This window comes from Desulfothermus sp., from assembly GCF_053993635.1.
On the sequence record NZ_JBMYBT010000086.1, the window covers coordinates 1 to 43,915 of the forward strand.

Consider the following 43,915-nt stretch of genomic DNA (forward strand, 5'->3'; position numbering starts at 1 on the left):
ATGACAAAACATCTTTTCCCTTTTGTGCTACAGCTATGTTGTAACCTTCACTAAGCAAAATATTACCTAATACCTGTAAATTATGAACATTGTCGTCTACTATTAAAATAAGTTTTGACTTATCCAAGACTAGTCCTTTCATAAAATAAAAACTGATTTTGTTAGTACATATTTTTTTAATACGTACTTTTTGCTTTCAATAATATATTAATCTCTTTATCTTCTCTAATATACATTTTATTCCCACTATATCACATGCCTTTATCCCTGTTATAAGTGCTTCACCTATATTTTTTGCTTCTTTAATTTTATATTTATCTGCAATCTCATTCCATTTTATAGCAAGTTCATATATTTCATTAAATTCTATCACTCCTTCTATATTATGTATCTTTTGTCCTATATTTTTATTTATCTCATCTATAAAATAGCGTGGAATATTATTGATATATTTAAAAAAATCAGTTTTAATATCGTTGTCTTGAACCTTTAAAAACTTCTTAAGTGTGTCTATTAATTTACATCTCTCAATTGGCTTTAAAAGATATCCATCAAAATATTCATTTATCTCATCTAGTTTGTCTTTAATAGATATCGCAGTTACTGCTATTATGGGAATATCTTTAAATTTATCTTTCTGTCTCAATTTTTTGGTCAGAGAAATCCCATCCCACTCAGGCATTCGGATATCCATTAGCACAACGTCAAAGTCCATATATTGAAGCATATCATAGGCAATCTTTGGGTTAGTACTTCCTGTAACTATCAAACCTGTATCTTCTAAAAAATTTTTTATTACTTCGATATTGTAATAAACATCATCAACAACTAAAATAGATCCACCAACAAATTTTATATTATGATTTTCTTTGTCTATATTGGAAACTGTATTAAGAGAAGTAGAGCCAATTTCCACGTCCCTTAAATAGACCTTAAACACACTCCCTTTTCCCACTTCACTCTCAACACTAATTTCTCCACCCATAAGTTCCACTAACTTTTTTGTAATGGCAAGCCCAAGCCCAGTTCCACCGTATTTCTTTGTCCTTTGATTGTCTTGTTGTCTAAAATTTTCAAAAATTACCTCATGTTGGGATTTCGGTATCCCAATTCCAGTATCTTTCATCTTAATTATAATATCTGCCTTTCCAAGCCCCTTGTATTTCTGAGTAAGGCTAATTCCAACATAACCAGAATCTGTAAATTTTATAGCATTGCTAATTAAATTCATAAGTATCTGTCTTATACGCACCTCATCTAAAATCAGGATATCTGATACCTTGGGATCAATATCAACTTTAAATTCCAAACCCTTTTTCTCTGCCTTATCCCAAAAAATAGAACGCATCTCATAAACCACATTTTTTATGTCTATGGGTTCTGGTTGCAGTTTAAGTTTACCAGCCTCTATCTTTGATAGGTCCAGGATATCATCAATTAATGCTAAAAGATTTCTCCCACTGGACAGTATAGTTTCTAAAAACTTCCTATGCCTCTCGTTAACTGTTTCACTTAAAAGGGTCTCAGCAAAACCCAATATTGCGTTCATTGGGGTCCTGATCTCATGGGAAATATTAGCTAAGAACTCCGACTTTGCCCTACTAGCTGCCTCTGCTGCCTCTTTGCTTTTTTCAAGCTCCTTTTGAGCCTGTTTTATCTGAGTAAGGTCCCTTGCAACACACACGCTACCTATTACTTTGCCATTTTCTTTAAGCACGCTAATGGACATCCCCATGGGTAAAAATTTTCCACTCTTTGTCTTAACACCAATCTCAAAATCCCTCACATAGCCCTTGGTTCTAAGCTCTGTTAACATCCTATTTAAAGTCTCTTTGTCTTCATAGAGGTCAAAAGCAGATTTGCCTTTTAATTCTTCAAAGCTAAAACCAAATAGCTCTTCTGCCCTTTTATTCCATCTAATAAATCTTCCCTTTGCATCTACAATGCCTATTGCATCTGCTGAATTATCAAGGACGTTCTTAAAATAATCCCTCTCTTTTTTAAGTTCATTCTGTGCCCTTTTTAATTCGATTAAATCTTGAGCAACCTCCATTAAAGTCTTGGAGCTTGAGCTCGCATCAATAGCCCTTTCATACTCCATTATAAGGAGCTCAAGCTCCTGGTTCCTCTTTTTTAAGCCTTCAATCTGATTTAAAAGATATTGTTCAAATTGTACTTCTCTATCCATAATTAGTTAAAGCCTCTAATACAAAATGCCACCAATAAATCCAACGCCCAAAAAAAGATTGTTTCCTTTGCTATACCCATATATCTACGCTTCTTCTGTAGGATAATTGATAGGATCCAAAATACTCAAAGCCTCTCCAACAGTAAAGAGGGAACCAGTAATAAGAATCATATCGTTTTCATTTGCTATATGCTCTGCCCTTACTATAGCTCTCTCTAAATTATTTATAATTTCATATTTATGCACTTTTTTATATTGTTCTTTTAATTTAAAAGGATCCATTGCCCTGTAGTAATTTGGACGTGTATAAATAGTAAAATCTGTCATTGGCACAATTATATCTAATATCTCTTTTGTGTCTTTATCCTCCATAATTCCAATAATCAGTATAAGTTTATCATATTCCATATTCTTTACAGATTCCTTAAGTCCATGCATTGCAGCTATATTGTGGGCACCATCTAATAATATAATTGGTGCTTTGGAGACTATGTGCATTCTTCCTGGCCAAAATGCTTGTTTTACTCCATTAATTACATGTTCATCTTTAGTACTAAATCCTTTATTATTTAAAATTTCTATAGATGCTAAGGCTAGAGCTAAATTGTTTTTTTGATAAATTCCATTTAGTCCGCTTTTAAGACCATTATAATTATGATTTATACCATAATAATTGTAAACGCCATTTTCTTGAATACAAGAGAAATCCTGCTCTAATACATACATAGAAGCATTTTTTTTCATACAAATATCTTCAACTATTTGAATAGATTTTTCTTGATTAATCCCTGTTACAAGAGGAATTTTGTCTTTTATAATGCCTGCTTTTTCTTTTGTAATAGATTCTATTGTATTCCCAAGAAATTCCTGGTGCTCCAGCGATACATTAGTTATAATAGTCAAGATTGGATCTACAATATTTGTGGCATCTAATCTTCCCCCCATTCCTGTTTCCAAAATAACAATATCTACTTTTTTATCTGCAAAATACTTAATGGCCATTGCAGTTACTGCCTCAAAAAACGTTGGAGGTTCACTTTGATCCATGACATGTTTGATTAATTTCGTATAATGCACCACATCTCTTTTTGATATATTTTCCCCATTTATCCTCATCCTTTCAGTAAAGGAAACAAGATGAGGAGATGTGTACAGTCCAACCCTGTATCCAGCGTTCATTAGGATAAAATTTAAATAAGTTGCTACAGACCCCTTTCCATTTGTGCCCGCTATGTGGATAAATTTCAGGTCTTTTTGAGGTGTATCCAATTTTTTTAACAAATTTTCAGTTTTTGAGAGTCCAAATTTTATTCCATATTTTTGTAGTGAATACAAAAAATTAAGTGCATCTTTGTAGTCGTTTTCCATAATAAAACCCCACAACATCTATTTAAACATTAATTCAAAAATTCCCGATATACACCCGTTTTACCCTGGAAGTTATTTGAGATACTATTTCATAATTTATGGTTTTTGCCCACTCTGCCACCTGATCTGCGCTCAAATGGGAAGAATTATATGTCCCAAAAATAATCACTTTGTCTCCAACTGACGCATCTATATCAGTTATATCCACTACAAACTGGTCCATGCAGACCCTTCCGGCTATTTTAGCAGGTTTACCATTAATTAGCACAAACCCTTTATTTGACAAAATCCTTGGATAGCCATCAGCATATCCAACAGGAACAGTACCAAGGCGCGAGGTTTTATTAGTAATATAAGTAGAGCCATAACTCACTTTAAATCCTGGACAGACCTCTTTTATCTGGGTAATTCTGCTTATTAAGGTCATTGCTGGCTTGAGTTTTACACCTGAGGTCTCTTTTAAATACTTTGAAGGATAGAGTCCATAAAGCATAATCCCTGGGCGAACTATATCTAAATGGGATTCAGGAAATTGCATAACAGCAGCACTATTTGCTGCATGATATTTAATGTCGTCTCTACCAAACTCCTTTATTTCATTCATCAACTCCTTAAACAAACCTAGTTGTATCTTTGAATAAGAGAGGTCCTGTTCATCTGCCCTGGCAAAATGGGTATATATCCCTTCAATAAAAAACTCATCCACCTTTAAAAGCTCTTTGATATCACAAATAGACTGATTTTTTAATTTTTTATCTGATAGTACAAATCCAACCCTTCCCATCCCAGTGTCAACTTTTATATGAACCCGAAGTCGATATCCCAACTCCCTACATCTTTTTCTGTATTTTTCAGCCTGCTCTCTATCAAATATTGACACTGTAAAGTCGTATTTTTTTACAATTTCTAAATCAGAAACTGGTATGTATCCAAATATGAGTATATCTTCATAAATCCCATTTTCCCTCAAATTTACGGCCTCATCTAACCTCGCCACCGCAAGATATGAGGCCCCTTCAGATAGAGCAACCTTTGCCACTTCTCTGGCCCCATGTCCATACCCATTAGCCTTAACCACTGCCATTATCTCGGTGCTAGAGGGTATAATTTTTCTTATTTCTCTTAAATTATGCGCAATTGCATCTAAATCCACCATAGCTACTACTAAAGAATCCATTATTTCCTCCAAATTACAGAAAATTCTTATTAATTCAAAGGTTATAATTCACATTCAAATTACACCCTATCCACTTCTTACACCTATAAAAAAAGCCTAGCAAGAAAAATATACTCTAATATCTCTGAGACACAGATCAAGTTAAAATCTCCTTAATAACCAAAAGCAAGGTAAAGAGTTAAGAGCTGAGGACTATACTCAAAATATGGCAATATTTATTCTACCACCCAGTAAGTCAAATAAGATAACTACAATTCATTAAAAGAAGAGTAACGTATTGACATTTAAACAGAGTTTAACTAGACTAAATCTATAATAGAAATGTTTTTTTAGACTTAACTTTTTTCCTATTTTTAAATTTACCTGCATGACCAATGGATTTTTAACTCCTTATTTAGAAAGATATCATTAATTAGCCATATTCAATGGAGGTAAACAACCATGAAAGGATCAGTAATCAACAAGGCTATTTTTTTTATAATTTCTCTCTTAATCCTTGAAGGTCTGTTTTTTTTAGCCTTATTCCACATAGAAATAAACTCAATGTCGAAAAGGATTACCCACTCCACACAAAATAATATAAAAAATAACAAGATGGTGTCCTTAAAAAACTTAGTAGATGTGGCTTTCTCAGTTGTTGAAACCTATTATAAAAAATCTCAAGATATAGAAGCCTTAAAAAAAGCAAAGGCTAAAGAATTAAAAACAATTTTAGAGGGAGTAAAAAACCAAATTAATGCAGTTTTAAAGGAAAACCAGGGACGACCCAGAAACGTCATTGAAGAGAAAGTAAAGGAATTGGTCAAAAATTTCAGATACCATGGAACAAATTACATTTGGATTAATGACATGCATCCATATATGATAATGCATCCTATAAATCCAGCCTTAGATGGAAAAGATTTATCTAATTTTAAGGACAAAAAAGGGAATTATCTCTTTAATAATATGATAAAAGTATGTAAAGAAAAGGGCGGAGGAATGGTTACCTACTACTGGCCCAAGCCAGGTGAGCAGGAGGCCAAGTTAAAGGTATCCTATGTAATGTTAATCCCTCAATTAAACTGGATAATTGGAACAGGTGAATGGGTAGAAGATATAACCATAGAGATGCAAAAACAGGCACTTACACAAATAAATTCTATGCGTCTTTCAGATGGAAACTATTTCTGGATAAACGACTTAAAAGGTTACATGCTTGCCCATCCAAATCCCAAATTAATTAATAAAAATGTATTAGGTCTAAAGGACAAACGAGGCAAATTGCTTATTCAAGAAATGATCAATATATGTAAGAGAAAAGGGGCTGGATTTGTGGATTATTATTGGTCTAAAAAGGGAGAGCCTGGAGATGTTTTAAAAACATCTTATGTGAAATTGTTCAAGCCATGGGGTTGGATTATTGGAATGGGAATCTATATGGATGATGTCCAGAAACTTACCAAAGCTCAAATGCAACATATCCATAAAGCACAACATAATGTTATAATTAAAGGATCTGTTGCTGGAATAATTTTGATACTTATCATGCTAGCAATTTTATCTGTCTATTGTAATAAAAGCATAAAAAAACCGCTCCAATCCTTAGTTGGTTTTGCTGAAAATATCTCTAAAGGAAATTTAGATTCAAAAGTGGGAAAATCTTTAAAAGGAGAATTTTTTATACTTCAGCAGGCTATGGAAACAATGGTTGAAAAACTCAAAGAAAAAATCCAGGAAGCAGAACAAGAGAAAAAAGAGGCTTTAGAAGCCAATAAACAGGCCCATATAGCACTGGAAAAAGCAAAAGAAGCAAAAAGACAGGCAGAAACAGCTAAAAAAGAAGGAATGTTACATGTTGTACAGATTATGGAGGAAGTAATAGAACACTTAACCACTGCCAGTGAAGAGCTATCTGCCCAGGCCCAGGAAGTATCTCAAAACATGTCTGAACAAAAGGACAGGATTACAGAAGCGGCCACAGCAATGGAACAGATGAATGCCACTGTACTTGAAGTTGCCAAAAATGCAGCCCAGGCCTCAGAAAACTCTGATGCAACAAAAGTCAAGGCAGAAGAAGGTTTTGAAGTAGTTAATCAAAGCGTTAATCAAATAAACAAAGTTCAAGAAATCAGTCTCCAGTTAAGTAAAGATATGGAAGAACTCTTAAATCAGACACAGACAATTGGAAGGATAATAAATGTAATTAACGATATTGCAGACCAAACAAACCTCCTTGCCTTAAATGCTGCAATAGAAGCTGCCAGGGCTGGAGATGCTGGACGAGGATTTGCTGTGGTTGCAGATGAAGTGAGAAAACTAGCGGAAAATACTATGGCTGCTACCAAAGAGGTTGAGGAAAATATAAATCACATCAGGGTCTCAACAGAAAACAGCAATAAAAACTTTCAACAAATCTTAGAAGCAATAAAAATCGCAACAGAAAAGGTAGAACAATCTGGCAAAGTTTTAACAGAAATTGTGGAGCTGGCGCAAAGCAGTGCTGACCAGGTTCGTAGTATTGCAACTGCTGCTGAAGAACAATCAGCTGCAAGTGAAGAAATCACGAGATCCATTGAAACTATTAAAGACCTTGCAGATGCAACTTCAGAAGGTATGGAACAATCTGCTCTTGCCATACATGAAATGGCCCAACAAGCAGAAGAATTACGCCAGTTAATTGAAAAGATAAAGGCTGAAAACAGCTAACAATAATAAAGGCGTCCTCTTTTCAGGACGCCAATTACAACCATCAAAAATCAAAAAAATTGTCTACCTCTTCAAATATTTCAAAAACCTCTGGTCTATTTAGTAGGACAAAAATATATACCAGACTTTGCCATCGTGTCTTTGAAAGTATGGCTTCATTGTCCTAATTTTTTATTTTTTTTAGTTTATTAGCTATATTAACACCAAGATCATGACACATCTTGACTGTTAAGGCATCTTGTCCTACCCCTTTTTTCCATTTTATCTTCTCTCCCTCAAGATCATCAAACATCGTGCCCATTGCCCCAAGATTGTATATGCCTTTTTTGGGACTCCTTGCCTCCACAATATATAATCCATGGTGAATGAGAAAATTTTCCAAGATCAAGTTAGTGAGTTCTTGTCCTCCGTTTCTTAAACCCGCATGGGTCACTACAGCGCCTAATTTTCCCTCTAACAGGTTTTCACACATGTGCATCCAGCGTGTCCTATCCATAAATATCTTTAATTTACTTGTAACATTTGAAAAATACACAGGACAACCTATTATTATGGCATCAGAATTTAACATTTTCTCGGCAATTAGTCCCATATCATCATCTTTAATACTACATTCTGGTCGTATCAGACACTTGTTACATGCCCTACACAATTTAATGTCATAATCTGTCAATTCTATTAATTCAGTTTCTATCCCTTCAGATCTTATTGGTTCTAAAACCATATTCAACATCTTTGCAGTATTTTTTCCCTTTCTATGACTCCCATTAATAGCCAGTGCCTTCATAAGAATTCTCCCTTTTTCTTACATCATAGTCAGACCACCACTTACACTCAATACCTGCCCAGTAATATAGTTGGCTTCATCTGAAGCCAAAAACAAAACAGCGTATGCAATGTCCTCTGGTTTACCCATACGCCTGAGAGGTATGAATTTTGCCATTGCATCAAAGATCTTTCTGTTTCTCTCGCTGTCTTGTTTCATTTCATCTACTAAAGGAGTTTCTGTAGGACCTGGGCATACTACATTGACTGTAATTTTATGTCTTGCAAGTTCTCTTGCCATGGTCTTACTAAAAGAAATTACAGCACCTTTAGTTCCTGCATAAACTGCTTCTCCACTACTTCCAACCTTGCCAGCATCAGAACTAATTGAAATAATCCTTCCCCCATTCTTTTCAATCATATCAGGAGCTACACAATAGACACAATTTAACACCCCTTTATAGTTTATGGCAATTATTTTATCCCAAAATTCTGGTGATGTTTCAAGAAATGGCTGCATCTTGTCCCAACCAGCATTATTTATCAATATATCTATTTTACCAAATGTATCATGTATTTTATTAACCATTTCTTTAACAGAAGATAAATCAGAAACATCTGTTTTAATGGCTATTGCACTTCCCCCATTGTCTTTTATTTCTCTTTCACATTTTATAGCTTCATCTAATCTTATATCTGCAATCGCTACCTTAGCTCCTTGTCTTGCCAAAACAGTGGCAATTGCCTTTCCTATACCCCTGCCTGCACCAGTTACAACTGCTATTTTGTCTTTTAGCTCAAACATATCTCCCCCCTTTATTTTACATATTTCCAAAAATCTGGCTCCCTCTTTTCCATAAATGCCTTACTCCCTTCTGCTGATTCTTCTGTCCCATAATAGAGACTTAATCCTCCTACTCCCAGTTCTGTAACTCCTGATAGTCCCTCTGTATCAGCAAGAAATGCATACTTTAACATCTTCAAAGATGTAGGACTCTTTTTAAGTAATTCATTACACAAAAGATCAATTTCTTCATCTAATTTCTCTTGTGGAACCACCTTATTAACAAGCCCCATTTCAAAGGCCTCTTTTGCGCTATACAGTTTACACAAAAACCAGATTTCTTTGGCCCGTTTCATCCCAACATTTCTCCAGAGCTCTCCTGTGCCAAAGCCAGGATCAAAGCTCCCCACCCTTGGTCCAGCTTGCCCAAGTTTTGCATTTTCTGAGGCAACAGATAAATCACAATTTACTTGCCAAACATGGCCTCCTCCAACAGCATAACCATTCACCCTTGCAATAACAGGCTTTGGAATGTGCCTTATAAGAAAGGTCACAATCTGCCAACCAACTTCTAAGGGAAGTTCTGCAATGGTCCCCTTAATATCTTCAACACTGTATCCTTTGTATCCACCTAAATCCCTTATACTCTGATCTCCACCTGTACAAAATGCTTTGTTTCCTGCACCAGTAAATACAACCAACCCTACTTCTTTATCTGTCCATGCCATAATAAAGGCCTTTGAGAGTTCATACAAAGTAACTGGGGTACATGCATTATATTTTTCTGGACGATTTATAATTATCCACGCAACCTTTCCCCTTTTTTCATAAATTACATCATTAAATCTTGCCATCTTCTCCCTCCTTTGTTTTTTTTGCATTTGCTCATTCTGTGGTTGTTGCAAATATTGCATCTTTTTTACATATCAAATCAAGCTTTGAAAATACATCTTTAAAATTAATGTCTTCAGATATTGCCTCTACTACAATATTTACATCTTTTATTGGTTCATAATCAACTGTTCCATTTATAAGAGACATTCGCTGATTTGCATCTTCTTTTGTTAATTTTCCTTTGGTGATAATTATCCCTATTTGATCTTTTAGTTCGAGCCTCACGGTGTTTGTTAATTGGTTCATAACCATTCCCTTGGTTTTTATTTCATTGGAACTTCAAATATTTTTTGCAACCTATTTTTTATCTCCAATTATCTCGTTAGCAATTAAATTTCTCTGGATCTGGGAGGTTCCTTGAAGTATGGTAAATGCCCTAACATCCCTATACAGCCTCTCAATTGGATATTCCTTTATGTATCCATATCCCCCGTGTATCTGGAGCGCCTTATCTACCACCCGATTTGCCATTTCTGAAAGATACAATTTTGCTATTGATGCATCCTTTGAATAATTTTTGCCTTGGTCTCTTTTTAAAGCCGCATTGAACAACAGGAATTTACCAGCCTCAAGGTCCACTGTCATATCTGAGATCATCCATCTAAGGCCTTGATTTTTGCATATGGTCCTATTGAATTGGACCCTTTGTTTTGAATATTTAACAGCAGTATCAAATGCGGCCAAAGCTACTCCATAGGATATTGCAGCAATTCCAATGCGGCCAAGATCAAGCGCTAACATAGCGATCTTTACCCCTTCATTTTCCTTTCCTAAAAGGTTTTTTACAGGCACTTTTAAGTCTTCAAATATTATCTCTGTAATATCGCAAGCCCTAAGCCCCATTTTGTCTGCACTTTCACCTTGTAAAAAGCCTCGCATATCCCTTGTAACTATAAAAGCTGAAATATTATTTTCGTCTGTTTTGGCAAACACTATAAAGAGGTGAGAATTGGCTCCACCTGCGATCCATCTCTTTTTCCCATTCAAGACAAAGTAATCCCCCTCTCTTTTTGCAGTAGTGGAAATTGAATAAATATCTGAACCAGCACCCTCCTCGGATATGGCAAATGAACCCATATATTCCCCAGTAGTTAGTTTGTTTAAATATTCTTGTTTTTGTTCTTTTGTTCCAAATTTTGATATTAGCTCACACACCTGAGAATTATGTACAGAGGTTATCACGGCGGTTGATGCACATGCTGAAGCAATTTCTGATAGTGCCAAGACATAGGAGATGGTATCAACCTCCATTCCTCCATATTCCTCTGAAACAAGCATACCCAAAAAGCCAAGATCTGCCATAAGTTCAAGGCTTTCTTTGGGATAAATGCCATTTTCATCTCTTTCCATGGCCTTTGGCAAAAGCTCTTTTTTTGCAAATTCCCTGGCACTTTTTTGAATTAAGAGTTGCTCCTTTGTATATGAAAAATCCATTCTATCCTCCCACTCTAATTTTTGTTATTTCTGAAAAATTAATCGAACATTCCTTCAAATACCCCTGCTATGCCAAGTCCTCCACCGCCACATATACATTCAAGGCCATATCTTGCGCCTCTTCTCTTCATTTCATGTATAAGGGTAACAAGCACCCTTACGCCTGTACACGCTATTGGGTGACCCAAAGATATGCCACTTCCATTTACATTTATGCGAGGATAATGCTTTTCACTAAGTCCCATCATTTTTATATCTGCTAACACTTGTGCTGCAAATGCCTCTTGAATTTCAATAAGATCCATATCATTGATGGAGAGTCCAGCACCTCTTAATGCCTTTTTAGTAGCTTCTGGTACTGCTTCATAAGTATATCTTGGATCGCAAGCAGCAAGTGCAATATCTATGACTTTGACAAAGGGCTTAATATTTAACTGCTCTGCCTTTTCCCTAGACATTAGCACCACAGCTGCAGCCCCATCATTTTCTGAAGAGGAGTTTCCAGCAGTGCACACACCACCTAAAACTGGCCTTAATTTTTTCAGTTTTTCTATGGAGGTATCCCGTCTTGGAGTCTCATCTACCTCTACAACTATTACTTCTCCTTTTTTTCCCTTTATTTGAACAGGAACCACCTCTTCCTTAAATTTTCCATTATCCCATGCAGACGTAGCCTTCATATGGCTTTCATATGCCCATTTGTCACACTCTTCTCTTGATATGTTCTCTTTTTTTGCAGCAGTCTCAGCCCAGCTCATCATGGATACTAAGGTGCCATACCTTTCTATTGGTTGAGACATGACCCTGCCACGCTGAAGTCTGTCGTATAATGGTAATCCCCAAATAGACAGGTCTCCATGCCCTCTTGGCATGTTGCCTTTCCCACCTATGCCCCATCTAATACTGCCAGGAAGGTAAAATTCTGCATTACTCATACTCTCAACTCCCCCAGCAACCACTATTTCTGCTTGATCTGCCTGTATTAAAGATGCCCCTACACGAATTACATCCAGTCCTGTACAGCATCGCCTATCAATGGTAATCCCAGGGATATTATCAGGCCATCCAGCAGTCAAAAGGGACATACGGGCTATATTTACATAATCCCCATTTTGATAGGCCTGACCCATTATGACTTCATCCACGTCTTCTGGAGAAATACCTATTTTTTCAATAACCTTATTTAACACAATGGCCCCAAGGTCATACGCCTCAACATCCTTTAATGCTCCTCCAAATCTACCAACAGGGGTCCTCACTCCACCTACAATCACCACTTCCTTCATGACATCCTCCTTATCTCTTTTTCCTCAAAAGAATCTTTTTACTAATAATCAGCTACTCCTATCTTATTTCCGTTCTCATCATATAGATACCATCCCCTTCCAGTTTTTCTCCCAAGATGTCCGAGCCTTACCTTACGTCTTAAAATCTCTGGAGGATACCATCTAGGATCCTTTGTCTCTTCATAGATTGCCATAAGCGCGCCATGGGTGACATCTAATCCAACCATATCTCCTGTTTCAAAGATCCCCATTTTTCGACCAGCAGCAAGTTTTAATCCTTTGTCCACGTCCTCAACAGTGCAAACACCTGCTTCCACCAATCTCATTGCCTCCATTGTTGCTGGAAAATTGATGCGGTTTATTATAAAGCCTGGCACATCTTTTTTTACCAATATTGGTTCTTTGCCAAGGCTCTTTACAAACTCTTCCCCTAACTTAAAGGTCTCATCACTGGTTGTCATGGCCTTCACCACTTCTACTGCCTGCATCATGGGAACTGGACTAAAGAAATGAAGGCCTAGGACCTGTTCTCTACGATTTGTGCAAGCTGCAAGTTCAGTGACTGAAATTGCGCTGGTATTTGTGGCAATTATTGTGTGTTTGGGAGCTATTTTATCAATATTTTCAAATACCTCTTTCTTTAATTCCAGTTTTTCAAATACTGCCTCAATTACCAAATCTGCCTGGGCCGCTGCATCATATGAAGTTACTGGATTTATTCTTCCAATGATTGTCTCAACAGGCTCAGTTAATTTTCCTTTTTCCACAAACTTTGAAACTGACCAATTTATATTTTTCATTGCCCTATCCAGGGCATCTTTAGATATATCGCACATATAAACAGTATAGCCGCTCTGGGCACACACCTGGCTGATCCCACTTCCCATAAGGCCTGAACCTACTACAAAAACATTTTTTATATTAGAAACCATAATCATACCTCCCTTTTGTAATTTTTTAATTATATTCTTTAAAAATCTCTCTTGCTATGACCAATTTCTGAATTTCACTTGTCCCTTCATATATCCTGGTCAAGCGAACATCCCTGTAAAACCTCTCTACAGGACATCCCTTAATATATCCTTCTCCTCCATGTATTTCTAAAGCTATTCTGGCAGCCTTATTTGCTAGCTCAGTGCAGAACAGCTTCACCATTGAAGCCTCTTTAATAATGGAGGTACCAAGTTTGTCTCTTAACCATGCAGCATGATATACCATTTGCCTTGCTGCATAAATCTCTGTTGCAAGTTCTGCCAACATAAATTGAATGCCCTGAAAGTTTGCAATTGGTCGTCCAAATTGGTGTCTCTGCTTAACAAATTTAACAGAGAGCTCTAAAAGCTTTTGAGCTGTACCCATGGCGCAGGCACCCATTGTGAGTCTACCCTTATCAAGTACCTTCATGGCAGTCTTAAACCCATATCCGATCATTTTATCTCCACCAATGACATTTTCCTTTGGGACAATACAGTTATCAAATATTAGCTCTGCAGTATGAGAGCCTCTGAGTCCCATCTTTTTTTCCAGCTTTCCAACCTTAAACCCAGGAGAGGTCTTTTCAACAATAAATGCAGTTATGCCACCTTTTGCCTTTTTCTCTGGATCAGTTACGGCAAAAACCGTTGCAACATCAGCAATATCACCATTGGTAATAAAGATTTTTGACCCATTTAACACAAAGTGATCTCCTTTAAGCTCTGCCCTGGTCTTTATGTTGGCTGCATCAGATCCTGCTTCAGGTTCAGTTAAGGCAAAACATGCAGTCCACTCTCCAGATGCAATCTTTGGCAAATATTTTCTTTTTTGTTCCTCTGTCCCATCAATCAAGATCCCCTGGGAACCTATTCCATTATTGGTACCGATCCTTGTCCTAAAACATGCATTGGTTTTAGAAAGCTCTTCATAAATAAGGCATTCCCCTAAAGTTCCCAACCCAAGTCCCCCATACTCTTTTGGGATTGAGATACCAAATAGTCCCATATCCCTCATCTTTTGGACGATCTCTTCTGGAATCTTATCTTCCTTCTCCACCTGATTACTGATAGGCTCAAGTTCTTGTTCCACAAATCTCTTTACTTTGTCTTTCATTTTTTGAATGTTTTCTGGTACTTGAAAATCCACTTTTACCCTCCTTGTTTATTCAATTTTCCGTCCTTTTAATGACTTAATATTTTGCTAAAACCTATGCCATTGTTTTTACTATTTTTTTTCTATCCTTTTACGCACACAATAGTGATATTCATTTAATCCTTTAAAAGCCCTTTTAAAAAAAGCTTCTTCCACTGATCTGCTATCTCCTTGGGAGATTTCTCTCCCTTAGGAGAATACCACCTAATTGCCCAATTTACACTACCAAGAAGTGCAAAACCCACAAGTTTTTCATCAATATCTTCTCTAAAATACCCTTGTCTTTTCCCTGAGGCCAAAATATTCCTCACATGAGATTCATATTTATCTCTTAAGGCCACCACATCAGACCAAAATCCTTTTGCATTGATTTTATTTATTTCCCTCAAGCTCACTGTAAAAAGTTCTAGGTTTTCACATATTAGCATTATATGGGAGTCAATGATCCTCTCTAACTTTTGGACAGGAGAAGTGTTAGAATTAGCTATTTCTTCAATGGAATGGATGAGTCTCTTCATTGTGATATCTACTATCTCTTTAAGGATATCATCCTTTGACGAGATATAATGATATAAAGAAGGCTTTTGTATTCCCATTTCCTTTGCAATATCCTGCATGGTGGTAGCACGATAGCCTTTTTCCATGAAAAGCCTGGTAGCAATCTCAAACAACTCCCTTCGTCTAGCCCTATTCTTCTTCATCTCTTTATCTCCCTAACGTTAGTTAGATATTTATATCTCAGAAAATATGGCAGCAGTCAACTAGAAGTTTTTACTTTGGATAATCAAAAATATATTGTCCAAAAAAATGGATACTGGGAAAGACAAAATTAGAATTTGGGTAAGGATTGAGATATCATTAGAAAGAAGGATTTTTTAGGAGAAGAGTCTTACTTTTAGATGTATTTTTTAACAGTTGTTATTAGATCAATCTTCATTGGACCGGATTTATAATCCCCTATAAATTCATCTATCTCCACTGAATATTTATCACAAAAAGACCTAAGTGATGGTTTTGCCATACATCCGATTAAGATGCATCCATTTTGTTTCCCCCACACAAAGTGGGGGCCATCACCTCCAGAATCGCCAATTAAAATAACTCTATTGATGTTATATTTTTGTTTCACCAATTGGGTGTTCTTTTGTTTGTCTTTTGTATCATATAATTCTAAAAAATAGGTGGATTTTATGTAATGGTTAAACCTTATAAAAGGACTTCCACTTATTATTTCAATATGGGGCAGTAGCCCCAAAGCCATTGCCCTCTCAAAATAGCCAATAAATCCTGTGGTATTTATCATAAAAAGTATGTTGTTTTCTTTACACCACTGGATAAACTCTAATACTCCAGGGTAAACAGAAAACTTTTCCATCAAATATGCATCCATATCTTTAGGGGTAATAGGGCTGGGCAAACAACGCTTTATTATTTCAAGGCCCTTTTTATAAGATATCTGGTTTGATGTATATTTTTTAAAAATATCCTGAATCTTGTTTGATAGTTCAGGATATTTAAAAAGAATAGGGTCAAAAGGCCTAGAAGGAGACAAACATTCATTCCAATCCGAAGAAATAAGGGCTTTATAGCTATTTTTTTTCATTTACATCAACTGCAAGGATGCTTTTTCTTCTTTGCTCAAGGTCTTGGACAGATCTAATAAAATAAGCAACCTGTCCTCAAGCTTTCCAACTCCCCTAATATATTCAGATTCCACTCCAGCTACTATTGGAGGTGGAGGTTCAACGGTATCTGCTGGGATACGCAATACTTCTGATACCTCATCCACAACCAGTCCAACAGTCAAATCATCAACTTTTACAACTATAATTCTAGTGGCTTTATCATGGGATTTTTCTTCTAAACCAAACCTCTTTCTCAAGTCTATTATTGGAATTACTCGGCCCCGAAGATTAATCACCCCTTCCACAAACTCAGGGGCATTTGGAACAGATGTTATGTCTTGCATTCTAATTATTTCCTGTACTTGCATAATATCTACACCAAATTCCTCGTCACCAAGTCTAAAGGAGACCAATTGAAGCATCTCTTCATGTTTTTGTTTAGTATCTTGCATATCCCTACTCCTCTTTTTTTAGGTTATATCAACACCTTTATTTATTTTAGTCGAAAAAAATAATAGCCGCAAGAAAAATTTACTCTTTACTCTTCGGTATTTGCCTAAAATACCAGAGAAACTGCCTGCAGATACCCATTAACATATTAAATTCGTTTTTCTTTAGATTAATCCTGTGGATAAATCGCTTTAAGGGTAACATGAAATAATCTGCATTATGCGGCAATAAAAAGTCTATTTCTCTAAGTACTTTTTTTAGATTTTCAAATAATAATTGCAAATCCTTATGAGTTGCATATTTAGTTAGATCTTTTTCTAAATTGGTCTTACTCCAGTTGTGATAGGATATTTTATTAAAACATTCATATAAGATAATTAATACTGCCTGTGCCACATTAAGGGACCATGCCCCTGGATCTGTTGGAATTGTAATTAATTGCCCACACAATTCTATTTCTTGATTCAAAAGTCCTGTGTCCTCTGATCCAAAAACAATGGCTACTTTTCTTCCCTCAGCTACATCTTTAGCAATCTCAGATGCAGCCTGTTTGGGAAGTAATATCCTCTTTCTCCATCCCCCTGTCCTGGCAGTGGTACCATAGACCTTATTAAAATTTTCAAGGGCAACATAGAGATTAGACACAATAGATGCCCTTTCTAAAATATTTTTTCCCTTAGGAGTTGCCAAAGGTAAGGCCCTATTTAAATCAAATTCCTTGGGATCAACTAATATAATCTCATTTACCCCCATGTTCACGCATGCCCGTGCAGCTGAACCAATATTTTCTGAATATTTGGTCCTGCAAAGCACCACTGCTATATTTTCCATAAAATCTCCTTACACCTCTAGTCCCAATCTTTCCTTTAACACAGACAGAATCAAACTGCCTATCTCTTCAACTGAGCCAGTAGCATCTATAATCACAATTCGCTCATTGTATCTTTTCTGAAGATCTAGATAACCTTCTCTTACCCGTTCATGGAATTTGAGCTCCTCTTGTTCAAACCTTGATTCATCCATATTATTTTTTTTAAAAAACTCATTTCTTAATCTGGCCCTTTTAATACCTATTTCTACAGGCATATCCAAAACTATTGTAATATCTGGCCAGAGTCCATAACAGGCAAAATCACATAGCTGATATACAAAATCTGTGTCCAGTCCCCTTCCATATCCCTGATAAGCAATAGTAGAGTCATTAAATCTATCTACAATTATAATCTTATTATCTCGAACAGCAGGCATAATTTTATCTTTTACGTGCTGTGCCCTGGCTGCAAGATACATAAATAACTCAGATCTCTGATCTAAATCTTTGTTTTTAGAATCCAGCAATATCTTCCTTAGATCATCACCCAAAGCACAACCCCCAGGTTCCCTAGAATACACAACTTCAAACCCTGCGTTTTTTAAAGTCTTAGCAAGTAATCTGCTCTGGGTGCTTTTACCTGATCCTTCTATTCCTTCAAAGGCAATGAACATCCCTCTATGGACCTCCGCTTTTTCTCTTTTGCTCCTTTAATAAATTCATTTGTATGTACAGGTCTAAATATCTTTCTTTCTAAAAAACGCTGGTACTTTGACCAATTTTCCTGTTCATCTTCCATGTCATCAATAAGAGTGCCTACCATATTTAATTTTGCATCTATGTTATCGGCAAAGTGTACTATTAGTGCTTCCCTGGTTTTCGGCCTTTTGGGAGAGCCAAATTCATATTCACCATGGTGAGAAAGTATAATATGTTTTAAATGCATTATTAAATCATTACTAAGACCTTTTATTTTATTTAAAAAGGGTTCTATCAATAAAACAGACATAACAACATGGCCAATTAACTGACCTTTATCAGTGTAGTCCAGAGAAATTTTACCTTCAAACTCTTCAATTTTTCCTATATCATGAAGCACTGCCCCAACAAGTAAAATTTCCCTATCAATTTCAGGATAAAGTTCTGCTATGTTTAAACACAATTTACACACATTTAAGGTATGTTCCAAAAGTCCTCCCCTATATGCATGATGGATACTTTTTGCAGCTGGTGCATTCATAAACCTTTGTCTAATATCCTTGTCTTTTAAAATCATCCCAATAAGCTTATTCCATGGCCTGTATTTTAAGTTCTTAAAACACAACTCCTCTAATTCATTCATGAGCTTCTCAGGTGGAATTTTTGTTGTGGGGATAAAATCTTCAATATCTATTTCATCTTCAACAACTACTTTAAGTCCTTGCACTATTATCTGTAGGTTATTTCTAAAGGAATCCACATATCCTCTTACTTTAACAAAACTTTCTTCATTAATTGTATCATATTGACCACTTTGAGGATACCATATTTTTGCTGGAATCCTGCCTGTCTTATCCTGAAATTCCAAATCCCAATAAGGGCCGTTTTTAGATGATCCCTGTCTTGCCTTTGTCACAATGAATATATCATCCACCTTCTCCCCTATTTTTAGCTCACTAATAAATTTCTTTTTTACTTCCATAACTCTTGCCAAATAAAAAGTTGTTCATTAAGCTTTCCAAAAAATAACACCTCTTACCAAAACATGATTGAAAATTTGTAACCAAAATATAGAGCAAGGTAAAGATGGAAATTGTGCTTACTAACGACGACGGTATCTGGGCCATTGGGCTCAGGACGCTTTATAAAAGCTTAATTAACGCCGGCCATCGAGTCCATGTAATAGCACCTCTTACAGAACAATCAGCTGTTGGACACGCAGTGACCCTGTCTAATCCAATCAGGATAAAATATGTAAAAAACAGCAATTTTCAGGGTATAGGAGTATCGGGTACACCTGTTGACTGTGTAAAACTGGCACTGACAAAAATTTTAAAAAATCCCCCGGATTTACTTGTATCTGGAATAAATAATGGTGCTAATGTTGGAGTGGATATTTTGTATTCAGGTACAGTGGCAGCAGCAACAGAAGCAGCCTTAGCTGGAGTTAGTGCACTTGCTGTGTCTATAGATAACTTTTCTCCAACAGACGTGAATGATCAAGCAGAATTTGTGTGTCGATTAATAAAAAAAATTGACTGGAAAAAATTCAAAAACAGGGTTTTAAACTTAAATTTTCCAGACCTACCATTAAATAAGGTCAAAGGAATAAAAGTATGTCCACAGACCCAAGCTATTTATAAGGACTGGTATGAGGAAAGGATTGATCCCCGCGGAAAACCCTATTTCTGGTTATGCGGATACATCCCAGAAGAAAATTTATCTCCAAAATCAGACAGGGCCTATTTATCAAAAGGATATATCACCCTTACCCCGCTAAACTTTGACTTTACTGATAACTCGCTTTTAGAACAACTTAAATATAGTAACGTTGAAAATACAGTCTTAGGAAAAAAGTAATATTTTATCTTTTCTCTTCAAGACCTAGCTCTTTTACTATATTTTCAACTGCCTTTTGATAGAATGTATCTTTAGATAAGGATTTCTTTTCTGAGACATCTAAAATCAATTTGGGAAAATTTTTGAGCTCATCTTTTGGAACTATTTCATAATCTTGTGGAAAGGAGTCATCAAAATACATTTGCTGAAATTTTAGAAATTTCAATGAATGGGCAGTTGCATCCAATACACACACCTCATCTTTTTCTATGAGATTTAATTCCTTGGCCTTTAACATCCCAGCAAAACACTCACCTCCTTGAGTACATGCTATATGTCCATATTTATTTACAATTAACATTCCCTCAATAATCTGTTGTTCCTCCACTTGTACCACATAGAATACACCACCAAGGGATTCATATTTATCTACTAGTTCTTTTACCCTTGGAAAAGAGACAGGGTTACCAATCATTGCAGCCTGGGCTACTGATGGTCTTACTGATACAGGTTCGTATTTTCTATCTCCCTTGTCCATGGAATAAAACCTGTACACTGGGTCTGCATGGGATGATTGCACGCCTATTATTTTTGGCAATGAATTTATTATTTGAAGGTCATACAATTTTATAAAACCAGATATAATTGCAGCGATATTTCCAGCATTACCAATTGGGACAAAAACAACTTTTCCTGCTACATCCCAGTCAAACCACTGGGCTATTTCAAATGAATAAGATTCTTGTCCTAAGATGCGCCAGCTATTTTTTGAATTTAATAGTGCAACATTATAATTATCTGCAAGGTATTCAACTACCTTCATACAGTCATCAAATACCCCTGGAAGTTCAAGTACAAATGCCCCACTACCAAGGGGTTGAGCAAGCTGCTCTGGGGTGACTTTACCGTGGGGAAGCAAGACCACGCTTTTGATTGGATCTCCCACATATGCACCATACATGGCTGCAGATGCAGACGTGTCACCTGTAGATGCACAAATGGCTAAAATATTTTTATACCCTTTTTCCCTAACTAAATGGCTCAAAAAACTAAAGGCACACGCCATTCCTCTGTCTTTAAATGAAGCACTGGGATTTTGCCCTTCATTTTTATAAGCAAAGTTAATTCCAACATATTTTTGAAAATTATTAGAAGCAAATACAATTGGTGTATTGCCCTCGCCAAGATAGACAATATCTTCTTTTTCCAAAATCGGGGCCATTAATTCATAAAATCTAAAGATTCCCCTTAGTTCATAAATTTTGGTCTTTGCCCTCTCATCAAAGATCTCCCTCCACTTTTTACCTGAAATCTTTTTTAGTTCATCAAACTTTCTATCTTTTAATAGAAAAACACCCTTACATTTAGGGCATGTATAGAGAAGCTCTTCACTGTCAAATCTTGCTCCGCATACCTGACACACATATTCAAGTTCCCCTCTATATGCTGGAAAAGTCCCTGACATAATGTATTTGCTCCTTGCATTATTTTTCATTTCTCTTATCTATAACCCTAACGGCCTTTCCTTCACTCCTTGGCAGACTCTTGTGTTCAACAAGTTCTACTTTTGGAGTAATCAAGATCTCTTCTCTCAGTCGTCTTGTAATCTTGTCTTGGAGTTTTTTAAGCTCACGCATATCTTCAACAAAGTATTCATCCTTTATTTCAACCTGCACTCTCATCTTGTCAATGTAGCCCTCTTTTTCTAGAATAATCAGATAGTTTTGTCCCACTTCTGGAATGGACATAAGCACTTTTTCAACCTGCATTGGATATATATTTACGCCCTTTAAAATTATCATATCGTCTGAACGACCTGTAATCCTGGCGATCCTTTTATGCACCCTACCACAAGGACACTCACCTGGAATAATTGCAGTGAGATCCTTGGTCCTATATCTTATAAGGGGCATTCCTTCTCTGGTAAGGGTAGTTAACACAAGCTCACCCACCTGGCCTTCTTCCACAGGCTCCAGGGTATTGGGATCAACTATTTCAAGAATATAAGCATCTTCCCAAAGATGCATGCCATTTTGTTCTGGACATTCAAATGCAACTCCAGGGCCATTCATCTCTGATAGACCATAGGAATTGTATGCCTTTATTCCGTATATTTCTTCTATTCTTTTGCGAACTTCTTCTGTATGTGGTTCTGCACCTATAAGAGCAGTCTTTAAATATAGTGATTTTGGATCAATTCCCATTTCATCAAAAACAGTTGCCAGATGCAGAGCATAAGAAGGTATTATGTGAATTGCAGTTACTCTGAAGTCTTTTAAGAGCTTTATCTGACGTTTTGAATTTCCCGCACCAGCAGGAATAGTCAAACATCCTAATCTCTCTGCCCCATAATGGATTCCCAATCCTCCAGTAAAGAGTCCATATCCACTGAGATTTTGAAAGATATCCCATGATCTAATACCAACCATGTACATACATCTGGCCATGAGATCAGCCCATGTATCCAGATCCTTCTTTGTATAGAGCACTGCTGTTGGAGTTCCAGTTGTACCAGATGATACGTGAAGTCTCACCATCTTAGCCACAGGCTCAGTTAAAAGGCCCACTGGATAATTATTTCTAAGATCCTCCTTTGTGGTAAATGGGAGTTTCTTTATATCTTCTACTGACTTTATGTCCTCGGGCTCTATATCACTTAAACGATCCCAGTAAAAAATCCCCTTTTTTGCTTGCCTAATAGTCTCTCTAAGCCTGTTTAATTGGAGTGCTGTTAATTCATCTCGAGAAAGTCTCTCTTCTTTATGTAAGTAGTCATGTTGCATAATATAACTCCTATTGGTGTATTAGTGTATTAGTGTATTTGTGTATTTGTGTATTGGTTTAGTGGTTTAGTGGTTATAGTGTTTATAAATTTGTTCACTTTTTTGCCTCATAGTTCTAATTCACCCATTAATTCGTTATTTAGTGTATTGGTGTATTGGTATATTTGTATATTAGTGTATTGGTTTATTTGTGTATTGGTGTATTGGTATATTTCTGTATTAGTCTAATGGTTAATTGTTTTACTTTTTATAGTATTTATAAATTTGTTTAGTTTCTTGCCTAATACGTCTAATTCACTTATTAATTCGTTATATAAAGCCATATTAATTAAATCTCGTTTATATAACAGATAAATCCAGTATTTGGACTCCCAGAGAGAGCCTCTTGCATTATAATAAAATTTGATGCTATCTTTATAATGAAACCTTCCATATCCTTCCGCAATATTTGCTCCAATTGAATCAATAGTCCTTAATACTTGAGAACCAATATTATATTTTAAATCTTTATCCAGGCTCTTATAAACATCCCAAATTTTATCACTTAAATTCAAAGAAATCTTATAAACCTCTAACTTCCCAAGTCCCACTTATCCTCCCCCACCCCTTACTAACCAATAACCACTACACCAATAACCAATATACCACTATACCAATATACCACTACACCACTACACCAAATCCCCTATTCCTCTCTTATTTCAAGATCCTCAAAAGCTGTACAATTGGCCAAAAATGCCAATTCCAAACTGCCTATTGGACCATTTCTCTGTTTTCCAATAATTATTTCAGCAATACCCTTTTTGGGGTTATCTTCCTTTTTATTGTACACTTCATCTCTATATAAAAATATTATCACATCTGCATCCTGTTCTATTGCTCCAGATTCCCTTAAATCAGAGAGCATTGGCCTTTTGTCCTTTCTCTCTTCCACCTTTCTATTTAGCTGTGCTAAGGCTATTACAGGCACATCTACTTCTTTTGCCAAGGCCTTTAAATTTCTGGATATATAGGAAATTTCTTGTTCCCTTGAATCTCTTTTTTGGGGAACGTGCATGAGCTGCAAATAATCAATTATAACAAGCCCCAGCCCCTTTTCACTTTTAAGTCTTCTGCACCTTGCCCTGAGTTCCAGAGGCTCAAGTGCAGGTGTGTCGTCTATATATATGGGGGCCTTGGATAATTCATCTGCTGCCACATATAGTCTGGCCCAATCTTCGTCCTTTAAATATCCTGTCCTCAGTTTTTTTAGATCCACCTTGGCCCTGGCACAGAGCATCCTCATCATGAGTTGCTCCATGGACATCTCAAGTGAAAAGATTGCTGTTGGTATATTTTCTTCACAAGCAGCCCTCATCCCAATGTTCAGTCCAAAGGCAGTTTTTCCCATACTGGGCCTACCTGCAATAATAATCAAATCTGTTTTCTGGAGGCCAGCAGTTAATTGGTCTAATTTTTTGTAGCCTGTAGGAACCCCGGTTACGAGTTCTTTTTTTTCATACCTTGCAGAGAGCTTTTCAAAGATTTCATCAACAAGCTGTTTACTGGATTTGAATCGGGGTAAAACCCTGCTTTCAGATATCTGAAATATAGATTGCTCTGCCTGATCTAAAAGGGTATCTGTGTCCTCATCAAATTCATATGCAAGGTTAATAATTTTTGCACCACCACTTATAAGCTCCCTTTTTATTGCTTTTTCTCTTACTATTTCAGCATAATGTATGGCACTTGCTGATGGAACTATTTGCTCACTTAAACTGGCGAGATATACAACGCCCCCTACCTGTTCCAACTTCCCAGCCTTTTCTAACGCATCTTTAACAGTAATAAGATCTATTGGGACATTCTTTGAGTACAGGTCCAAAAAGGTTTGAAAAATAATTTTATGGGCGGGATTGTAAAAATCCTCTGGTTTTAAGATTTCCAATATTGAATGAAAAACTGAATTATCTATTAAAATCCCCCCCAAAACTGCCTGTTCAGCCTCTAGGTTATGGGGGGGAACCCTTTTTATTAGTTCTGGCAAGATTTTTTCAGGAGAGGAGACAAAGGGCCTTCTCTCATAATTATTCACCTTGGCTTGCCTGTTCATCACCTTCTTCCTGGTACCTCACCACAGAGACATTTAAAGTGGCCACTACACCAGGATAGAGTTTCACAGGAATCTGATATTCACCAAGTGATCTAATTGGTTTATCCAACTCCACTTTCTTTCTATCGATTTCAAAACCTCTCTTTGCAAGTTCATCAACAATATTTGAAGAAGTAACAGACCCATAGAGTTTATCACCTTCACCAACTCTTACCTGGATCTCAATTCTTTCCTTCTCTAATTTCTCGGCCAATTCCTTTGCCTTAAATCTCTCAGCATTAAGCTTTTCCTCTAATTTTTTCTTTTCATGCTCAAATATCTTTAAATTTGACGGAGTAGCTAACATAGCCAATTTTTTGGGCAAAAGATAATTCCTTGCATATCCAGGCTTAACATCCACCACCTCACCAAGCTTACCTAATTTTTCAATATCTGTCCTAAGTATAACCCTCATCTCTCAACTCCTTTAATTTTCTTATTCACTTCCACACTGTGTATTGTGGTGTAGTACATAAGGGCCATTTGTCTCGCCTTTTTTATCTCTCTGGTCAATTTTCTCTGGTGCTTTGCACAAGTGCCAGTGATTCTTCTGCCAATTATCTTGCCCCTTTCAGTAACAAAATCCTTTAATATATCAGGCCTTTTATAATCCAAAGGCAAATTTTTGTCTGCGCAGAAGCGACAGAATTTTTTACGGGGTGTGAATTTAAATGCCATAACTATTCCTCCTCTATCTCAAATTTATCTTGTAATTTAACTGTAAGAAATTTAAACACATCTTCGTTTAATCTCAATTTCCTCTCTATTTCCTGAATTGCATTTCCTGGCACCCCGTACTCAATTCGCACATAGTGCCCTCTTGTATGTTTTTCTACAGGATATGCCAATTCCCTCACGCCCCAATCATCAGTTACAAGCCACTTTCCTTTATACTCCTGTTCCACAACATTGGTAAGATCTTCAAGCACCTCCTGACGTTCACTATTTCCCATGTCAGGATTAAATAAAATCAAGGTCTCATACTTCCTGAGTTTCATAATACCTCCTTTTGGTCTCTTGGCCCTCTGACATGAAATTCAGAGAACAAGGGATAATTTTTTTGAAGGCATTTAGGGTATAAACATAAAAAAAACATGTCAAGACTAAACCCCATAATAAAATTTGCTTAAATTCTCTTCATCTCCTCAATATGGTTATTTAGCTGCTGCGCAAGCCCATTTAAATCCGTAATCGCTTGAACAGACTGATTCATAGTCTCTCTTATTTCTTGAGAAATTACATTGACCTCTTCAGTAGATCTGGATATTTGCTCAGTGGTGGCAGATTGTTCTTCTGCTGCTGTGGCTATGTTTCTAACTTGATCCGATGTGGACTGGGATAGCTCTAACATTTTGTTCAGCAGTGCCTCCGCTGTTTTTGCCAGCTCCATATTTTCTTCAATAGCCTCATTAACTGCCTCAGTAGATTGCATATTCATATTACTTGTTTCTTGAATCTTCTTTATAAACTCTCCTACCTCTATTGTTGCTGACATGGTCTTTTCTGCCAGCTTTCGGACCTCATCTGCAACAACAGCAAATCCCCTTCCAGCTTCCCCTGCCCTAGCAGCTTCTATTGCAGCATTAAGAGCTAGTAAATTGGTCTGGTCTGCAATATCTGAAATAGTATCCATAAGTTCACCAATCCCCTGTACATGAGATTCCATTTCTTTCATGTCCAATAATAATTGCTTTGCTTTTTCGTGCACATTCTTCATAAGTTTAAAGGACTCATTTACTGCCTTTGTACCTTCTTGTGCCATATTTTTTGTATCGTTTGCAGCCTCGGCAGTATGTTGGGCATTCTTTGATACTTCTAACACAGTGGAGCTCATTTCTTCCATGGCAGTTGCTATCTCACCAATCTTATTACTTTGCTCATCCACACTTCGACTAACTTCTTCCACCTGAGCTGCAAGTTCAGCAGAGGCAGAGGCAAGGTTTGAAGAAATATAAACAACACTATTTATTGTATCTTGTAATTTTTCATAATTTTTAATTTCCGTTAGGTCATAAACCACATTAGTAGCTCCAACAACATTGCCATTTAAATCCCAAACAGGAAATGCAGTAATATCTAAGTGTTTTATTTCGCTGTTTATTTTAGCCTCTATCTCTGCCCTATGTATGTCTCTGGATTCCAGGGTCTTTTTGCAAACGCATTCATTTGTTTGACATATGGAAGTATTGAAATGATTCCAGCAATTAGTTCCAATAAGAGAATTTAAATCTCTCCCTATCATTTTTTGCACTTCAGAGTTCACATATTTAATCTTTAAGTCCTTATCCATATTTACTATCCCAATAGGGAGATTGTTTATAAGGACTTCATATGTATCAGCAATTTTATTTGCTCCTCTGATTAAATCCTTAAACCCACCATCCAAGCCTGACTCATCTGCCCGATAATCGAGTTTTCCATGGGATATTTCCTTAACAGCTTTGTTAAACTGAGAAATTATATCTTGAGTAGATTTTGAAACATTATTCATGGCATCAATTACCTTTCCAACCTCATCTTTGTTAGTTACTTCCATGGTTTTGCTAAAATCTCCCTGGGCCATTGCGCTAGCAAATTCTATCATTTCCATTAATGGTTTCTTTAGGGAAGTGGTTAAAATAGACCATATGACAGTTACGCCAATTATTAGGGAAATTATACCAACGATTATCGCTGAATATATATTGTTTTTCATTGTTTTAGTTAAATTATTTTTCCCTTTATCTATTATAGATAAAATTTGCTCTTTGTTCTTCTTTATCAGAGAATTTACTGCATTTTTTGAAATTTTCAGGTATAAAAGGCCCAAAAAATCTCCCACTTTCCAGTTGGGATTAAATCTAATCATATCTTCATTTACATAGATTGTTTTGTAGATATGTAAATAGTTTTGGTCTTGTTTAGTTATAAAAGACTTAGAGGACAACGATTTTTCCATGATCTCTTTCTCTAATTTTCTTCCAACTGCCTCATCCACAGATGAAAGTACTACCTTTCCTTGGCTATTAAAAAAGGAAAATTCCTCAATACCTTTTAACTTCCCAATTTGTTTGGCAACAACTTCAAACTTCTTCTCCTCACCAGGCAGCAGGGAATCCCCTGCTGCTATTTGTGCCAAATTTAAAATTCCAATACCCTGAGATTCTCCCATTTCAATAAAATTTTTGGATATCCTATCTTCCATACTGTGTAAGGAACTTGTTAAATCTTTAAAAATAACGTCAAATCCCCGTTGGGTCAATTTAACAGAAGATATTGCACCAACCAGTGCCACAAAAAACACAATCAAAATTACTGCACCGAAGATTTTATTAGATATAGACATCAAACACCTCCATTTCTAATTCTTCCTATCCTCTTCCTTATATGAAACATTATGGTATTTCTCTCCCTTTCTGTAAAAGGGAAAATCTTTGAACTTTGCAAAATAGGGATGAGAACAACCAATACATGGAGCATTTGCCCTAACACACCAATTCACCCCACCATTCCACTGTCTTCTTGGACAGGAAGTATAACTTAAAGGTCCCAAACACCCAAGTTTGAATAAACACCCCTCTTCTCCAAATTTTCTGGCAAACATGCCCTTTTCATAGTAGTGATACCTTGGACAATTGTAATGCACGGAATGCGCATAAAACATCTTTGGCGTGAGCAAGTTTTCATCAACATCAGGATACCCTTTTGCTGCCAGATAACCAAGTGTCCCTACAATGGAGTCTGGATGTGTTGGACAAAGGGGACAGTTGACCAGTCTATTTTTATAAGGAATAGATTTTTTTTCCATAAATTCTTTTACACTCACTGCACCAGTGGGATTCCCTTCTGCTGAAGGAATGCCCCCATAGGATGCACAGCTACCAACAGCTAGGATGTATTGGGCCTTTTCCAAAAAGGGTATTGCAACTTCTTCAAAGGTCTTTTCTCCTATCATACAGGCCTTTGGCATTTTATAAGGAATAGATCCTTCAATAACCAGAATATATGGGAAGTTGCTATGTTTAATGTCTTCCAGAATTTCCCATGCCACATGGCCCTGGGCGGCTGAAATGGTTGGGTGAAACATAATCGAAGCAATCTGAGTGATAACTTGTTGAACATAAGGAGCATTGGCATTTAAAAAGGATATAGTACACCCACTGCAACCTTGAGCTTCAAGCCAAAGTATTTTGGGAGTGCCATGGCTAAGCTTCTCCAACCCCCTTGCAAATACTGGAGTAAGAGCGCCAGACAACCCATAGCCAGCAACTAGATAACTTCCTATTTTTAAAAAATCTCTTCTAGACAATGATTTCATATCAAGCCCCCTGCTTTTTAAACTTAAACTCTCTGAAAAAATTTTAAAATAGTTAAATTAATGTATTGCACAGGCAAGACATGGATCAAAGGATCTAATCACCCGTGCTGCTTCCATTGGTTGTTTGGAATCCTTTAATCTAACACCAATTAATGATCTCTCCACAGGCCCAGGATTTCCCTTATCGTCCCTTGGAGAAAAGTTCCATGTACTTGGAACAACACACTGATATCTGTCTATTTTATAATCTGATATAGTGAGCCAATGTCCTAAAGCACCCCTAGGAGCCTCAGTGAGTCCTACACCTTCTCCCTTTTTTACCAGGTCAAAATCCCTGGCAGGGGCCTTGTCCACATCTATATCATCTAACCAATCCATTGCTTTTTCTATAATTATCTTTAATTCCAACGCCCTGGTTACATGCCGCCCTGCCACTGAATAAAAATCTTCTTTTTGAATATTAAATTGTTTCATAACCCCATCTAAAAACTCTCTTACTACAGATTTCCCCGGGGCATGGTAATCAACCATTATTCTGGCAAGGGGACCCACTTCCATTGGATGTCCATCATATCTTGGAGCTTTAATCCATGTATAGGCGTTTCGCTTATCTGGATCTGGGATTGTCTCACCTCTACTTGGGTGTAGAGAAGATGGAGATGAAAACCTGGAATATTTCACATCTTCTCTTATTTTACCCAAATCCAGGGGTTCATATTTGCCATAAATAATTGCGCCTCTCTTAAAAAGGGTATCTCCATTATCTAGATCAAAAACCCCGTAGGCCAAAAGATTTCTATATCCTTTTCCTATTTTCCAGTACTCTGGCATAAGGGAAAACAAGGCAAAGACATCAGGAATATACACCCTTTCAACAAAATCTTTTAACATTTGTAATCTTGACCTATACGCCAAAACTCTCTCCTCACTTGGTATTTGGGTACACCCCCCTGGGACAAGGGCTGTTGAATGGGGCACTTTAGCACCAAAAACAGCACACATCTCATGGGCAATTCTTCTCATATCCAGGGCCATTAAATAGTGTTTTAAAAATTCTATGTTTGTATCTCTGTCTGTTAAATAAAATTCCCCTTCATACCTGGGTAAAAATGGCCCCAGTGCATAGGGCTCCCCTAATTTAGAACTCTTTAGTTTATCAATTGCCCAATCCTTTAATTTAAGTAGTTCCAAATCATTTCCCCGATAACCAACAATTGAAGTGACGTCCACATAATCCAGGACACTTAAATGATAAAAGTGGACAATATGAGATTGAATATAATTGGCAGCTAGTATCAAATTTTGAAGAAGCCTACCGTTTTTGTTTGGCTTTATACCATACGCATTTTCTTGCGCCTTACAGGAAGCTATGCCTTGGGAAATCGGGCACACACCACAAATCCTCTGGGTAATTTGCTGGGCATCTAAGGGATCTCTACCTTTTAAGAGCACCTCAAAGCCTCTAAACATAGCGCCAACAGAAAAAGCAGACGTAACAATATAACCGTTTTTTCGCCTTTCTGTCTCTAATTTAACAGCAAGATGACCTTCAATTCTGGTAATTGGGTCTATAGTGATTTTCTGTCCCATAACTCCTCCTACACAAAAAATTTTATATTAAATATAGCAAGTTAGTTGTCAATTATTATCAATGTGGATAATTTCATAAAGTGACTGCTGTTAAAATAGTCTTGCGACCTCCTAACATAATTACGAAATATGCATAATACGTAACATAACTTTTTATTCTTTTATTCCATAACATTAATATTAACGACCTAAATTAACAAGTAATTTTTTAATTTTATAAAATTTTTTTGTGCCGTTTCATTAATGATTTTTTCTAATTGTGCTTGACATTTTGTTTTAAATTTTGCTAAATGGGACGTGAATGAATATTCATTCAGTATTTTTTTAAAAAAATTTAATAAATTAGAAAAAATTGCCCATGCAAAATAGAGAATCAAAAAGAAATGAAAAATACGAAAAGATTTTAGAGGCAGCGATAAAAATCTTTTCAAAGCATGGTTACTATAAGGCCACTATATCTCAAATAGCGAGAGAAGCAGGTGTGGCAGATGGCACCATTTACCTATATTTTAAAAACAAGGACGATATCTTAAAGAGTTTTTTCAATTACAGGACCAAGGAAGTCTTTGCAAAATTCAAGGACGAGGTAAAAAAGGGGAAAAATGCCCTTGATAAGTTGAGAAGGCTAATCCATGCCCATTTAAGTGCCTTTGAACACAGTCGTGAGATGGCAATTGTATATCAAGTGGAGTCCAAAAAGCGGAGTCAACTGTCAAAGGACAAGATCAAGGAAATGTCCAATATGTATATGGAATTAGTAAAAGAAATTATACAACTCGGGCAAAAGGAAGGGACTATCAGGAAAGACCTTTCCATTCCCCTGGTGAGACAACTTATGGTAGGTGCTATCGATGAAGTGATAACCACCTGGGTTTACACTTCAAAAAAATATAGTTTGTCTTCTATGGCCGATCCCTTGATGGATTTAATTGTTAAGGGCATTGGCAATGACAAAGAAAAATAATTAAAAAAAGGAGTTGGTTATGGCACAACAACTAGCAGATCGCAGGGATGTAGATTTTGTACTTTTTGAACAATTAAAGGTTCAAGAACTAAGTGAAAAGTATGAAAAGTATTCAGATTTCAACAAAAAGACCATTGAGCTAATTTTAAAAGAAGCTAGGAATCTAGCAATCAAAGAAATGCTTCCTACAAACAAAATAGGTGATGAGATAGGAGTTAAGTTTGAAGACGGCAAGGTCATTGTTCCAGAAGAATTCCACAAGATATATGATCTATTAAAAGAAGGTGAGTGGATAGGAATGTCTGAGAACCCTGAATGGGGTGGACAGGGTATGCCCCGCTCAGTGGCTATGGCTGCTGGGGACTATTTTATAGGTGCAAACTGCGCCCTTCAACTTTACATTGGATTAACAGTAGGTGCAGGACACTTAATAGAGGCATTTGGAACAGAAGAGCAAAAAAAATTATTTTTAAAGAAACTCTACACAGGCGAATGGGGCGGTACAATGCTTCTTACAGAGCCCCAGGCAGGATCAGATGTAGGTGCCCTTACAACCACTGCTGTAAAAAATGAAGACGGCACATATTCTATTACTGGAAATAAAATTTTTATTACTGGTGGTGAGCAAGATTTAACAGAAAATATAATCCATCCAGTTTTAGCCAGGATTGAAGGGGCTCCTCCTGGAACCGATGGTATTTCCCTTTTTATTGTTCCAAAATATTGGGTAAATGAAGACGGTTCTTTGGGTGAGTTTAATGATGTTGTATGTACTGGTATTGAAGAAAAAATGGGAATTCATGGCAGTTCCACATGCTCACTCTCCTTGGGAAGCAAAGGCAAATGCCGTGGTCTCCTCTTAGGTCAGGAAAATAAGGGCATGAGGGAAATGTTCCTCATGATGAATCAGGCAAGGCTACTTGTTGGCTCCCAAGGCGCAGCACTGGCATCTGCCTCTTACATTGAAGCAGTTAATTATGCTAGAGAAAGGGTACAGGGACGCCACCTTAAAGACTTGCGGGATAAGAGTGCATCTCCAGTACCAATTATTCAACATCCAGATGTTAGAAGGATGCTTATGCAAATGAAGGTATTTGTTGAGGGTCTGCGTTCCTTACTATGGTACGTGGGACTTTTGGAAGATCTAAAGAGAGTAACAGACAAAGAAGAAGAAAAAGAGAAATATCAGAACATAATTGATGTATTAATTCCAATTTGTAAGGGATATGGTACAGATAGGTCTTATGAAGTAACCAACCTGGGTGTACAGGTATTTGGTGGATACGGATATACTAAAGAGTATCCCATGGAACAGTTTGTAAGAGATTGCAGGATTACCATGATTTACGAGGGTACCAATGGTATCCAGGCAATGGACCTTTTAGGAAGGAAGTTAGGCCTAAAAAAGGGTAAGGCAATAATGGATGTAATGGGCGAAATCCAGAAGACCCTAGCTGAGGCAAAATCTATTGACGCTCTTAAAGGTTATGCTGAAGAATTAGAAAAGGCATTAAATAAGCTCGGCGAAGTTGCAATGACCATTGGTGGTAAGGCCATGAGCGCTGAAATTTTGACTGCATTTGCCCATGCTTATCCATTTATGGAAGTTGTTGGAGATATAATTATGGCATGGATGCTCCTCTGGAGGGCAGCTGTTGCAGCCAAGGCCCTGGAAAAGGCCAAGAAAAAAGACATTGCTTTTTATAACGGACAGCTCAAAAATATTGAATTCTTCACCCATTATATCCTTCCTGTAACAATGGGCAAGATGAACATGATAATGAATATGAAGGATACAGTAGTATCAATTGATGAAAATTCCTTTGGTGGTAAATAATACATTTACAAATCCTTAAATAAAGGGGGCGAATTTTGCCCCCAAAAAATTTAATGAGGTGAGTTTATGGAAATGGCATTAACACCTGTAGCAAAGGTAACTATATTGGGAATACCCCTCTCACTATTTGCGGTGCTTATTCCCTTAATAGGTATTTCAGCCTTTTGCTATATAATGGCCAGGAGATTAATTCCACTTGCAAAGGCACAACCTGATCCCAGATTTGACAGGCCTAAACAAAGGTTAAAGTACGTGTTAAAATTTTGGTTAGGCCAATATAAACAGCCAAGATACCTAGTTGCCGGCGTAATACATATAGTGATTTTCGCTGGCTTTCTTATTCTATCAATTCGCTCCACTTCACTTGTTATCGAAGGATTTAAGCCACACTTTGTTTTTCCAGGTCTTGGTGGATTTTTAGGCGATGTCTACAATTTTCTGAAGGACTATGCTGCAACCTTTGTATTAATAGCTTGTATTGTGGCAGGTATAAGAAGAGGAATCTTTACCCCAGAAAGATACAAAGTGCCTCCAAAATATGGCAAAGACCACACCTTTGAAGCTATTTTTGTTTTAGGGCTAATTGGTACACTCATGATATTTGAAAGCCTCTACAGTGCCTCTATTGTAGCCGCACAAAAACAGCAAGGACTCCATGCTGAATTTCTACCTCCTTTGACACTTTCATGGATTTTTGCCAAAATGCTAGGTGGCACATCAAAGGGTTTTCTGCAATTTATCAACACCACCTCCTATTTCATTCATGATTCAGTCTTCTTTTTCTTCCTCTGTTTTTTGCCTTTTGGAAAACATTTTCACGTTATTACTTCTATCTTTAACGTATTTTTCGCTAAACTGGATCGTGGTACAGTAAAGCCTGTAAAATATGGGGTAACTGAAGAGGAGCTGGATAACCTGCCTTATTTTGGAGTCAAATACCTAGAAGACTTTACATGGAAAAATATATTGGACTTTTATACATGCGTTGACTGTGGTAGGTGTGCAGATGTATGTCCTGCAAATGCAGCAGGAAGGCCATTAATACCCAGATTTTTAACTATTAAAGCAAGAGAATACATCTTTGATAGATTTCCTGTACTTGGAGAAATAAAACCAAAGGAACCACTAATTGGAACTATTTATGAAGAAGATGAAATCTGGTCCTGCACCACATGCGGCTCTTGTGAAGAAGAATGCCCAGTATTAAATGAATATATCAATAAAATCGTTGATCTAAGACGTGGCATGGTGGACGAGGGAATGGTGCCCCAGACCCTGCAAAAACCACTTAATGCCCTGGCCAAAAGGGGAAATCCCTATGGCAAGATGGAAAAGAAGAGGGCTGAGTGGACCAAGTCCCTTGAGGACATAGATGTGAAGATAGTAGGCAAAAAGGCCCAGGCAGAGACATTGTATTTTGTTGATAGTGCCACATCCTATGACGAACGTGCAAATGAAATAGCAAGGGCAGTGGTAAAAATTCTCAATGCATGTGGAGAAGACTTTGGTATTCTTGGCAAAGCAGAAAAGGACTCTGGACATGAGGTGAGGAGATTTGGAGAAGAGATGCTCTTTCTCACCTTAAGGGATCAAAACATAGATGCAATTTTGAACTCTGGTTGTAAGAGGATAGTAACTGCTGATCCACATGCATACAATGCCTTAAAAAAGGATTATGATGGAATTCCGCCAGTAGAACACATATCAGAATATATCTTGAGAAAAATAAACGAGGGGAAACTAAGGTTTAAACCAATAGAAGATCCAGACCTTGTATTCACTTATCACGATCCATGCTATTTAGGCAGACACAATCTCATTTATGACGCACCAAGAAAGGTCTTAGATGCAATACCAGGGCTAAAAAGAGTTGAAATGGAAAGGCACAAGGACAGATCCTTCTGCTGCGGTGGTGGTGGACTGATGCTCTTTTATGAACCACCAGAAGAAGAGCAGCGTATGGGACAAATTAGGGTGAAGATGGCAAATGAAGCCGGGGCTAATGCAATAGTTGTGTGTTGTCCATTCTGTTTAACTCATTTGGAAGATGGTGTAAAAACTACTGGATTTGAGGGTAAAATTCAGGTAATGGACCTAACAGAATTAATAGTTAAACAATTAATTATAGAATAATTAGTGGGAGGTGAGTATGGAAATTTTAGTTTGTGTAAAAAGGGTGCCAGATCCTGCGGAAAATGAAATTGAGATCAACAGCGACGGAACTGATATTGAGAGAGATGATTTAGTTTACTCAGTAAACGAGTGGGACAACTATGCTGTTGAAGAAGCAATTCAAATCAAAGACAAAGTTGGTGGATCAGTTACAGTTGTAACTGTTGGTGATGAGGAAGCAGATGAGGTGCTTAGACGTGAAATGGCAATGGGTGCAGACAAGGGTATTCACATAAATGACGAAACACTGGAAGGAACCGATGGCCTAGGTGTAGCCAAGGCACTCAAGGCAGTTGTTGAAAAGGGGAATTACGACCTTATCTTAACTGGTGCACAGGCAGATGACGGTGCGGCTCAGGTAGGTGGTATGCTGGCTGCGCTTTTAGATCTCCCCTATGCATCCCTGGTAAATTACATTGAAATAATAGATGATAATACTCTAAAGATTGGAAGGGAAATTGAAGGTGGAAATCAAGAAATTAGTGAGATTAAACTTCCATGTGTTCTTTCAATTCAGACTGGTATAAATGAACCTAGATATGTTGGTATTAGAGGAATCAGAAAGGTTGCAGGAGTTGAGATTCCAGAAATGGAACTTTCAGACCTTGGGCTTTCAGAAGATGAGGTGGCACCAAGGGTCAAAAGGTTAGACTACTTTATTCCTGAGATGGGAGAAGGTGCTGAGATCTTGGAAGGTGATATGGAAGAAGTCGCTGAAAAGTTGGTTGAACTCTTGAAAGCCAAAGGAGGAATCAAATAATGAGTAGGGAAATTTTTGCATATATTGAACACCATGATGGCGTATTAGACGACTCTGCACTTGAGCTCATTAATGCAGCCAAAAAAATAGATGAGTCAGCCAATGTTGTTGCATTGGTGTTTGGAACTGGCGATAATCTAAACAAGGCTTGTGAAGAGGCTGCTAAAACTTATAATACAGTGTGGAAAATAGACAAAGCTGATCTTACCTATCCCAATGCAGAACTTATCAGGCCAATGCTAGTAAATATCCTACCCAAAGGATCTGTATGTTTGGTTCCACATGATACCTTTGGAATTGATTTGGCCCCTGGACTTTCAGTAAAAATGGATGTTCCATATATTCCTGATGTAGTTGGAATTGATAAGGTGGAAGGTGATAAGATCGTTGCAATTCGCCAGGAATTTAGTGGACAGGTTCATACCCATGTTGAGGCTGATATGGCAAATGGTATTGTTATCACCATAAGACCTGGTACCTTTGAACCAAATGAGTCAAAAGGTGCCAGTGGCGAGATAGTTGATAAGAGCGCTGATGCTGGCGATGTAGAAGCAAAGAGAAAATTTATTGAAGTAAAAGAGGCTGAAGCTGGTGACGTTGACATCACCCAGGCAGACATATTGGTATCTGTTGGTCGTGGTATTGGAGAGGAAGAAAATATTGAGCTAGCAGAAGAGTTGGCTGAGGCCCTTGGTGGTGTGGTTTCCTGTTCAAGACCAGTTGTTGACGCAAAATGGCTTGATCATTCTAGACAGGTTGGAACATCTGGTAAGACTGTAAAACCAAAAGTATACATTGCAGTTGGTATCAGCGGTGCCTTCCAGCACGTTGCTGGAATCAAGGGAAATCCATTTATTGTAGCTATCAACACAAATCCAAAGGCTCCTATATTCCAGGTTGCTGATGTTGGTGTAGTTGAAGACTGTATTGAGTTCTTGCCAGTGCTTACTGAAAAAGTAAAAGAAATGAAATAATTAACACATGGGTGGGCATATAGCCCACCCACTTACCTAAGTTGGTCAAAAATTTTGACAAACTTGGGTTAAAAAATGAAATTTAAACTTCAATTAAAAAACCATTGCATAGAAACTGCGCTAAGACGTTTATATAACAAGTCCATCTCTGAGTATTTTAAAAATCCCTCAAAAACAAATGAGGCAAAAATAGCTCTCCTAGAAATAGCCCTAGGTAACATAAATTTCCCAGAGCTTAGAACAAAATATCCAGAATTAAATGGAAGTTTGCAAAGGGAAATCGAGGTTGATATCAAACATGAAAAAATCTCAATAAAAATCCCTAGTTATGCCCACCCAATAGAGATTAATATTGTTCATAAAAATCCATAAATCGATTTCTTGGAATTTTGTGAGAGTTGGTTTAATATTTTTCAAAATAATAAATCCTACATCTTGGGAGCCATGCCCCCTAAAAATTTTCCCAAAAATTCTTTTTTATGAACGAGCATTATAATTTTTGACAATATATTTACTTTTATCCTGCAAATTATTATACTCCTTTCAAAACTAATCTATCCTTAATATCTAAATTTTCTATAGGAGAGTTTTGATGTTAACAGATAAATGTCCAGTTAATAGCCTGTATAGAGAACTTTTGTCTAAACAAAATAGAGTGTCAAATCTTCAAGAAATTTTATATTTAGATGAAATAAAACAGGTTTTGCTGAATATCACTCGGGGGATAGGGAATAAAGATACTATTGAAAAGTTGTTAAATAAGATATCGAATTTTACAAAATATGCAAAAGAGGCAAAAGAATTCTTATTAAGGGCATCAAGTGTAATAGAAAACAACATAGAGATCTTTGAAGATCATTTGTTGTACAAAGTGTGTTTGTTTGACGAATGTCCTTTACTCGCTATTCCGCCATGTCAAAAGGCATGCCCTGCAGATATAGATATTCCCACCTTTATAACACTAATAGGCAAAGGTAAATATGAAGAGGCGATTAAAGTAATTAGAAAGGACAATCCTTTCCCCTGGGTTTGTGGTTTAATTTGCACCCATCCCTGTGAATTGAATTGTGTACGTGGGCGGATAGATTCGCCTTTGTCTATAATGTCTTTAAAAGCCTTTGTAGCAAATGAAGTTTTTAAAAAGGGCCTTTTCTTTAAGAACCCTGAAAATATAACTTTAAATGGCAAAAAGGTTGCGATAATTGGAAGTGGCCCTGCTGGGCTCTCTTGTGCATATTATCTGGCTCTTATGGGATATGAGGTATGTGTTATAGATAGTTTTTCCAGTCCAGGAGGAATGCTTAGGGTTGGAATTCCTGAATTCAGGTTGCCCAGAGAAATTCTGGATGCTGAGATTGAATTTATAAAATCTTTGGGCGTTAAATTCAGATTAAACACCACTTTTGGAAAAGATGTTGATATTGAGTCTTTGAAGGAAGAAGGTTTTGAAGCCTTTTTTATAGGAATTGGTGCTCACGATTCTATATCTCTGGGGATTGAAGGAGTGGAACAATATTCTCCAGTAATATCAGCACTGGATTTTTTACGGGATATAAATCAGGGTAAAAAGGTTTTTCCAGGGAATAGGGTAGTTATAATAGGGGGAGGAAATGTTGCCATTGATGCTGCCAGGACATGTGTGCGGCTGGGTTGTAGAGAAGTTATAGTAGCTTACAGACGTTCAAGAGAAGAGATGCCAGCCCATGAATATGAAATAAAAGAGGCTATAGAAGAAGGGATAATTTTTAAATTTCTTACTATTCCCAGGAAGATTTCAGGAACAAATGGAAAGGTTGAGGCAATAGAATGTTTAAAGGCAGAGCTTGGTGATATGGACAAGTCCGGAAGGAGAAAACCCATACCTATACAAGGAAGCGAATTTACAATACCTGCAGATGCCATTATCTTTGCCATAGGGCAACGAATTGAAAAAAATTGTTTAAAAGATATTTGTGGCGAATCCTGGTCTAAACAGGGAGTAATTGAGCCTTTAAAATGGGAAAATAATGCTATTTATTTGATAGATCCAATAAATATGCGTACCAACATAAAAGGAATTTTTGCTGCTGGAGATGCGGTTTTGGGTCCAGCAACTGTTGTTGAGGCAATAGGAGGTGGAAAAAAAGCTGCCCATGGAATAGATACTTATTTATCTCAAAAAAAATTTAAACAAACTCCTCTTTTTCCACGAAGAAGAGGAAGAGAATCCTTTTTGTCCATATCTATGGATAAGAAGATTTCTATTAAAAGAAAAGAGCTATTATCTTCTAAAAATAACGGGATAAACCAAAGATGGGAACAAGACGTAGTGCATCAGGAATGCGCTAGATGTTTGAGATGTGATTTGTGCATTAGATGCGGAAGATGTGTAGAGGTATGTGAAAACGAGGTAAAAATAGGAGCGTTGTCTTTAGGTTATCTAAAAGAAGACGGGAACAGGGATGTGCAAATTAATCAAGAATTATGTGTGGGATGTGGGGCCTGCGCTAGAAATTGTCCCACAGGAGCCATGCAAGTCCAAGATGTCAGGAATAAAAGGATATTGAGTTTGTGTGGTGCTGAGTTGTGTAGGTTTGAGCTTGTATTTTGTGAAAAATGTAATGGAATAATTGGCACAAAAAAACAAATGAAAAAAATAAAAGAAAAAGTCCCTTTTCTTGAGGATAAAATTTTATGTGATAAGTGTTTGAAAGAGATATCGGTAAAGGGTCTTTATAGGTAACATTCAATCTTTTTAATTTTTTTTGGGGGGGATATATGAGTAAAGAGCTTAGTTTTGATAGTGCAGCCAACCAGATGATTGAGCTTGCCCACAAGAAAAACTATGAAATTGTGTGGGATAGGCTCAAAGAACAACAACCTCAGTGTGGCTTTGGGCAACTGGGTGTGTGTTGTAGAAATTGCGTAATGGGACCATGCAGGATTGATCCCTTTGGAGAAGGGCCACAAAAGGGAGTCTGCGGTGCTGAAGCAGATACCATTGTGGCCAGAAATCTTGTGAGAATGATTGCAGCAGGCGCAGCAGCCCATTCTGATCACGGGAGAAGACCTGCAATGCTACTCAAGGAGGTGGCAGAAGGAAAGAATACTCACTATGAGATAAAAGACGAGGGAAAATTAAAAGAGGTGGCAAAGAGATTGGGAATAGATGTAAAGGACAAGGATAAATTCCAGATAGCTAAAGAGGTGGCAGATGTAGCATTAAATGATTATGGGAAACAGGATTCAAAACCTATAAGATTTCTCGAAGGGTATGCGGCCAAGAAATTAAAGGAAAAATGGTTAAAAATAGAGGAGAGTTTATATCAGAACACAGGGAAGATTTTTGGAGTCCTGCCAAGGAATATAGATAGAGAAATTGTGGATATCATGCACAGGACACATATTGGAGTGGATAACCATCCTCTATCTATAATAATGCAGGGGATTAGAGCGTCCTTAGGAGATGGATGGGGAGGTTCTTTAATTGCCACTGAATGTCAGGATATATTGTTTGGTACTCCTAAAGTTCATGCTGTTTATGCCAATCTGGGAGTCCTTAAAAAGGATAGGGTAAATCTGGTAATACACGGACATGAACCAGTTCTTTCTGAACAGATTGTGGCTGCAGCTCAGGATCCTGAGCTCATTGAATACGCAAAGAGCAAAGGGGCAAAGGGAATTAATATAGCTGGAATGTGTTGTACTGGAAATGAGATTTTAATGAGACATAATGTCCCAGTGGCTGGAAATGAACTTCATCAGGAACTTGCTGTGATTACAGGTGCTGTTGAAGCAATGGTGGTTGATGTTCAGTGTATTTTCCCTGCTCTTGCCAATTTGAGCAAATGTTTTCATACAAAATTTATTTCCACCAGTGACCAGGCACTCTTCCCTGGTGCTATGCATGTTCAATTTGAAGAGGATAATGCTGAAGAGGTTGCGAGACGGATTGTTAAAATTGCAATAGACAATTTTGAAAACAGGGATGAATCAAAGGTAAATATCCCAGAAGAAAACAAAGAGGCGCTGGTTGGTTTTAGTGTGGAACAGATTTTATCTGCCCTGGGTGGTAATGTAACTCCACTGGTAGAGGCTATAAAACAGGGGAAAATCAAAGGAGTAGTTGGAATAGTTGGATGTAACAATCCAAAGGTAAAGCAAGATTATTATCATGTAAATCTGGCAAAGGAGCTTATAAAAAGAGATATCTTAGTAATAGGAACAGGATGCTGGGCAATAGCACTGGCTAAGGCAGGTCTTTTATCTGTAGATGCGGCTAAAGAAGCTGGAGAAGGTCTAAAAAACGTATGTGAAGCTCTTAATATCCCGCCTTTTTTGCACATGGGGAGCTGTGTGGATTGCAGTAGAATACTGGTTCTTGCAGCCGGTTTGGCTGATTATCTGGATGTGGATATATCTGATTTGCCTTTATTTGGGTCTGCTCCAGAGTGGATGACAGAAAAGGCTGTTTCCATTGGCACTTATTTTGTGGCATCAGGTGTTCCAGTTCATCTCTGGCCAGTTCCCCCTGTACTTGGAGGTAAAGAGGTGGTGAAAATATTAACTCAAACAGCCAAAGAGGTATTTGGAGGATTTTTTGTTATAGAAGAAAATATCCAGAAAACTGTGGATATTATGGAAAACCACATTTTAGAAAAAAGAAAATCTCTGGGAATATAATTTAAAAACAACTGGAGTAGGAATATGAAGGAACTTTTTGTAAATTTTGATAAATGTCTGGGATGTCTTTCCTGTGAGATAGCCTGCAGGGTTGAACATTCCCTTACTAAAAACATATTTACATCTATCTTTGAATCAAAACCTCCACGTAAAAGAGTATTTGTTCAGTTTTACCAAAACAAAAATATCCCTCTTCAATGTAGAAATTGTGACGATTCCCCATGTATTAAAGTCTGTCCTACAGGTGCAATGCACAAAGACGAAAGAAATGTTACTATATGCGATGAAGAGAAGTGCATAGGTTGTTTTATGTGTGTGCTTGCATGCCCCTTTGGGGTAATTTCAGCAGACAGAAAAAAGGTGATAAAGTGTGATAGATGTCCTGATAGAGAGACCCCAGCGTGTGTCGAAGCATGCCCTACCAAGGCCCTTACCTTTGAAGAAGTTAAAGAGTTTAGTGCGGAAAAAAGGGAACTTGCCGCAAGTAAGGTGATTTAAATATGTAGGTAATCTTTATTGTTCAGGGTCAGCAGTTTCTGACCCTGAATTATCATTGATTCGTGATTTGTAATTCGTAATTCGGGATCAGAACAGAAAGAGAAGAAAACCAATACACCAATACACCATAGAATCACTAACACATAAATGGGTTACTTGTAATTTTCTGAGAATTGGTTTAATAATTTTCAAATGAAAATAAAAAAGATATTATTGTTTGCCCCTCTTTTTTTGGTGATTGTTTTGTTTCAATCATATTTCTGGGTGCCAACTTATGATGAGCAGACCAGAGGAAATCCAGAGAGGCTAGTTGAGTTTATCTCTGCATCTTCTGGGGATGCCGCAATTTTAAATCCAATCCTGTCAGCTGACAGTGCATCTTCTGAGATTGAGTCCAAGGTTTTTGAAGGATTAATCGACAGGGACGAGCACTTGAATTTTAGGGGGCGCATTGCAAAATCGTGGGATATCAATGAAGAGGCCTATTTTTATATCAATGAAGAAAAAAATATTTCCATAAAAAAAATTATAAAAAGGATATCGTCAATACCTGAGGTTACAAAAATAGAAATACTCCCTGAACAGAACAAGACCGTAACATATACATTTAATGACAAAAAATTAAAAATCCAAATGAACCTACCTAAAAAGTTGAAGGTAACCTTAAGTTATGTTGAGCCAAATTTTTTCAATCAAGTAAAAGGAGTTTTGGGTTCTGACTATTTTCACCATATGGAGCCCGCTAAGTTTGTTGAAATTAAAGGCAAAGACTTATCAGATAATGAAAGAGAAAAAATAAGAAAAAAATTTTTTACCCCATTTGAACACAATCCAGTGATTGTATTTCACTTAAGAAAGAAAATATTTTTTCACGATGGCTACAAACTAACTGCTGAAGATGTAAAATTTACATATGAGGCTATAATGGACCCCAAAAATCTATCTCCAAGGATATCTGATTTTGAACCTATAAAAAAGGTTAAGGTCATAGACCCATACACTGTAAAAGTAATATATAAACGACTCTATTCCCCTGCCTTGTCAGCTTGGTCAATTGGGATTTTGCCAAAACATCTACTGGATAATGAGGCCCTAAAAAAAGAAGCAATAAA

Annotated in this window: 39 protein-coding genes; 12 read left to right on the forward strand and 27 right to left on the reverse strand. The window is 37.0% G+C overall.

Annotated features, from left to right (window positions below):
* Positions 1-196: 196 nt before the first annotated feature.
* The 3 genes from ACY2V1_RS06750 to alr all read right to left on the reverse strand — a co-directional run bounded on the left by ACY2V1_RS06750 (position 197) and on the right by alr (position 4,733).
* The gene (locus ACY2V1_RS06750) at positions 197-2,188 is read right to left on the reverse strand and encodes an ATP-binding protein (protein ID WP_461834031.1); all 1,992 of its coding nucleotides are present in this window, start codon (positions 2,186-2,188) and stop codon (positions 197-199) included.
* A gap of 84 nt (positions 2,189-2,272) precedes the next feature.
* Positions 2,273-3,556 carry a bifunctional folylpolyglutamate synthase/dihydrofolate synthase gene (locus ACY2V1_RS06755; RefSeq protein ID WP_461834032.1) on the reverse strand — a complete coding sequence of 428 codons (1,284 nt, stop codon included), beginning with the start codon at positions 3,554-3,556 and terminating at the stop codon, positions 2,273-2,275.
* Positions 3,557-3,590: 34 nt separating this feature from the next.
* A complete protein-coding gene (gene alr, locus ACY2V1_RS06760; protein ID WP_461834033.1) occupies positions 3,591-4,733 on the reverse strand; it encodes an alanine racemase in 1,143 nt (380 codons plus the stop codon).
* A gap of 441 nt (positions 4,734-5,174) precedes the next feature.
* On the opposite strand from alr, the gene ACY2V1_RS06765 reads away from it, so the two are divergent.
* Positions 5,175-7,421 (forward strand): cache domain-containing protein, encoded by a 2,247-nt coding sequence (locus ACY2V1_RS06765; RefSeq protein ID WP_461834034.1) that lies wholly within the window; start codon positions 5,175-5,177, stop codon positions 7,419-7,421.
* A gap of 163 nt (positions 7,422-7,584) precedes the next feature.
* Here ACY2V1_RS06765 and ACY2V1_RS06770 read toward each other — a convergent pair whose 3' ends face one another.
* From ACY2V1_RS06770 to ACY2V1_RS06835, 14 genes are all read right to left on the reverse strand, one after another.
* The gene (locus ACY2V1_RS06770) at positions 7,585-8,208 is read right to left on the reverse strand and encodes a flavodoxin family protein (RefSeq protein ID WP_461834035.1); all 624 of its coding nucleotides are present in this window, start codon (positions 8,206-8,208) and stop codon (positions 7,585-7,587) included.
* Positions 8,209-8,226: 18 nt separating this feature from the next.
* Entirely contained in the window at positions 8,227-8,991 is a 765-nt protein-coding gene (locus ACY2V1_RS06775; protein WP_461834036.1) for an SDR family NAD(P)-dependent oxidoreductase, read from the reverse strand.
* Between the two features lie 11 nt (positions 8,992-9,002).
* Positions 9,003-9,824: an enoyl-CoA hydratase-related protein gene (locus ACY2V1_RS06780; RefSeq protein WP_461834037.1), complete on the reverse strand. Its 822-nt coding sequence runs from the start codon at positions 9,822-9,824 to the stop codon at positions 9,003-9,005.
* 31 nt (positions 9,825-9,855) lie between these two features.
* On the reverse strand, positions 9,856-10,110 hold the full coding sequence (locus tag ACY2V1_RS06785) for a 3-hydroxyacyl-CoA dehydrogenase NAD-binding domain-containing protein (RefSeq protein WP_461834038.1): 255 nt from the start codon (positions 10,108-10,110) through the stop codon (positions 9,856-9,858).
* A gap of 51 nt (positions 10,111-10,161) precedes the next feature.
* Complete coding sequence (locus ACY2V1_RS06790; RefSeq protein ID WP_461834039.1) at positions 10,162-11,298, reverse strand: acyl-CoA dehydrogenase family protein; 1,137 nt, start codon at positions 11,296-11,298, stop codon at positions 10,162-10,164.
* Positions 11,299-11,336: 38 nt separating this feature from the next.
* On the reverse strand, positions 11,337-12,584 hold the full coding sequence (locus ACY2V1_RS06795; protein ID WP_461834040.1) for a thiolase family protein: 1,248 nt from the start codon (positions 12,582-12,584) through the stop codon (positions 11,337-11,339).
* 41 nt (positions 12,585-12,625) lie between these two features.
* The gene (locus ACY2V1_RS06800) at positions 12,626-13,516 is read right to left on the reverse strand and encodes a 3-hydroxyacyl-CoA dehydrogenase family protein (RefSeq protein WP_461834041.1); all 891 of its coding nucleotides are present in this window, start codon (positions 13,514-13,516) and stop codon (positions 12,626-12,628) included.
* Positions 13,517-13,541: 25 nt separating this feature from the next.
* Positions 13,542-14,705: an acyl-CoA dehydrogenase family protein gene (locus ACY2V1_RS06805; protein ID WP_461834042.1), complete on the reverse strand. Its 1,164-nt coding sequence runs from the start codon at positions 14,703-14,705 to the stop codon at positions 13,542-13,544.
* A 122-nt stretch (positions 14,706-14,827) separates the two neighbouring features.
* On the reverse strand, positions 14,828-15,412 hold the full coding sequence (locus ACY2V1_RS06810; protein ID WP_461834043.1) for a TetR/AcrR family transcriptional regulator: 585 nt from the start codon (positions 15,410-15,412) through the stop codon (positions 14,828-14,830).
* 194 nt (positions 15,413-15,606) lie between these two features.
* Positions 15,607-16,314: a hypothetical protein gene (locus tag ACY2V1_RS06815; RefSeq protein ID WP_461834044.1), complete on the reverse strand. Its 708-nt coding sequence runs from the start codon at positions 16,312-16,314 to the stop codon at positions 15,607-15,609.
* Entirely contained in the window at positions 16,315-16,788 is a 474-nt protein-coding gene (locus tag ACY2V1_RS06820) for a chemotaxis protein CheW (RefSeq protein WP_461834045.1), read from the reverse strand.
* Between the two features lie 79 nt (positions 16,789-16,867).
* Positions 16,868-17,617 (reverse strand): RNA methyltransferase, encoded by a 750-nt coding sequence (locus tag ACY2V1_RS06825; RefSeq protein WP_461834046.1) that lies wholly within the window; start codon positions 17,615-17,617, stop codon positions 16,868-16,870.
* 9 nt (positions 17,618-17,626) lie between these two features.
* Positions 17,627-18,271, reverse strand: coding sequence for a dTMP kinase (gene tmk, locus ACY2V1_RS06830; protein WP_461834047.1), 645 nt, complete (start codon positions 18,269-18,271; stop codon positions 17,627-17,629).
* Positions 18,247-19,278 (reverse strand): CRISPR-associated endonuclease Cas3'', encoded by a 1,032-nt coding sequence (locus ACY2V1_RS06835; RefSeq protein WP_461834048.1) that lies wholly within the window; start codon positions 19,276-19,278, stop codon positions 18,247-18,249. Before ACY2V1_RS06835 ends, tmk begins: the two co-directional genes overlap by 25 nt.
* A 104-nt stretch (positions 19,279-19,382) precedes the next feature.
* Here ACY2V1_RS06835 and surE point away from each other — a divergent pair, with 104 nt between their 5' ends.
* Positions 19,383-20,156, forward strand: a complete 774-nt coding sequence (surE, locus tag ACY2V1_RS06840; RefSeq protein ID WP_461834049.1) for a 5'/3'-nucleotidase SurE — start codon at positions 19,383-19,385, stop codon at positions 20,154-20,156.
* Between the two features lie 4 nt (positions 20,157-20,160).
* Here the strand turns inward: surE and thrC are convergent, their stop codons facing one another.
* The 10 genes from thrC to ACY2V1_RS06890 form a co-directional block, all read right to left on the reverse strand.
* Positions 20,161-21,600: a threonine synthase gene (thrC, locus tag ACY2V1_RS06845; protein ID WP_461834050.1), complete on the reverse strand. Its 1,440-nt coding sequence runs from the start codon at positions 21,598-21,600 to the stop codon at positions 20,161-20,163.
* A 19-nt stretch (positions 21,601-21,619) separates the two neighbouring features.
* Positions 21,620-22,918 (reverse strand): phenylacetate--CoA ligase family protein, encoded by a 1,299-nt coding sequence (locus ACY2V1_RS06850; RefSeq protein ID WP_461834051.1) that lies wholly within the window; start codon positions 22,916-22,918, stop codon positions 21,620-21,622.
* Between the two features lie 224 nt (positions 22,919-23,142).
* The gene (locus tag ACY2V1_RS06855) at positions 23,143-23,508 is read right to left on the reverse strand and encodes a four helix bundle protein (RefSeq protein ID WP_461834052.1); all 366 of its coding nucleotides are present in this window, start codon (positions 23,506-23,508) and stop codon (positions 23,143-23,145) included.
* A 95-nt stretch (positions 23,509-23,603) separates the two neighbouring features.
* The gene (dnaB, locus tag ACY2V1_RS06860; RefSeq protein WP_461834053.1) at positions 23,604-25,010 is read right to left on the reverse strand and encodes a replicative DNA helicase; all 1,407 of its coding nucleotides are present in this window, start codon (positions 25,008-25,010) and stop codon (positions 23,604-23,606) included.
* The gene (gene rplI / locus ACY2V1_RS06865) at positions 24,985-25,464 is read right to left on the reverse strand and encodes a 50S ribosomal protein L9 (protein ID WP_461834054.1); all 480 of its coding nucleotides are present in this window, start codon (positions 25,462-25,464) and stop codon (positions 24,985-24,987) included. Before rplI ends, dnaB begins: the two co-directional genes overlap by 26 nt.
* Complete coding sequence (rpsR, locus tag ACY2V1_RS06870) at positions 25,461-25,727, reverse strand: 30S ribosomal protein S18 (protein ID WP_459878176.1); 267 nt, start codon at positions 25,725-25,727, stop codon at positions 25,461-25,463. Before rpsR ends, rplI begins: the two co-directional genes overlap by 4 nt.
* 2 nt (positions 25,728-25,729) lie before the next feature.
* Positions 25,730-26,047 (reverse strand): 30S ribosomal protein S6, encoded by a 318-nt coding sequence (rpsF, locus tag ACY2V1_RS06875; protein ID WP_461834055.1) that lies wholly within the window; start codon positions 26,045-26,047, stop codon positions 25,730-25,732.
* A 128-nt stretch (positions 26,048-26,175) separates the two neighbouring features.
* Positions 26,176-28,374, reverse strand: a complete 2,199-nt coding sequence (locus ACY2V1_RS06880) for a methyl-accepting chemotaxis protein (RefSeq protein ID WP_461834056.1) — start codon at positions 28,372-28,374, stop codon at positions 26,176-26,178.
* Between the two features lie 15 nt (positions 28,375-28,389).
* Complete coding sequence (locus tag ACY2V1_RS06885) at positions 28,390-29,346, reverse strand: hydrogenase small subunit (RefSeq protein WP_461834057.1); 957 nt, start codon at positions 29,344-29,346, stop codon at positions 28,390-28,392.
* 57 nt (positions 29,347-29,403) lie between these two features.
* Positions 29,404-30,936, reverse strand: a complete 1,533-nt coding sequence (locus ACY2V1_RS06890) for a nickel-dependent hydrogenase large subunit (protein WP_461834058.1) — start codon at positions 30,934-30,936, stop codon at positions 29,404-29,406.
* A 358-nt stretch (positions 30,937-31,294) separates the two neighbouring features.
* Here ACY2V1_RS06890 and fadR point away from each other — a divergent pair, with 358 nt between their 5' ends.
* From fadR to ACY2V1_RS06940, 10 genes are all read left to right on the forward strand, one after another.
* Positions 31,295-31,900, forward strand: coding sequence for a fatty acid metabolism transcriptional regulator FadR (gene fadR, locus ACY2V1_RS06895; RefSeq protein WP_461834059.1), 606 nt, complete (start codon positions 31,295-31,297; stop codon positions 31,898-31,900).
* A 19-nt stretch (positions 31,901-31,919) separates the two neighbouring features.
* A complete protein-coding gene (locus ACY2V1_RS06900) occupies positions 31,920-33,737 on the forward strand; it encodes an acyl-CoA dehydrogenase (protein ID WP_461834060.1) in 1,818 nt (605 codons plus the stop codon).
* 66 nt (positions 33,738-33,803) lie between these two features.
* Complete coding sequence (locus ACY2V1_RS06905; protein ID WP_461834061.1) at positions 33,804-35,870, forward strand: 4Fe-4S dicluster domain-containing protein; 2,067 nt, start codon at positions 33,804-33,806, stop codon at positions 35,868-35,870.
* A gap of 16 nt (positions 35,871-35,886) precedes the next feature.
* Positions 35,887-36,669: an electron transfer flavoprotein subunit beta/FixA family protein gene (locus ACY2V1_RS06910; RefSeq protein WP_461834062.1), complete on the forward strand. Its 783-nt coding sequence runs from the start codon at positions 35,887-35,889 to the stop codon at positions 36,667-36,669.
* Entirely contained in the window at positions 36,669-37,643 is a 975-nt protein-coding gene (locus tag ACY2V1_RS06915; RefSeq protein WP_461834063.1) for an electron transfer flavoprotein subunit alpha/FixB family protein, read from the forward strand. Before ACY2V1_RS06910 ends, ACY2V1_RS06915 begins: the two co-directional genes overlap by 1 nt.
* Before the next feature lie 75 nt (positions 37,644-37,718).
* Positions 37,719-38,015 carry a hypothetical protein gene (locus ACY2V1_RS06920; protein ID WP_461834064.1) on the forward strand — a complete coding sequence of 99 codons (297 nt, stop codon included), beginning with the start codon at positions 37,719-37,721 and terminating at the stop codon, positions 38,013-38,015.
* A gap of 220 nt (positions 38,016-38,235) precedes the next feature.
* Positions 38,236-40,365, forward strand: a complete 2,130-nt coding sequence (locus ACY2V1_RS06925; RefSeq protein WP_461834065.1) for an NAD(P)-binding protein — start codon at positions 38,236-38,238, stop codon at positions 40,363-40,365.
* A 35-nt stretch (positions 40,366-40,400) separates the two neighbouring features.
* Positions 40,401-42,305 (forward strand): anaerobic carbon-monoxide dehydrogenase catalytic subunit, encoded by a 1,905-nt coding sequence (gene cooS / locus ACY2V1_RS06930; protein ID WP_461834066.1) that lies wholly within the window; start codon positions 40,401-40,403, stop codon positions 42,303-42,305.
* Between the two features lie 24 nt (positions 42,306-42,329).
* Complete coding sequence (locus ACY2V1_RS06935; RefSeq protein ID WP_461834067.1) at positions 42,330-42,803, forward strand: 4Fe-4S dicluster domain-containing protein; 474 nt, start codon at positions 42,330-42,332, stop codon at positions 42,801-42,803.
* A gap of 243 nt (positions 42,804-43,046) precedes the next feature.
* On the forward strand, positions 43,047-43,915 hold an 869-nt coding region (locus ACY2V1_RS06940), incomplete at its 3' end, for an ABC transporter substrate-binding protein (RefSeq protein ID WP_461834068.1).

Bases quoted from the DNA above. Each gene is read 5' to 3' on its own strand.
- alr (WP_461834033.1), bottom strand. From the start codon at position 4,733: ATGGATTCTTTAGTAGTAGCTATGGTGGATTTAGATGCAATTGCGCAT.
- ACY2V1_RS06800 (WP_461834041.1), bottom strand. From the start codon at position 13,516: ATGGTTTCTAATATAAAAAATGTTTTTGTAGTAGGTTCAGGCCTTATG.
- ACY2V1_RS06815 (WP_461834044.1), bottom strand. From the start codon at position 16,314: ATGAAAAAAAATAGCTATAAAGCCCTTATTTCTTCGGATTGGAATGAA.
- ACY2V1_RS06765 (WP_461834034.1), top strand. From the start codon at position 5,175: ATGAAAGGATCAGTAATCAACAAGGCTATTTTTTTTATAATTTCTCTC.
- ACY2V1_RS06935 (WP_461834067.1), top strand. From the start codon at position 42,330: ATGAAGGAACTTTTTGTAAATTTTGATAAATGTCTGGGATGTCTTTCC.
- dnaB (WP_461834053.1), bottom strand. From the start codon at position 25,010: ATGAACAGGCAAGCCAAGGTGAATAATTATGAGAGAAGGCCCTTTGTC.
- tmk (WP_461834047.1), bottom strand. From the start codon at position 18,271: ATGTTCATTGCCTTTGAAGGAATAGAAGGATCAGGTAAAAGCACCCAG.
- ACY2V1_RS06770 (WP_461834035.1), bottom strand. From the start codon at position 8,208: ATGAAGGCACTGGCTATTAATGGGAGTCATAGAAAGGGAAAAAATACT.
- ACY2V1_RS06755 (WP_461834032.1), bottom strand. From the start codon at position 3,556: ATGGAAAACGACTACAAAGATGCACTTAATTTTTTGTATTCACTACAA.
- ACY2V1_RS06835 (WP_461834048.1), bottom strand. From the start codon at position 19,278: ATGGAAGTAAAAAAGAAATTTATTAGTGAGCTAAAAATAGGGGAGAAG.
- ACY2V1_RS06785 (WP_461834038.1), bottom strand. From the start codon at position 10,110: ATGAACCAATTAACAAACACCGTGAGGCTCGAACTAAAAGATCAAATA.
- ACY2V1_RS06925 (WP_461834065.1), top strand. From the start codon at position 38,236: ATGTTAACAGATAAATGTCCAGTTAATAGCCTGTATAGAGAACTTTTG.
- ACY2V1_RS06780 (WP_461834037.1), bottom strand. From the start codon at position 9,824: ATGGCAAGATTTAATGATGTAATTTATGAAAAAAGGGGAAAGGTTGCG.
- ACY2V1_RS06850 (WP_461834051.1), bottom strand. From the start codon at position 22,918: ATGCAACATGACTACTTACATAAAGAAGAGAGACTTTCTCGAGATGAA.
- ACY2V1_RS06810 (WP_461834043.1), bottom strand. From the start codon at position 15,412: ATGAAGAAGAATAGGGCTAGACGAAGGGAGTTGTTTGAGATTGCTACC.
- ACY2V1_RS06825 (WP_461834046.1), bottom strand. From the start codon at position 17,617: ATGGAAAATATAGCAGTGGTGCTTTGCAGGACCAAATATTCAGAAAAT.
- surE (WP_461834049.1), top strand. From the start codon at position 19,383: ATGGAAATTGTGCTTACTAACGACGACGGTATCTGGGCCATTGGGCTC.
- ACY2V1_RS06750 (WP_461834031.1), bottom strand. From the start codon at position 2,188: ATGGATAGAGAAGTACAATTTGAACAATATCTTTTAAATCAGATTGAA.
- ACY2V1_RS06910 (WP_461834062.1), top strand. From the start codon at position 35,887: ATGGAAATTTTAGTTTGTGTAAAAAGGGTGCCAGATCCTGCGGAAAAT.
- ACY2V1_RS06790 (WP_461834039.1), bottom strand. From the start codon at position 11,298: ATGGATTTTTCATATACAAAGGAGCAACTCTTAATTCAAAAAAGTGCC.
- ACY2V1_RS06915 (WP_461834063.1), top strand. From the start codon at position 36,669: ATGAGTAGGGAAATTTTTGCATATATTGAACACCATGATGGCGTATTA.
- cooS (WP_461834066.1), top strand. From the start codon at position 40,401: ATGAGTAAAGAGCTTAGTTTTGATAGTGCAGCCAACCAGATGATTGAG.
- ACY2V1_RS06890 (WP_461834058.1), bottom strand. From the start codon at position 30,936: ATGGGACAGAAAATCACTATAGACCCAATTACCAGAATTGAAGGTCAT.
- fadR (WP_461834059.1), top strand. From the start codon at position 31,295: ATGCAAAATAGAGAATCAAAAAGAAATGAAAAATACGAAAAGATTTTA.
- ACY2V1_RS06775 (WP_461834036.1), bottom strand. From the start codon at position 8,991: ATGTTTGAGCTAAAAGACAAAATAGCAGTTGTAACTGGTGCAGGCAGG.
- rplI (WP_461834054.1), bottom strand. From the start codon at position 25,464: ATGAGGGTTATACTTAGGACAGATATTGAAAAATTAGGTAAGCTTGGT.
- rpsR (WP_459878176.1), bottom strand. From the start codon at position 25,727: ATGGCATTTAAATTCACACCCCGTAAAAAATTCTGTCGCTTCTGCGCA.
- ACY2V1_RS06900 (WP_461834060.1), top strand. From the start codon at position 31,920: ATGGCACAACAACTAGCAGATCGCAGGGATGTAGATTTTGTACTTTTT.
- ACY2V1_RS06880 (WP_461834056.1), bottom strand. From the start codon at position 28,374: ATGTCTATATCTAATAAAATCTTCGGTGCAGTAATTTTGATTGTGTTT.
- ACY2V1_RS06795 (WP_461834040.1), bottom strand. From the start codon at position 12,584: ATGAAGGAAGTGGTGATTGTAGGTGGAGTGAGGACCCCTGTTGGTAGA.
- ACY2V1_RS06905 (WP_461834061.1), top strand. From the start codon at position 33,804: ATGGAAATGGCATTAACACCTGTAGCAAAGGTAACTATATTGGGAATA.
- ACY2V1_RS06820 (WP_461834045.1), bottom strand. From the start codon at position 16,788: ATGCAAGATACTAAACAAAAACATGAAGAGATGCTTCAATTGGTCTCC.
- ACY2V1_RS06920 (WP_461834064.1), top strand. From the start codon at position 37,719: ATGAAATTTAAACTTCAATTAAAAAACCATTGCATAGAAACTGCGCTA.
- ACY2V1_RS06885 (WP_461834057.1), bottom strand. From the start codon at position 29,346: ATGAAATCATTGTCTAGAAGAGATTTTTTAAAAATAGGAAGTTATCTA.
- rpsF (WP_461834055.1), bottom strand. From the start codon at position 26,047: ATGAAACTCAGGAAGTATGAGACCTTGATTTTATTTAATCCTGACATG.
- thrC (WP_461834050.1), bottom strand. From the start codon at position 21,600: ATGTCAGGGACTTTTCCAGCATATAGAGGGGAACTTGAATATGTGTGT.